The 54,354-nt window shown below is 67.0% G+C and carries 59 protein-coding genes (2 of these 59 only partly in view); 29 read left to right on the top strand and 30 right to left on the bottom strand.

The window, feature by feature from the left end; all coding sequences use genetic code 11:
* From AC1DS0_RS27905 to hslV, 12 genes are all read right to left on the bottom strand, one after another.
* Positions 1–99 carry the 5' end (the start) of a lysophospholipid acyltransferase family protein gene (locus tag AC1DS0_RS27905; protein WP_476817469.1) on the bottom strand. Its footprint begins 699 nt before the window's first position, so only the first 99 of its 798 coding nucleotides appear in the window; it begins with the start codon at positions 97–99; its stop codon lies off the left edge, out of view.
* Between the two features lie 94 nt (positions 100–193).
* The gene (locus AC1DS0_RS27900; RefSeq protein ID WP_476817468.1) at positions 194–691 is read right to left on the bottom strand and encodes a GNAT family N-acetyltransferase; all 498 of its coding nucleotides are present in this window, start codon (positions 689–691) and stop codon (positions 194–196) included.
* A gap of 6 nt (positions 692–697) precedes the next feature.
* Entirely contained in the window at positions 698–1,381 is a 684-nt protein-coding gene (gene tsaB, locus AC1DS0_RS27895) for a tRNA (adenosine(37)-N6)-threonylcarbamoyltransferase complex dimerization subunit type 1 TsaB (protein ID WP_476817467.1), read from the bottom strand.
* A gap of 89 nt (positions 1,382–1,470) precedes the next feature.
* Positions 1,471–2,037, bottom strand: a complete 567-nt coding sequence (locus tag AC1DS0_RS27890; RefSeq protein WP_346358203.1) for a NifU family protein — start codon at positions 2,035–2,037, stop codon at positions 1,471–1,473.
* 93 nt (positions 2,038–2,130) lie between these two features.
* Positions 2,131–2,625: a universal stress protein gene (locus AC1DS0_RS27885; protein WP_476817466.1), complete on the bottom strand. Its 495-nt coding sequence runs from the start codon at positions 2,623–2,625 to the stop codon at positions 2,131–2,133.
* A gap of 252 nt (positions 2,626–2,877) precedes the next feature.
* Positions 2,878–3,939 carry a tryptophan--tRNA ligase gene (gene trpS / locus AC1DS0_RS27880; RefSeq protein WP_476817465.1) on the bottom strand — a complete coding sequence of 354 codons (1,062 nt, stop codon included), beginning with the start codon at positions 3,937–3,939 and terminating at the stop codon, positions 2,878–2,880.
* Positions 3,940–4,104: 165 nt separating this feature from the next.
* Complete coding sequence (gene murJ, locus AC1DS0_RS27875; RefSeq protein ID WP_476817464.1) at positions 4,105–5,703, bottom strand: murein biosynthesis integral membrane protein MurJ; 1,599 nt, start codon at positions 5,701–5,703, stop codon at positions 4,105–4,107.
* 16 nt (positions 5,704–5,719) lie between these two features.
* Positions 5,720–6,034: a type II toxin-antitoxin system RelE/ParE family toxin gene (locus tag AC1DS0_RS27870; RefSeq protein ID WP_476817463.1), complete on the bottom strand. Its 315-nt coding sequence runs from the start codon at positions 6,032–6,034 to the stop codon at positions 5,720–5,722.
* A 6-nt stretch (positions 6,035–6,040) separates the two neighbouring features.
* Positions 6,041–6,295, bottom strand: a complete 255-nt coding sequence (locus AC1DS0_RS27865) for a ribbon-helix-helix domain-containing protein (RefSeq protein WP_476817462.1) — start codon at positions 6,293–6,295, stop codon at positions 6,041–6,043.
* A gap of 66 nt (positions 6,296–6,361) precedes the next feature.
* Entirely contained in the window at positions 6,362–7,669 is a 1,308-nt protein-coding gene (gene hslU, locus AC1DS0_RS27860) for an ATP-dependent protease ATPase subunit HslU (RefSeq protein ID WP_476817461.1), read from the bottom strand.
* The gene (locus AC1DS0_RS27855) at positions 7,669–8,169 is read right to left on the bottom strand and encodes a GNAT family N-acetyltransferase (RefSeq protein WP_476817460.1); all 501 of its coding nucleotides are present in this window, start codon (positions 8,167–8,169) and stop codon (positions 7,669–7,671) included. Before AC1DS0_RS27855 ends, hslU begins: the two co-directional genes overlap by 1 nt.
* Positions 8,166–8,735 (bottom strand): ATP-dependent protease subunit HslV, encoded by a 570-nt coding sequence (gene hslV / locus AC1DS0_RS27850; protein ID WP_476817459.1) that lies wholly within the window; start codon positions 8,733–8,735, stop codon positions 8,166–8,168. Before hslV ends, AC1DS0_RS27855 begins: the two co-directional genes overlap by 4 nt.
* A gap of 42 nt (positions 8,736–8,777) precedes the next feature.
* Between hslV and AC1DS0_RS27845 the strand changes: the two genes are divergently transcribed.
* Positions 8,778–9,305: a hypothetical protein gene (locus tag AC1DS0_RS27845; RefSeq protein ID WP_476817458.1), complete on the top strand. Its 528-nt coding sequence runs from the start codon at positions 8,778–8,780 to the stop codon at positions 9,303–9,305.
* On the opposite strand, the gene AC1DS0_RS27840 is transcribed toward AC1DS0_RS27845, so the two are convergent.
* Positions 9,219–9,989, bottom strand: a complete 771-nt coding sequence (locus AC1DS0_RS27840; RefSeq protein WP_476817457.1) for an isocitrate lyase/PEP mutase family protein — start codon at positions 9,987–9,989, stop codon at positions 9,219–9,221. The genes AC1DS0_RS27845 and AC1DS0_RS27840 overlap by 87 nt on opposite strands.
* Before the next feature lie 183 nt (positions 9,990–10,172).
* Between AC1DS0_RS27840 and hisB the strand changes: the two genes are divergently transcribed.
* The 4 genes from hisB to hisA are packed head-to-tail and all read left to right on the top strand — an operon-like array spanning position 10,173 to position 12,636.
* The gene (gene hisB / locus AC1DS0_RS27835; protein ID WP_476817456.1) at positions 10,173–10,760 is read left to right on the top strand and encodes an imidazoleglycerol-phosphate dehydratase HisB; all 588 of its coding nucleotides are present in this window, start codon (positions 10,173–10,175) and stop codon (positions 10,758–10,760) included.
* A 12-nt stretch (positions 10,761–10,772) separates the two neighbouring features.
* A complete protein-coding gene (locus AC1DS0_RS27830; protein WP_476817455.1) occupies positions 10,773–11,258 on the top strand; it encodes a DUF2628 domain-containing protein in 486 nt (161 codons plus the stop codon).
* Positions 11,255–11,911, top strand: coding sequence for an imidazole glycerol phosphate synthase subunit HisH (gene hisH / locus AC1DS0_RS27825; protein ID WP_476817454.1), 657 nt, complete (start codon positions 11,255–11,257; stop codon positions 11,909–11,911). The genes AC1DS0_RS27830 and hisH overlap by 4 nt, the downstream gene beginning before the upstream one ends.
* The gene (gene hisA / locus AC1DS0_RS27820) at positions 11,899–12,636 is read left to right on the top strand and encodes a 1-(5-phosphoribosyl)-5-[(5-phosphoribosylamino)methylideneamino]imidazole-4-carboxamide isomerase (protein ID WP_476817453.1); all 738 of its coding nucleotides are present in this window, start codon (positions 11,899–11,901) and stop codon (positions 12,634–12,636) included. Before hisH ends, hisA begins: the two co-directional genes overlap by 13 nt.
* 31 nt (positions 12,637–12,667) lie before the next feature.
* On the opposite strand, the gene AC1DS0_RS27815 is transcribed toward hisA, so the two are convergent.
* From AC1DS0_RS27815 to AC1DS0_RS27805, 3 genes are all read right to left on the bottom strand, one after another.
* The gene (locus AC1DS0_RS27815; RefSeq protein ID WP_476817452.1) at positions 12,668–13,378 is read right to left on the bottom strand and encodes a carbonic anhydrase; all 711 of its coding nucleotides are present in this window, start codon (positions 13,376–13,378) and stop codon (positions 12,668–12,670) included.
* A gap of 223 nt (positions 13,379–13,601) precedes the next feature.
* A complete protein-coding gene (locus tag AC1DS0_RS27810; protein WP_476817451.1) occupies positions 13,602–14,387 on the bottom strand; it encodes a transporter substrate-binding domain-containing protein in 786 nt (261 codons plus the stop codon).
* Positions 14,388–14,590: 203 nt separating this feature from the next.
* Positions 14,591–15,388, bottom strand: coding sequence for a transporter substrate-binding domain-containing protein (locus AC1DS0_RS27805; protein ID WP_476817450.1), 798 nt, complete (start codon positions 15,386–15,388; stop codon positions 14,591–14,593).
* A 152-nt stretch (positions 15,389–15,540) separates the two neighbouring features.
* Between AC1DS0_RS27805 and hisF the strand changes: the two genes are divergently transcribed.
* From hisF to AC1DS0_RS27765, 8 genes are all read left to right on the top strand, one after another.
* Positions 15,541–16,305, top strand: a complete 765-nt coding sequence (gene hisF / locus AC1DS0_RS27800) for an imidazole glycerol phosphate synthase subunit HisF (RefSeq protein WP_476817449.1) — start codon at positions 15,541–15,543, stop codon at positions 16,303–16,305.
* 3 nt (positions 16,306–16,308) lie between these two features.
* Positions 16,309–16,833, top strand: coding sequence for a hypothetical protein (locus AC1DS0_RS27795; protein ID WP_476817448.1), 525 nt, complete (start codon positions 16,309–16,311; stop codon positions 16,831–16,833).
* A complete protein-coding gene (locus AC1DS0_RS27790; protein ID WP_476817447.1) occupies positions 16,830–17,147 on the top strand; it encodes a phosphoribosyl-ATP diphosphatase in 318 nt (105 codons plus the stop codon). Before AC1DS0_RS27795 ends, AC1DS0_RS27790 begins: the two co-directional genes overlap by 4 nt.
* A 74-nt stretch (positions 17,148–17,221) precedes the next feature.
* Entirely contained in the window at positions 17,222–18,196 is a 975-nt protein-coding gene (gene coaA, locus AC1DS0_RS27785) for a type I pantothenate kinase (RefSeq protein WP_152013181.1), read from the top strand.
* 32 nt (positions 18,197–18,228) lie between these two features.
* Positions 18,229–18,756: a DUF1697 domain-containing protein gene (locus tag AC1DS0_RS27780; protein WP_476817446.1), complete on the top strand. Its 528-nt coding sequence runs from the start codon at positions 18,229–18,231 to the stop codon at positions 18,754–18,756.
* Positions 18,756–19,205 carry a YqaA family protein gene (locus tag AC1DS0_RS27775; RefSeq protein ID WP_152013179.1) on the top strand — a complete coding sequence of 150 codons (450 nt, stop codon included), beginning with the start codon at positions 18,756–18,758 and terminating at the stop codon, positions 19,203–19,205. Before AC1DS0_RS27780 ends, AC1DS0_RS27775 begins: the two co-directional genes overlap by 1 nt.
* Positions 19,206–19,266: 61 nt before the next feature.
* The gene (locus AC1DS0_RS27770) at positions 19,267–19,617 is read left to right on the top strand and encodes a RidA family protein (protein WP_092159827.1); all 351 of its coding nucleotides are present in this window, start codon (positions 19,267–19,269) and stop codon (positions 19,615–19,617) included.
* Positions 19,618–19,717: 100 nt separating this feature from the next.
* On the top strand, positions 19,718–21,106 hold the full coding sequence (locus tag AC1DS0_RS27765) for a hypothetical protein (RefSeq protein WP_476817445.1): 1,389 nt from the start codon (positions 19,718–19,720) through the stop codon (positions 21,104–21,106).
* Here AC1DS0_RS27765 and AC1DS0_RS27760 read toward each other — a convergent pair whose 3' ends face one another.
* The gene (locus AC1DS0_RS27760) at positions 21,107–22,258 is read right to left on the bottom strand and encodes an aminotransferase (RefSeq protein ID WP_476817444.1); all 1,152 of its coding nucleotides are present in this window, start codon (positions 22,256–22,258) and stop codon (positions 21,107–21,109) included. It abuts the gene before it with no gap.
* A gap of 260 nt (positions 22,259–22,518) precedes the next feature.
* On the opposite strand from AC1DS0_RS27760, the gene AC1DS0_RS27755 reads away from it, so the two are divergent.
* The 3 genes from AC1DS0_RS27755 to AC1DS0_RS27745 all read left to right on the top strand — a co-directional run bounded on the left by AC1DS0_RS27755 (position 22,519) and on the right by AC1DS0_RS27745 (position 26,773).
* A complete protein-coding gene (locus AC1DS0_RS27755; RefSeq protein ID WP_476817443.1) occupies positions 22,519–23,997 on the top strand; it encodes a cobyric acid synthase in 1,479 nt (492 codons plus the stop codon).
* Between the two features lie 154 nt (positions 23,998–24,151).
* Positions 24,152–24,748 carry a TetR/AcrR family transcriptional regulator gene (locus tag AC1DS0_RS27750; RefSeq protein ID WP_152013174.1) on the top strand — a complete coding sequence of 199 codons (597 nt, stop codon included), beginning with the start codon at positions 24,152–24,154 and terminating at the stop codon, positions 24,746–24,748.
* A gap of 57 nt (positions 24,749–24,805) precedes the next feature.
* Positions 24,806–26,773, top strand: a complete 1,968-nt coding sequence (locus AC1DS0_RS27745; protein WP_476817442.1) for an SDR family NAD(P)-dependent oxidoreductase — start codon at positions 24,806–24,808, stop codon at positions 26,771–26,773.
* Here AC1DS0_RS27745 and AC1DS0_RS27740 read toward each other — a convergent pair.
* Positions 26,694–27,623, bottom strand: a complete 930-nt coding sequence (locus AC1DS0_RS27740; protein ID WP_476817441.1) for an NAD-dependent epimerase/dehydratase family protein — start codon at positions 27,621–27,623, stop codon at positions 26,694–26,696. The genes AC1DS0_RS27745 and AC1DS0_RS27740 overlap by 80 nt on opposite strands.
* Positions 27,620–28,639, bottom strand: a complete 1,020-nt coding sequence (locus AC1DS0_RS27735; RefSeq protein WP_476817440.1) for an MraY family glycosyltransferase — start codon at positions 28,637–28,639, stop codon at positions 27,620–27,622. The genes AC1DS0_RS27740 and AC1DS0_RS27735 overlap by 4 nt, the downstream gene beginning before the upstream one ends.
* An 80-nt stretch (positions 28,640–28,719) precedes the next feature.
* On the opposite strand from AC1DS0_RS27735, the gene mmcB reads away from it, so the two are divergent.
* On the top strand, positions 28,720–29,181 hold the full coding sequence (mmcB, locus tag AC1DS0_RS27730; RefSeq protein ID WP_476817439.1) for a DNA repair putative endonuclease MmcB: 462 nt from the start codon (positions 28,720–28,722) through the stop codon (positions 29,179–29,181).
* Here mmcB and AC1DS0_RS27725 read toward each other — a convergent pair.
* From AC1DS0_RS27725 to AC1DS0_RS27715, 3 genes are all read right to left on the bottom strand, one after another.
* Complete coding sequence (locus AC1DS0_RS27725) at positions 29,178–29,588, bottom strand: group III truncated hemoglobin (RefSeq protein WP_476817438.1); 411 nt, start codon at positions 29,586–29,588, stop codon at positions 29,178–29,180. The two genes, mmcB and AC1DS0_RS27725, sit on opposite strands and share 4 nt — an antisense overlap.
* A complete protein-coding gene (locus tag AC1DS0_RS27720; protein ID WP_476817437.1) occupies positions 29,585–30,154 on the bottom strand; it encodes an ActR/PrrA/RegA family redox response regulator transcription factor in 570 nt (189 codons plus the stop codon). The genes AC1DS0_RS27725 and AC1DS0_RS27720 overlap by 4 nt, the downstream gene beginning before the upstream one ends.
* An 85-nt stretch (positions 30,155–30,239) precedes the next feature.
* The gene (locus tag AC1DS0_RS27715) at positions 30,240–31,589 is read right to left on the bottom strand and encodes an ActS/PrrB/RegB family redox-sensitive histidine kinase (protein WP_476817491.1); all 1,350 of its coding nucleotides are present in this window, start codon (positions 31,587–31,589) and stop codon (positions 30,240–30,242) included.
* A 184-nt stretch (positions 31,590–31,773) separates the two neighbouring features.
* Here AC1DS0_RS27715 and AC1DS0_RS27710 point away from each other — a divergent pair, with 184 nt between their 5' ends.
* Positions 31,774–33,075, top strand: a complete 1,302-nt coding sequence (locus AC1DS0_RS27710; protein WP_476817436.1) for a polyhydroxyalkanoate depolymerase — start codon at positions 31,774–31,776, stop codon at positions 33,073–33,075.
* 6 nt (positions 33,076–33,081) lie between these two features.
* Here AC1DS0_RS27710 and rhuM read toward each other — a convergent pair whose 3' ends face one another.
* Entirely contained in the window at positions 33,082–34,197 is a 1,116-nt protein-coding gene (gene rhuM, locus AC1DS0_RS27705) for a RhuM family protein (protein WP_476817435.1), read from the bottom strand.
* Between the two features lie 92 nt (positions 34,198–34,289).
* Here rhuM and AC1DS0_RS27700 point away from each other — a divergent pair, with 92 nt between their 5' ends.
* Positions 34,290–35,030, top strand: coding sequence for a M48 family metallopeptidase (locus AC1DS0_RS27700; protein WP_476817434.1), 741 nt, complete (start codon positions 34,290–34,292; stop codon positions 35,028–35,030).
* Between the two features lie 55 nt (positions 35,031–35,085).
* Here AC1DS0_RS27700 and AC1DS0_RS27695 read toward each other — a convergent pair whose 3' ends face one another.
* The 3 genes from AC1DS0_RS27695 to AC1DS0_RS27685 all read right to left on the bottom strand — a co-directional run bounded on the left by AC1DS0_RS27695 (position 35,086) and on the right by AC1DS0_RS27685 (position 38,701).
* Positions 35,086–36,096 (bottom strand): Lnb N-terminal periplasmic domain-containing protein, encoded by a 1,011-nt coding sequence (locus AC1DS0_RS27695; protein ID WP_476817433.1) that lies wholly within the window; start codon positions 36,094–36,096, stop codon positions 35,086–35,088.
* A gap of 35 nt (positions 36,097–36,131) precedes the next feature.
* Positions 36,132–37,742 carry a phosphoenolpyruvate carboxykinase gene (locus tag AC1DS0_RS27690; RefSeq protein ID WP_476817432.1) on the bottom strand — a complete coding sequence of 537 codons (1,611 nt, stop codon included), beginning with the start codon at positions 37,740–37,742 and terminating at the stop codon, positions 36,132–36,134.
* Positions 37,743–37,951: 209 nt separating this feature from the next.
* Positions 37,952–38,701, bottom strand: coding sequence for a HugZ family pyridoxamine 5'-phosphate oxidase (locus AC1DS0_RS27685; RefSeq protein ID WP_476817431.1), 750 nt, complete (start codon positions 38,699–38,701; stop codon positions 37,952–37,954).
* A gap of 147 nt (positions 38,702–38,848) precedes the next feature.
* On the opposite strand from AC1DS0_RS27685, the gene AC1DS0_RS27680 reads away from it, so the two are divergent.
* The 8 genes from AC1DS0_RS27680 to tsaE all read left to right on the top strand — a co-directional run bounded on the left by AC1DS0_RS27680 (position 38,849) and on the right by tsaE (position 48,927).
* Positions 38,849–39,550, top strand: coding sequence for a response regulator transcription factor (locus AC1DS0_RS27680; protein WP_326876683.1), 702 nt, complete (start codon positions 38,849–38,851; stop codon positions 39,548–39,550).
* A 64-nt stretch (positions 39,551–39,614) separates the two neighbouring features.
* Entirely contained in the window at positions 39,615–41,408 is a 1,794-nt protein-coding gene (locus AC1DS0_RS27675; RefSeq protein ID WP_476817430.1) for a stimulus-sensing domain-containing protein, read from the top strand.
* Complete coding sequence (locus tag AC1DS0_RS27670; RefSeq protein WP_476817429.1) at positions 41,405–41,857, top strand: HPr kinase/phosphorylase; 453 nt, start codon at positions 41,405–41,407, stop codon at positions 41,855–41,857. The genes AC1DS0_RS27675 and AC1DS0_RS27670 overlap by 4 nt, the downstream gene beginning before the upstream one ends.
* Positions 41,858–41,962: 105 nt before the next feature.
* Positions 41,963–42,364 (top strand): PTS sugar transporter subunit IIA, encoded by a 402-nt coding sequence (locus AC1DS0_RS27665; protein WP_057189350.1) that lies wholly within the window; start codon positions 41,963–41,965, stop codon positions 42,362–42,364.
* A 31-nt stretch (positions 42,365–42,395) separates the two neighbouring features.
* Positions 42,396–42,728 carry an HPr family phosphocarrier protein gene (locus AC1DS0_RS27660; RefSeq protein WP_476817428.1) on the top strand — a complete coding sequence of 111 codons (333 nt, stop codon included), beginning with the start codon at positions 42,396–42,398 and terminating at the stop codon, positions 42,726–42,728.
* 265 nt (positions 42,729–42,993) lie between these two features.
* The gene (ahcY, locus tag AC1DS0_RS27655; RefSeq protein WP_476817427.1) at positions 42,994–44,394 is read left to right on the top strand and encodes an adenosylhomocysteinase; all 1,401 of its coding nucleotides are present in this window, start codon (positions 42,994–42,996) and stop codon (positions 44,392–44,394) included.
* 475 nt (positions 44,395–44,869) lie between these two features.
* Positions 44,870–47,314: a sensor histidine kinase gene (locus AC1DS0_RS27650; protein ID WP_476817490.1), complete on the top strand. Its 2,445-nt coding sequence runs from the start codon at positions 44,870–44,872 to the stop codon at positions 47,312–47,314.
* Positions 47,311–48,927 (top strand): tRNA (adenosine(37)-N6)-threonylcarbamoyltransferase complex ATPase subunit type 1 TsaE, encoded by a 1,617-nt coding sequence (gene tsaE / locus AC1DS0_RS27645; protein WP_476817426.1) that lies wholly within the window; start codon positions 47,311–47,313, stop codon positions 48,925–48,927. The genes AC1DS0_RS27650 and tsaE overlap by 4 nt, the downstream gene beginning before the upstream one ends.
* A 9-nt stretch (positions 48,928–48,936) precedes the next feature.
* On the opposite strand, the gene AC1DS0_RS27640 is transcribed toward tsaE, so the two are convergent.
* From AC1DS0_RS27640 to rph, 4 genes are all read right to left on the bottom strand, one after another.
* Positions 48,937–50,160, bottom strand: a complete 1,224-nt coding sequence (locus AC1DS0_RS27640) for an SMP-30/gluconolactonase/LRE family protein (protein WP_476817425.1) — start codon at positions 50,158–50,160, stop codon at positions 48,937–48,939.
* Between the two features lie 181 nt (positions 50,161–50,341).
* Positions 50,342–51,544, bottom strand: a complete 1,203-nt coding sequence (gene hemW / locus AC1DS0_RS27635; protein ID WP_476817424.1) for a radical SAM family heme chaperone HemW — start codon at positions 51,542–51,544, stop codon at positions 50,342–50,344.
* Positions 51,541–52,188 carry an RdgB/HAM1 family non-canonical purine NTP pyrophosphatase gene (gene rdgB / locus AC1DS0_RS27630; protein ID WP_476817423.1) on the bottom strand — a complete coding sequence of 216 codons (648 nt, stop codon included), beginning with the start codon at positions 52,186–52,188 and terminating at the stop codon, positions 51,541–51,543. The genes hemW and rdgB overlap by 4 nt, the downstream gene beginning before the upstream one ends.
* A 4-nt stretch (positions 52,189–52,192) precedes the next feature.
* Entirely contained in the window at positions 52,193–52,909 is a 717-nt protein-coding gene (gene rph / locus AC1DS0_RS27625) for a ribonuclease PH (RefSeq protein ID WP_152013153.1), read from the bottom strand.
* 137 nt (positions 52,910–53,046) lie between these two features.
* On the opposite strand from rph, the gene hrcA reads away from it, so the two are divergent.
* Together hrcA and AC1DS0_RS27615 are read left to right on the top strand one after the other, a co-directional pair.
* The gene (gene hrcA, locus AC1DS0_RS27620) at positions 53,047–54,129 is read left to right on the top strand and encodes a heat-inducible transcriptional repressor HrcA (protein WP_476817422.1); all 1,083 of its coding nucleotides are present in this window, start codon (positions 53,047–53,049) and stop codon (positions 54,127–54,129) included.
* Positions 54,126–54,354, top strand: partial view of an ankyrin repeat domain-containing protein gene (locus tag AC1DS0_RS27615; protein ID WP_476817421.1) — the start only. The gene runs 428 nt beyond the window's last position; the window shows 229 of its 657 coding nt (coding positions 1–229); its start codon is at positions 54,126–54,128; the stop codon falls past the right edge of the window. Before hrcA ends, AC1DS0_RS27615 begins: the two co-directional genes overlap by 4 nt.

The raw sequence follows: 54,354 nt of genomic DNA, 5'->3' as shown, positions 1-54,354 counted from the left end.
CCCGAGGCGCATCGCGACGAGCTGCGGCGGAATCAGGACGAGCGTGCCGAAGACGAGCAGCGCGAGCCGCACCATGGCGCCGGGACGGATGCCTTTCATGCTGAGCCGTTCATTCTCTGCGTTGGCGCCCCGCTTCTGCGAGCCCGGCTATAATCGGCCCTCCTACGGCCGTCTATGCCAGCCGAAGCAGAGCTCAGGCGAGATCGCGCCGCATCACCAGCGCGGCGGCGCGGCTGCCGTCCGGCTTCGGGTAGTATCCCTCGCGCCGCCCGACGGCCTCGAATCCGAGTCGCCGGTAAAGCCCGATTGCCGGCGCGTTGCCCTCCTCGACCTCGAGGAAGAGCCGTGCCGTGCCGCGCGCCGCCAATTGCGCGAGATGAGCTGACAGCAGCGTCTGCCCGAGGCCGGACCGGCGCTTCCCGCCGGCGACGACGATGCTGAGGATCTCCGCCTCGTCGGCGGCCAGCCGCGACATCACGAAACCGCAGGGCTCGCTGGCGCTGCCGATGAACACGCCCTCGGCCACGACCGCCCGGTCGGCGAGCAAGGCTGCGCATTCGCCGGGCTCCCACAGTCGCGCAAAGCCGCCCTGATGATGCAGGGCCGCGACCTGGCGGGCATGGCGGACGTCGAGCGGGCCGGTGCGGCCTGCCCTCGGCCGCTGCCTGAACAGGGTTCGGAACCAGTCCACTGCCAACTAGCGCCGCGGCAGCCGGGCGCGATCCTGCGGTGTCGTTTCCGGCGCCTTGAGGTAGAGCGGTCGCGGCGGGGCACTCTCGGGGTCGGCGATCATGCCGAGGCGCGCCACCCAGGTCACGTCCGGCGCCTTGGCGTCGTCGACGACGAGCGCGTCGAGGCCGATCGCCCAGGCCTCGTTGGCGACGGCGAGCGCGGCCGAACCGACCAGCGAGACCGGGCCGGCGCCGATGGCGCGGGCAGCGTCGCGATGGTTGACCTGGCGGACCGAGACCAGCTGCTTGCCCTGCGCATTCATCGCCTGGAACCAGACCTGGCCGTGCTTGGCGTCGACCGCGGCAGCGACGACGCGCCCGCCCTCGCGGCCGATGAAAGGTGCGGCGCTGGCGGCCAGCGTCGAGATCCCGATGGCCGGAATGCCGGCGGCAAACGCGATCGCCCGGGCCGCGCTGATGCCGACGCGCAGGCCGGTATAGCTGCCGGGGCCGATGGTGACGGCGACGCGGTCGAGTGAGGGGAAGCCGCCCTCGACCTTGGCCATCACGCGCTCGATCATAGGCATCAGCGCCTCGGCATGGCCGCGCTCCATCGCGGTCTGTTCGATCGCGAGCGGGGCGGGGTCGCCGCCGTCGAGCACGCAGGCCGAGCAGGCGCCGAGCGCGGTATCTATCGCGAGGATGCGCACGAGCTGTTTCCCGGCCTTCGGAACACTTTGATCATTTCCCCGACCGAGGCGACCGGGGAATGAGACCAATCAAACATTAGCGATCGGGGTCAAACCGCCTCGACCTCGCGCACCTGCGGCAGGAAATGCCGCAGCAGGTTCTGGATGCCGTGCTTCAGCGTCGCCGTCGAGGACGGGCAGCCCGAGCAGGAGCCCTTCATCACGAGGTAGACGGTACCGTCCTTGTAGCCGCGGAAGGTGATGTCGCCGCCGTCGCCGGCGACGGCCGGGCGGATGCGGGTCTCCAGCAGCTCCTTGATCGTGTCGACGGTCGCGGCGTCTTCCTCGGCGAAGAACTCGTCCTCGCTTTCGGCGAGTTCATCGACCGGGGCGCTGTCGCTCATCAGCGGCGCGCCCGACATGTAATGTTCCATGATCGCGCCGAGGATGGCGGGCTTGAGATGCGGCCACTCGCCCTCGGCCTTGGTCACGGTGATGAAGTCCGAGCCGAAGAACACGGCTGAGACGCCCTTGACGCCGAACAGGCGTGTCGCGAGCGGCGAGCGCTCGGCCAAGGCGGGGTCACGCAATTCGATCGGCCCCTGCGGCGAGACGCTGCGGCCGGGCAGGAACTTCAGGGTGGCGGGGTTGGGCGTGGCTTCGGTCTGGATGAACATGGCTTTGTCTCCGGCGCCGGCGGGTCAAGGCCGCCGTTCCTGGTCCCGATATAGGCCGGACGCTGGAATCATTCCAGCAGCAGCGAGCGCTGATCAGGCCAGCGCGTCGATTTCCTCGTCGGCGAGGTGTCCGGGCACGATCGCGACCGGGATCGGGAAGCTGCCGGCGCCCTTGCCGGCGAGCGCGGCGACCAATGGACCCGGCCCATCCCGACCAGTGCCCGCAGCGAGCACCAGCAGCGAGATGTCCTCGTCGGCATCGATCAGCTTGACCATCTCGTCGGCCTTGACGCCGGTGCGCACGACCTTCTCCGGCTCGAGTCCGGCCAGCGAGCGCACGGCCGCGGCGGCTGCGTCGATAAGCTCCTGCGCCTCGGCCTCGGCATCGGCCTGGACCATGTCGCCGACGCCGAGCCAGGTCTCGTCCGGCGGCGGGGTGACCACGCCGAGCAATACGATCGATGCGCCCAGGCGCGCGCAGCGCCGCGCCGCAAAGCGCACCGCCTTCGAACATTCCGGGCTGTCGTCGACGACAGCGAGGAATTTCGGGCGATGGCCCGTCTCATAGGACCGCCGTCTCTTGACCATTGCTATCGCCTGCCGCCGATTTCAGGACATGTCATGGTGACAGGCGTCGCAAGGTCAGCGCAAGCCTGTCTAGTGTCCCGATTCTGAAATTCGCCACCACCCGACATCAAGTGCGGAGCGAATTTCAGAATCATCAGGGACACTAGCAACTCTTTGATTTCTAGTGTCGTTCTTCGATTTCGAAGTTCGCTCCGCACCTGATATCGACCGAGAGCGAACTTCGAAATCACGACACTAGCGAAGCCCGCCGGATCAGCGCCGGCGCACGAAGCCGGTGATGTCCTTGACGTCGAGCATGATCGGCGCGGCGATCGCGGCGGCGCGGTCGGCGCCGTCGCTCAGGATGGCGTCGATATGGCCGGGATCGGCCAGGAGGCGCCGCATTTCGCCGGCGATCGGCGCGAGCTTGCCGACCGCGAGCTCGACCAGTGCCGCCTTGAAGCCGGAGAACTGGCTGCCGCCGAACTGCCCGAGCACCTGCGCCCTGGTCTCACCGGAGAGACCGGCATAGATCCCGACCAGGTTCTCGGCCTCCGGCCGGCCTTCCAGCCCCTTCTCCTCGGAAGGCAGCGCCTCCGGATCGGTCTTCGCCTTGCGGATCTTCTGCGCGATCATGTCGGCATCGTCGGTCAGGTTGATGCGCGAATAATCCGACGGGTCCGACTTCGACATCTTCTTGGTGCCGTCGCGCAGACTCATCACCCGCGGCGCCGGGCCCTGAATCATCGGCTCGGGCTGCGGGAAATAGCCGAGCTCGCCGGTGCCGAGGCCGAGCTCGGCGATGCGCCCGGCGAAGTCGTTGTTGAACTTCTGGGCGATGTCGCGGGTCAGCTCGAGATGCTGCTTCTGGTCCTCGCCGACCGGGACATGCGTCGCCTTGTAGAGCAGGATGTCGGCCGCCATCAGCACGGGATAGTCGTAGAGCCCGACCGAGGCGTTCTCGCGATCCTTGCCGGCCTTCTCCTTGAACTGCGTCATGCGGTTGAGCCAGCCGAGGCGCGCGATCGTATTGAACACCCAGGCGAGTTCGGCATGGCCGGAGACCTGGCTCTGGTTGAAGATGATGCTCTGCTTGGGGTCGACGCCGGCGGCGATATAGGCGGCCGCGACCTCGCGCGTGGCGCGGGTCAGCTCGGTCGGTCCTCCCCAGACGTCGAGCCCTTGCGTGATCGCGTGCATGTCGACGACGCAATAGATGCAGTCATGCGTCTTCTGCATCGCGACCCAGTTCACCAGCGCGCCGAGATAATTGCCGAGATGGAGCGTCGAAGTCGGCTGCATGCCGGAGAAGACGCGGGGAGAGAAAGCGGCCATGGGGCGCTCCGTCGTCAGGGCGAAGAAATCTTAGAGCCGGATCCGATCAGGTTGGAACAACCTGATCGGTGAATCCGTCTCTCACTTCTGGGAAGAGACCGCTTTACCGATCAGCTTGCGGCTGCAAGCCGATCGGAACGGGCTCTTGAGTCGGGGTCGATCCGCTCAGGAACGCGGCGTTCTGACGGATGCGCCGCGAAGGCGCAAGAGCCGCGGTGGCACGACAGCGTCGAAGGCGCCGAGCAGGAAGCCGGCAACGGCGTAGACCGCAGCACCCGTGCAGCACAGCACTGCCAGCGCGCCGGCGCGCCACAGCGCCGGCTGGCCCGGGCTCAGCGCGGAGAGGAGCGGCCTGAGCATGGCCTCGAGTGCAGCCATCATCAGCAGGGCGGCTATGACGATGGCGAGGATCGTCCTGGCATCGGCCCAGCGCGGCCGCCACAGCCTGTTCCGCAGCAGATCGATGCCGAGCAGCCCCGCCTGGACGATGAAGGCGAGGCTCGCCGCCAGCGCCCCGATCATCGCCGCATCACGCCAGCCGAGCAGGGCGTAGCCTGCGATCGCGGCCACGGCGACAGCGGCAAAGCCGGCGATCAGCGGCAGGCATGGCTGCCGGCGCACGAAATAGACCTGTCCGAACACCTTGGCGGCGAGCGCGAAGGGCAGGCCGCAGGCGAAGGCTGCGAGCGCGGCGGCGGTGCGCTCGCGGTCGGCGGCGTTGAACTGTCCGTTCTCGAACAGCACCGAGACGATCGGCTCGGCCAGGACGAACAGGGCCGTCGCGGCCGGAATCGCCAGCGCCAGGCCGAGCGCCAGCGCGCGGCCGAGCAGGGCGTCGTGATCCGCCTGCGAGCGTTCGCCGGCCATGGCCGAGAGCACGACCGTCCCCATCGCGACGCCGAAGAAGGAGAGCGGCAGCTGAAAGACGCGGTCGGCATAATACAGTGCCGAGACCGAGCCGGGTGCGGTCGAGGCGATCTGGGTCGAAATCAGCAGCACGAGCTGTGCTGCCGAGGCGGCGAGCAAGGTCGCCCCGCCTGTCCTGACCAGCCGTATCATGTCCGGCGACCAACGCAGGCTGAGTCGTGGCCGGCCGATGCCGTGCAGCCGCCACAGAATCATCAGGAGATGGGCAAGGCCCGTCAGGCTGAGGCAGGCGGCGAGCAGCGTCGCGCTGGCATGGCTGTCGCCGCCACGGAACAGCGCGAACAGCAGAGCGCAGAGCAGGATCGCGTTCATCAGGGACGGCGCCAGCGCCGCCACGGTGAAGCGACCCTCGGCATTGAGGAGTGCCGCGAGCAATGCGGCGAGCGTGGTCAGCAGCACGAAGGGCAGCATCAGCCGCGTGTAGTAGGCGGCGAGCGCCAGCGTCTGCGGTTCATCGGCGAAGCCGCCGGCCAGTCCGAGCACGACCCAGGGCGCGAACAGCTCAGCCAGGACGACGAAGCCGAGCAGCAGCAGGCCGAGCTGACTCGCAGCCGCGCCGGCAAAGCGCTTGGCGTCGTCCTCGCCGCGCTCGGCCTTGATCGCGAGATAGAGCGGCACGAAGGGGGCATTCAGCCCCCCTTCGCCGAGCACCCGCCGGACCAGGTTAGGTAGCCTCAGCGCCGCCAGGAAGGCATCCGCCACGGGACCGGCGCCGAGCAGGCGCGCGATCAGAACGTCACGGGCAAAGCCGAGCAGGCGCGACAGGATCGTCGCGGCGCCGACGACGAGGGAATCGCGGGCGAGGCGGGAGGTTCGCTGTGGCGATGTATCACTCACGATCGCCTTTCCCCGGTCACAGCCCGAGGTCCTCACGAAGGCGGTCGATCTGGTGCATGCGCTGATGCAGGATCGTAACGATACCGATGTCGCCATTCGCCAGCCGGCGCCAATAGATGACATGGCGCTCATGGCGCACCATGAAGCCGTCGACGCCGAACTCAGCCGGAACCGGACGCGACATCACCGCATGCGTCTCGATGCGGCCGAAAGTCTCGAACAGTCCCTCGATATAACGCTGTGCTTGGTCCTGGCCCCAGCGCTCGCGCGTGTAGCGATAGATCTCGTCGAGGCGGTGCGAGGCCGCTTCCTGAATGCGGATCGCGGCCATGGGCCGTCAGGCTTCGTTGCGCGCGATCACTTCGGCCGCAGTGAGCGGCCGATAGGCGGAATCAGGGGCAGCGAAGGCGCGTTGCAACTCAGCCTTCAGCCGATCGAAGGCTACGCGCTCCGCCTGTTCCTTGTCGCGGCGGATCAGGTCGCGGACATATTCGCTGACATTCTCATAGTCGCCGTCAGGCCCGACGTTCTCGGCGACGAAGTCGCTCAAGGGACCGCTGAGCCGGACAGTCATGGTGGTGGTGCGCGGCATTGGCTCGCTCCTTGTCTTCAATATGAACAAGGATGAAGACAAAAGCCATCCGCGCCGCTTTGTGTCTTACAAGATGAACCGGCTCAGATCGGCGTTCCGCGCGAGGTCGCCGATGCGCGCTTCGACATAGGCGGCATCGATGGTGATGCTCTCCCCGCCGCGATCTGTCGCGGTGAACGAGATCTCGTCGAGAATGCGCTCGATCACGGTCTGCAGCCGGCGCGCGCCGATGTTCTCGACCGTCGAATTGACCTCGACCGCGATGCGGGCGATCGCCGCGACCGCGTCCGGCGTGAAGTCGATCGTCACCTGTTCGGTCGCCAGCATCGCCACTGACTGTTTGATCAGGCTGGCCTCGGTCTCGGTCAGGATGCGCTTGAAGTCCTCGACGTCGAGCGATGAGAGCTCGACCCGGATCGGCAGGCGGCCCTGCAGCTCCGGCAGGAGGTCTGATGGCTTCGAGACGTGGAAGGCACCCGACGCGATGAACAGGATGTGGTCGCTCTTCACCGGCCCGTGCTTGGTCGCGACCGTGGTGCCCTCGATCAGCGGCAGCAGGTCGCGCTGCACGCCTTCGCGCGAGACATCGGCGCCGCCGCGGCCTTCGCGGGCGCAGATCTTGTCGATCTCGTCGAGGAAAACGATGCCGTTGTTCTCGACCTCGCGGATCGCCGCCTGGACGATCGCGTCCTGATCGATCAGCTTGTCGCTCTCCTCGGCGAGCAGCGGCGCGTAGGCCTCCTTGACCAGCACGCGCTTGGGCTTGCCGCGCTGCCCGAAGGCCTTGCCGAGCATGTCGGAGAGGTTGATCGCGCCGATCGAGGCGCCGGGCATGCCGGGCACCTCGAACATCGGCGCGCCGGAGCCGGCCGAGGCGATTTCGACCTCGATCTCCTTGTCGTCGAGCTCGTTGTTGCGCAGCTTGCGGCGGAAGCTGTCGCGCGTCGTCGCGCTCGCCGTCGGTCCGACGAGGGCATCGAGCACGCGCTCTTCGGCCGCGACATGCGCCTTGGCTTCGACATCCTTGCGCCGGCTCTCGCGGACCAGCCCGATCGCGACCTCGACCAGGTCGCGCACGATCGATTCGACGTCGCGGCCGACATAGCCGACCTCGGTGAACTTGGTCGCCTCGACCTTGAGGAAAGGCGCATTCGCCAGCTTGGCGAGGCGGCGGGCGATCTCGGTCTTGCCGCAGCCGGTCGGCCCGATCATCAGGATGTTCTTGGGCGCGACCTCCTCGCGCAGCGGCCCTTCCAGCTGCTGCCGGCGCCAGCGATTGCGCAGGGCGATCGCGACGGCGCGCTTGGCGTCCTTCTGGCCGACGATGAAGCGGTCGAGCTCGGAGACGATCTCGCGGGGGGAAAACGACGTCATCAAACAGGTTCCTGGATCATGATCAGCGCGGGACCCTCGCCGGTCTCGCGGATGTCTAGGGCCGTGAAGCCGGCCTTCTCATAGGCGCGGATCGCGGCGAGATTCTCCGGGTCGGGGTCGATCACCACCCGCGGCGCGCCTTGCGCCAGCAGATGCCGGGTGAAGGCGCCGATGAAGCGGGTGCCATGGCCCTGGCCGAGCATATCGGCCTCGCCGATGAACTGGTCGATCCCAAGCGTGCCGGCTGGCTGATCCTGCAGCGGATAGTCGGGCCAGAGCGCGGGATCCCAGCTCTGCTGATGGGCGAAAGGCCGCCCGTCATGGCTGACGATCAGCGCCTCCATGCTGGGATCGCCGAAGATGCGCGCGATCTCGGCGAGCTCTTCGTCAGGATCACCCCACCAGCGCCGGACATGGTCCTGTTCGAGCCAGCGCGCCAGCATCGGGAAATCATCTGTTGTCGCGGGGGCGAAGGCGTAGCCGTCGGCGACGAAATTCATGGGGTCTCCAGGCTCTCGATGACGAGGCTGTGATTGGTGTAGACGCAGATGTCGCCCGCGATCTTCATCGCCTTGCGCACGATCGTCTCGGCATCGGCCTCGCCATCGACCAGGGCTCTGGCCGCAGCGAGCGCATAATTGCCGCCCGACCCGATCGCCATCACCGAGCCATGCTCGGAAGCTTCCGGCTCGAGCACGTCGCCGGTGCCGGAGATCAGCAGCGAGACCTCCTTGTCCGCGACGAGCAGCATCGCTTCGAGCCGGCGCAGATAGCGGTCGGTGCGCCAGTCCTTGGCGAGCTCGACGCAGGCGCGCAGCAATTGCGTCGGGAACTGCTCCAGCTTGGCTTCGAGACGCTCGAACAGGGTGAAGGCGTCGGCGGTCGCGCCGGCAAAACCGGCGATCACCGCGCCCTTGGCGAGGCGGCGCACCTTCTTGGCATTGCCCTTCATGATCGTCGGGCCGAGCGAGACCTGGCCGTCGCCGCCGATCACGACACGGCCGCCCTTGCGCACCATCAGGATGGTGGTCGCGTGCATGACGGGGGCATTGCTAGTCTCTGACATTGCGATTCGGTCTCGGGCAAACGGTCAACAGGAACCGCCAACATGTTCAGGCTGAAGCCCGGTATCAAGAGCGACCCGGTCAAACGCTGGAATCTGTCCGAGCGGATCTTCTTCGCCTGCGGTGCCTGCCACATCCTCGCCTACGCCTTCCTGGAAGCCTATCCGGAGCACGGTTTCCACGCCGTCTGGATCAGGCCGGCCGAGGGCTTTACCGGCAACCACGTCTTCGTCACCAATGGTGAGACCGCCTTCGATTTTCACGGCTATCGCTGCGAAGAGGCCCTGGTTGCGCATCACTGGGCCAAGGGCCGGCTCTGGTGGCCGGGCTGGGACGGGACGCTCGTGCCCCTACCGCAGGACGTGCTGATCAGCGAAGCGAAATCGAAGACCTATGACGGCCTCTGGCTGCGCGAGCCCGGCCAGTTCCTGCAGGATGCCCTGCCGCGGGCGCGGACGTTCCTGGCGCGCTTTGGGCCGCCGCAGTCAGGCGCCAGCCAGACTGGCGGCACATTGCTCGACGAAACGGGCCTGAGCCGCCAGATAGGGGCCGGGGCCGTAGCTGATCCGTGACACGCCGAGCCGGATCAGGGTCTCGCGATCGGGCGCGCCACCCATCACCATCACGTTCACCGGAAGCGTCAACGCATCGCAGATCGCCGCGATGCCGCCCTCGTCGAGCAGTCCGGGAATGAAGAAGCCGCTGCAGCCGGCCTGCTGATAGGCCTGCGCTCGCTCGATCGCCGCATCGACGAGGCCGGGGTGCTGCGTCTTGTCGGCTTCCAGCAGGAAAAGATCCGTCCTGGCGTTGATGAACACGGGGATGCCGAGATTGTCGGCCGCGCTTCGGATCGCCTTGATCCGCTGCACCTGGTCGGCGATGGCGTAGAGCGCACCAGTCCCGACGATCTGGTCCTCGAAGTTCAGGCCGACCGCGCCGGCAGCAATGATGCGTGCGGCATTTTTCGCAACGCCGTCCGGGTCTTTCGCGTAGCCACCTTCGAAATCGACGGTCAGCGGCAGCGCGACGGCGGAGGCGATGCGGCCGACGATCGTCTCGATGAAGTCGAGCGGGATTGCCTCGCCGTCGTCGAAGCCATGGGTCGCAGCCATAGACCAGCTCCCGGTGGCGATCGCCTTGCTGCCGGCCTTGGCGGCCGAGCGGGCGCTGCCGGCGTCCCAGATATTGTAAAGGACGAGCGGTCGGCCTTTGACATGAAGTGCGGCGAGTTGGCCTGCTTTGTCAGCCTGTGTCATCGAACCTCTCCTTGCCTTGGCGCGCCGCTCGTAGCGGACCCGGCGGTCGCCTTCTGTCAGCAGATGCGCCCAGCGCTGCGGCGACGCGGCAGGCAGTCGAACCCAGTCTCCGCTCGACGCCATGGCCTTCCGGCCGGTCGCCTGCTAAAGCGGGCACGGTTTTGCGAGGGCACAGAGGTCAGCATGCGTTCGGGCGAAGTGAAGCGCCGCACCAACGAGACCGACATCGCGGTCAAGCTCGTGCTCGACGGCACGGGCAAGGCAGAGATTTCGACTGGCGTCGGCTTTTTCGACCATATGCTCGATCTCTTCGCCCGCCATTCGCTGATCGACACCACGGTCAAGGTGAAGGGCGACACCCATATCGACGACCACCACTCGGTCGAGGATGCCGGCATCGCGCTCGGCGAGGCCCTGAAACAGGCGCTCGGCGACAAGAAGGGCATCCGCCGCTATGCCGATGTCCACCTGCCGATGGACGAGACGCTGACCCGCGTCGCGGTCGACGTCTCCGGCCGGCCTTTCCTGGTCTTCCGAACGGAGTTCAGGGCGCAAAAGATCGGCAGCTTCGACACTGAGCTGGTGCGCGAGTTCTTCCAGGCCTTCGCCATCAATGCCGGGCTGACCCTGCATGTCGAGACGCTCTATGGCGACAATGCCCACCATATCGCCGAGAGCTGCTTCAAGGGGCTGGCGCGGGCGCTGCGCCAGGCGCTCGAAGTCGATCCGCGCGAGGGCGGCCGCGTGCCCTCGACCAAGGGCGCTTTGTAAGGGATCGCTGCCATGGCGTTCTATCAGGCTCTGATCCCGCCGCCGGGCGCTGGCGGGCTGCGCGAAGAGGTCGAGCAGGCTCGACTCCTGCCCGAAAGCTTCACCTTTTCGGCGCTGGTCTTCGGCGGTCTCTGGCTACTGTTCAAACGGCTCTGGCTCGCCTTCATCCTCTATGCGCTGGTCTGGGGCGGGCTGGTCTACCTGCAGCGCCAGATCGGCTTCTCCTTTCTCGCGGTGATGCTGTCGCACACCGCGCTTGCGGTCTTCCTCGGCTTCGAGGGGCAGAACCTGATCGCGCGCAAGCTGCTGCGGAAAGGCTGGCGGCTCGTCGACGTAGTCGAGGCGCCCGACCTCTCCAGCGCCGAGCGCCGCTTCTTCGAGCGGGCCCTGCCGGCTGGCTCGTCGCCTCGCATTGTCGAAACGGCGCCGGCTCCCGTGCGTTTCGCGCCGAGTTCCGCGCCGGTGATCGGTCTCTTCCCCGAGGCGAACGGACGATGAGCCAGACCGTCACCATCGTCGATTACGGCTCGGGCAATCTGCATTCGGCCGCCAAGGCCTTCGAGCGCGCCGCCAATGAGGCCGGCATTGCCGCGACTATCCGCGTCACCAGCGATCCCGCCGAGGTCCGCGCTGCCGACCGCATCGTGCTCCCCGGCGTCGGTGCCTTCGCCGACTGCCGGCGCGGGCTCGACGCCGTCTCCGGCATGGTCGAGGCGCTGGAAGAGACCGTCCGTGGCAAAGGCCGGCCCTTCCTCGGCATCTGCGTCGGCATGCAATTGATGGCGAGCCGTGGTCTCGAATACGTCACCACCGAGGGTCTTAACTGGATCGCCGGCGACGTCGCGCTGATCCGCCCGAGCGACGATGCCCTGAAGATCCCGCATATGGGCTGGAACACGCTGCACCCGCAGGACGAGCACCCGCTCCTCGCCGGAATCGAGACCGGCCCCTCCGGCTGGCACGCCTATTTCGTCCACTCCTATGCGCTGACGGCCGCAAAGCCGCAGGAGGTGCTGGCGCTGACCGATTATGGCGGCCCGGTCACCGCGATCGTGGCGAGGGACAACATCGCCGGCACGCAGTTCCACCCCGAGAAGAGCCAGAAGCTCGGCCTCAAGCTGATCGGCAATTTCCTGAGGTGGACGCCGTGATCCTTTTCCCCGCCATCGATCTCAAGGAAGGCCGCTGCGTCCGCCTGAAGCAGGGCGACATGGACCAGGCGACGATCTTCAACGACGATCCCGCCGCCCAGGCCGCGACCTTCGAGGGGCAGGGCTTCCAGTGGCTGCATGTCGTCGATCTCGACGGCGCCTTTGCCGGCAAGCCGATGAACGCGGCCGCGGTCGAGGCGATCCTGCAGCGTGTCCGCTTTCCCGTGCAGCTCGGCGGCGGCATCCGCGACATGAAGACGGTCGAAGGCTGGCTCGGTAAAGGCATCGCCCGCGTCATCATCGGCACGGCGGCGGTGCGCGATCCCGGCTTCGTCCGTGAAGCGGCCAGGGCTTTTCCGGGCAAGGTCGCGGTCGGTATCGACGCGCGTGACGGCTTCGTCGCGGTGGAAGGTTGGGCCGAGACCTCGGCTTTGGCCGCCGACGATCTCGGGCGCCGCTTCGAGGATGCCGGCGTCGCCGCGATCGTTTACACCGACATCGCTCGCGACGGCATGCTGCAGGGCATCAACTGGGACGGCACGATCGCGCTCGCCCATGCGCTGACGATTCCGGTGATCGCCTCCGGCGGGCTTGCCTCCATGGCCGATATCGAACGCCTCTGCGCGCCCGATGCCGCGATCCTCGAGGGCGCGATCACCGGCCGCGCCCTCTATGACGGCCGCATTGACCCGGCCGCGGCGCTGGCGCGGCTCGCGGTGGCCTGAGAAGGCCGTCTGCCAGCGCGGCTCGGAGCTGCTAGACGAGTTCGACCTTGCCGGTCGCCAGATCGTAGATGCCGCCGACCACGGTGAGCTGCTTCTGCGCGAGGCGCTCCGACAGGATTGGCGCGGCCTTCTTCAGCTTGGCGACGTTGAGCCTGACATTGGCGATGGTCGCTGACTTCAGCAGGTCGGCGGCGCCCTCCTTCTGCGCCGCGAGCACGGCCGGCCTGATCGCGTTGATCAGCGAGGGCAGCTGCCCCGGCAGCCGGGTTTTGTTCTTGACGACGTCGATGGTCGCCGAGATCGCGCCGCAACTCGTATGGCCGAGCACGAGGATGAGTTGCGAGCCCAGCACCTGCGCGCCGTATTCGAGACTCGCCAGCACGTCGGCGTTGACGAAATTGCCAGCGACACGGGTGACGAAGAGTTCGCCCGGTCCACGATCGAAAGCGAGCTCAGGTGCGACGCGCGAATCGGCGCAGCTCAGGATCGAGGCGAAGGGTGCCTGTGAGGCGGCTCGCGCTGCCCGCCCGACCGAGAAATCACGCTCGTTCAGATTGCCCGCGACATAGCGGGCATTGCCCTCCACCAGCCGCTTGAGCGCCTCATCGCCGCTGACCGCGGCCGATTGCGCCCGCAAGGGCGTTGAAAGGACGCCGGCCAGCGCGAGGCCAGCGCCGGCGGCAAACAACCCACGGCGCGAAAACCCGGTTTTGCCCGCGGCCGAGACACAATGATCGCACATCGTCGCAATCCTCACATGAGCAAGATGCGCCCCGGCGCAGCTGGAATCAGCGCGCGGTGCATGCTTTGTCAGCGCTGCCGATGCTAGGCTTCCCAAACGTCAGCGGACAGTACAAATCCTGTAGCGATCCATCCGGCTGCGATGAACGTAAACGATGAGTGAACGCCGCGATTCGCAGCCTTTCGCTGCTGGGAAAGATGGTTCTACCCGCGCTCACCGGCCCTCAGCGCAGATACTGCTCGTAATAGCGCTGGTACTCGCCGGTCGCCTTGGCGATGTGCAGCCACTGGTCGACGAAGGCCTTGAAGATCACGTCGCCGCGCGGCAGCAGATAGCCGATCTCGATGAAGGTCAGCGGCTTGTCGGGATTGATGGCGCAGAGGCCGGGCTTCAGCTTCTGCTGTACGGTCGCCTCGATCGCCTCGGTGACGAACACGTCGGCACGCCCCGCGAGGATCTCGTCGAAGATGCCGACATTGTCCTGGTGCAGCGTCACCTTGGCCTGCTTGAAATTGGCCTTGGCGAAGCGCTCATTGGTGCCGCCGGGGTTGGCGATCGCGGTCACGCCCGGCTTGTCGATATCGGCGACGGTTCGGAACTTCTCCTTGTCGGCGCAGCGCGCCAGCGGGATCTTGCCGGTCCGCAGTGCGGGATCCGAATAGAAGACGCGCTTCTGCCGCTCCAGCGTCACGCCGATGCCGCCCATGGCGATATCGCATTTGCCGCCGGTGAAATCGGCCATCAGCTCGGCCCATTTCGTCCGCACGAATTTCGGCTCGACGCCGATCGCCTTGGCGAGCGACTTCGCCATCTCGATATCGATGCCCTCGAAGCTGTCGCCGGTGGCATTGGTGAACGGCTTGTAGTCGCCGGTGGTGCAGATGCGGAGCGCGCCGGCGCTCTGGATCGCATCGAGCGCGCTGGCCGGTGCCTGCGCCTGAACGGCGCCGATCGAGATGAAGCCTGCGCATGCAGCGGCAAGCGCCCCGCGGATGATCGTCGACAGCATGAAAAAGCCCCCGTCCCCTCTCTTGTCGTTGCCGCAAGGAGAGCAGCGTGCGGGAGCAGCTTCAACTGCCATGCAGGCGAGGGCGCCCGTGCCTGCCACGCATCGCTTGCCTAGCAGGCGTTGCATTCCACCGTGCTGGACCATGCTTCAGGTTGCGCCGCGCCGCTATCTGTCAGCGGAGCGGCGCAGCCAGGCTTTAAAGATCAGCGCACGAACTGATTATAGATCGTGCCGAACTCGCCGGTCGCCTTGGCAAGATGCAGCCACTGGTCGACGAAGGCCTTGAAGACGATGTCGCCGCGCGGCAGCAGGTAGCCCATCTCGCCATATTGCAAGGGAGAGTCGGGGTTGATGGCGCACAGGCCCGGCCGGATCTTCTCCTGGACCTTGGTCTCGATCGACTCGGCCACCATGATGTCGGCCTTGCCGGCGAGGATCTGGTCCCAGATCGTGACATTGTCCGGGAAGATCTCGATCTTGGCCTGCTTGAAATTGGCGCGCACGAAGCGCTCGTTGGTGCCGCCCGGATTGACGATGACGCGCGTCTCCGGCTTGTCGATATCGGCGACGGTCTGGAACTTCGAGACATCGGCGCAGCGCGCGATCGGCGCCTTGCCGTTGATCAGATAGGGCGCGGAGAAGAAGGCGCGCTTCTGCCGGTCGAGCGTCACCGAAATGCCGCCCATGGCGATGTCGCATTTGCCGCCGGTGAAGTCGTTCATCAGCTCGGCCCATTTCGTCTGCACGAACTTGGCCTCGACGCCGATGGCCTTCGCCAGCGATTTCGCGAGCTCGATGTCGATGCCCTCATAGCTGCCGTCCTTGGCCAGCGTGAACGGCTTGTAGTCGCCGGTGGTGCAGACCTGCAGGGCGCCGCGGCTCTGGATCGTCTCGAGCTGGCTGGCCGGAGCCTGCGCCAGCGCGGCGGTGGTGAGGCTGAAGCCAGCCGCGGCGCTCAGCACAGCCAGTTTCAGGCCCTTGAAGGGCGATGTGATCGTCATGGAAATCCCCTCGTCTTGGTTATGGCGCGCAAGAGAGCAGGGATCGTGGCGGCGATCAATCCGGCCGGTGTGCGCTGCGTTTGCGTGCAGTGCAGCGGCGGCGCTATATGCGCCGACCCGTTTTTGTCGCTCCCGCTCGGGCAGGCCCGCCGATGACCTTGAAGACCCGCATCATCCCTTGCCTCGACGTCAAGGACGGCCGTGTCGTCAAGGGCGTGAAATTCGTCGATCTCGTCGATGCCGGCGATCCCGTCGAGGCCGCCAAGGCTTATGATGCTGCCGGGGCCGACGAGCTCTGCTTCCTCGACATCACCGCGAGCCATGAGGCGCGCGGCACCTTGCTCGACGTCGTCACCCGCACGGCCGAGGCCTGCTTCATGCCGCTGACGGTCGGCGGCGGCGTGCGCAAGGTCGAGGACATCCGCGCCTTGCTGCTGGCCGGCGCCGACAAGGTCGCGATCAACACCGCTGCGGTGACCAACCGCCCCTTCGTCAAGGAGGCCGCGGAAAAGTTCGGCGACCAATGCATCGTCGTCGCCATCGACGCCAAGCAGGTCACGCCGGGCCACTGGGAGATCTTCACCCATGGCGGCCGCAACGCCACCGGCATCGACGCCATCGGCTTTGCCCGCGAGGTTGTCTCGCTCGGCGCCGGCGAATTGCTGGTGACCTCGATGGATCGCGACGGCACCAAGTCGGGCTACGATATCGGGCTAACCCAGCGCATTGCGGACGCGGTCTCAGTACCGGTGATTGCCTCGGGCGGCGTCGGCGATCTCGACGATCTCGTCGCCGGCGTGCGCGACGGGCACGCTTCGGCCGTGCTCGCCGCCTCGATCTTCCATTTCGGCACCTACAGCATCCCGCAGGCCAAGGCGCACATGGCCGCCGCCGGGCTGGCGATGCGGCTGGATTGAGCAGTGAACTTCGAAGACCGCGTGAAGGCGAATGAGGCTGCGCGATCCTGCGCGGACGCCTTTATCGCATTGCGCCCCGACTGGGCTGCTCATGTGTGTGTCGAAAAAATCGATGGGCTAGACTGGATCGATCTGTCCTTCCCAAATGAGGAGGCGGTCGGTCCACTGACGGTCGAGTTCGACAGCGACGAAATCAGCATCTTCATCTCGCGCTATCACCGCCACCTGTATTTTGGCAGTGAGAACGGTCCGGAGGTCCGCACCGAAGCAAGCAGGATCATTGAGGACCTTCTTGCTGACAGGCTTTTGGTCGCGATCATGGCTAACGGCGAAGAATGGCTCGGCAGCGGCCTCATTGAGAAGCATGCCGCCGATCAGCTGAGACCCGTCGAGAGTGCCGACTGCGAACTGACGATCCAGTCATGGTCTGGGCGCCATGATCGAAAAATCCCAGCTAGTCGGAAGAATTGTAAGCCGCTGTTTGATCTTGGGCTGGTAGACATGCTCGACCTCGGAGCTGCTGAATGACCTTCACCCTCGCCGATCTCGAACGCATCGTCGCCGAGCGCGCGAGCGCCGCGCCAGAGGAATCCTGGACGGCCAAGCTCCTCGCCGCGGGTCCCGAGCGGGCCGCCAAGAAATTCGGCGAGGAGGCGGTCGAGGCCGTCATCGCGGCCGTGAAAGGTGATCGCGACGAACTGATCGCCGAGAGCGCCGATGTGCTTTATCATCTTTTGGTCGTGCTGAAGTCGCGCGATGTTGCATTGCGGGACGTCTTGAGCCAGCTTGAGGCCCGTACCGCGCGCTCCGGCCTGGCCGAGAAGGCGGCGCGGCCCCGTTAGGGCCTGGTCGTGCCCAAGGTTTGAAAGTCGAGGCGGTCGCGTTGAACCTCGAAGCTTGGAATACGGGGGGTATCATGGACCAGCGTCCGCTCGCGGCGCCATCCGCCCCCGATCTGGTCTCGCCCTATCGCAGCTTCTCGCGCGACGAGTGGGCGCATTTGCGAGCCGATGCACCGCTGACGCTCTCGGTCGACGATCTCACCAAATTGCAATCGATCAACGACCCGATCTCGCTCGACGAGATCGTCGCGATCTACCTGCCGCTCTCGCGCCTGCTCTCGCTCTACGTCGCGGCGACGCAAGGGCTGTTCAAGGCGACCCAGCGCTTCCTGATGGCCGAGGCCGAGGTCAAGGTCCCCTATGTCATCGGCGTTGCCGGCTCGGTCGCGGTCGGCAAGTCGACCACGGCCCGCGTGCTGAAGGCGCTGCTCTCGCGCTGGCCGAACACGCCCAAGGTCGAGCTCGTCACCACCGACGGCTTCCTTCTGCCCAATGCCGAGCTCGAGCGCCGCGGCCTGATGCAGCGCAAGGGTTTTCCGGAAAGCTATGACAGCGCCGCGATCCTGCGTTTCCTCTCCGATGTGAAGGCCGGCAAGCGCGCCGTCAGCGCCCCCGTCTATTCGCACCTGGTCTACGACGTCGTGCCGGGCGAGCAGGTCACGGTCGAGCGGCCGGACATCCTGATCCTCGAAGGGCTGAACGTACTGCAGGCGAGCCGCCTGCCGAAGGACGGCACGGTCACCCCGATCGTCTCCGATTTCTTCGACTTCTCGGTCTATCTCGACGCTGACGAGAACGACCTGCACCGCTGGTACGTCAACCGCTTCATGACGCTGCGCCAGACCGCCTTCCGCGATCCGCGCTCCTTCTTCCGCAAATACGCTGAGATCGGCGAGGAGGAGGCGCTCTCCATCGCCGAAAAGCTCTGGACCGGCATCAACCTGCCCAATCTGCGCGAGAACATCGTGCCGACCCGCCAGCGCGCCAGCCTGATCCTGACCAAGGGGGCGAGCCACCGCATCCAGCAGGTCGCGCTGCGGCGGCTGTAGGGCGGGCATTACACCGCCGGGTCTGAACCACGATGACGACCTATGTCGCCCTGCTGCATTCGATCGTGCTCGGCCCCGGCAGGCGCGTCGTGATGGCCGATCTGAAGGCGATGGCGGCGGAGGCGGGATTTGGCGACGTGCGCAGCTGGGTCGCCACCGGCAATCTGATCTTCGAGGGCGATGATGCGCCGCTTGCGATGATCGAAAGCCGGCTGGAGGCGAGCTTCCGCGCCCGCTTCGGCAAGCATGTCGACATCATCGCGCGCACGGCTCAGGCTTGGAAGCGGCTCGCCGCTCAAAACCCGTTCCCGAATGGGAACGGCCCGGATGTCGGTATCCGTGTCATGCGAAAGCCGCTCGGCCCTGACGCCTTGTCCACGCTCCGAGGGCTCGCAGCGCCCGGCATTGCGCTTGCCCTCTCCGACGGCGATCTCTGGATCGATTTCGATGGCAAGCCGAGCGAGACGAGGCTGCTCTCGCATCTGACGACGAAGAAGCTCGGCATCGGCATGCTGCGCAACGCCAATACCGTCAAGGCGCTGGCCGCGATGCTGGACTGATGCCGCTCGATTTCGCGTCCCTCGGCCTGATGGCCGGCGCTGCCTTCGTCGCTGCGACGCTGCTGCCGGCGCAGTCGGAGGCTGTCTTCATCGGGCTCTTGGCAGCGAAATCCGTCGATCCGACGCTGCTCTTCATCGTCGCCTCGGTCGCCAACACGGCCGGCTCGGTCGTCAACTGGTGGCTCGGCCGGCTGATCGCGACGGGCGGCGTCGAGCGGCTTCCAGCGCGCTTGCGGCCCGATCCCGTGCGTTTCGCCAAGGCGCAGGGCTGGTTCGCCCGCTTCGGCTGGCCGTCGCTGCTCTTCTCCTGGCTGCCGATTGGCGGCGATCCGCTGACCTTCGTCGCCGGTTCGCTCAACTATCCGCTGCTGCGCTTCATCCTGCTGGTGTTCATCGGCAAGTCGGCGCGCTATGCCTTGCTCTGGGCGGGCTGGGCCGCTGCTGCATAAGCATTTGCGCGGATTCCGGTCTCGGGCTACCAGCGAGGCCCCTTCTGATGGAGACCAGATCATGAGCATCAAGCGCATCGCCCCCGGCCCGCGCATGTCGAAGGCCGTCGTGCATGGCAACACGGTCTATCTTGCCGGTCAGGTCGCCGACAAGGCGGCCGGCAAGAGCGTCGGCGAGCAGACCAAGGACATCCTCTCGATCATCGACGGCCTCCTGGCTGAGGCCGGCACCGACAAGTCGAAGCTGCTGATGGTCAACATCTGGCTCTCCGACATGTCGACCTTCGCCGAGATGAACGCGGTCTGGGACGGCTGGGTCTCGGCTGGCAACACGCCGGGCCGCGCCACCGTCGAGGCCAAGCTCGCCGGCCCGCAATACACCGTCGAGATCGCGGTCATCGCCGCGATCTGATCGCTGTCGCACTAGAGCAGGATGCGAAAAAGCGGGAGCCGGTTTTTCGCTGGAATCCTGCTTTAAATTCATCGTGATCTAGGGTGGCGGGCTTACAAACGTGAATCCGGAACTCGCCACTATCCTGGCCCGTGTCTCGCAGCGCGAGGGGGTTCCCCCGGCGCTGCTGCTTGGCGTGCTCGCCTCGATGGGAGACGCCTCCGGCAAGCCCGATTTCAGCCGGATCGAGAACAACCTGGCGCGCCGCGCCGGCGATTTCCGCGGCCTCCGGGCCCGGCTCGCCAAGCCGTCCGGGAACGATCCCGAGCGCGACCGCCTGCAAGGGCAGGCCATTCAGGCGCTGGCCGACGGCCGGCTCGCCGAAGCCGACCGCCTGCTCGCTTTGGCCGAGCAACGCAATCTCGGCGGCGTGGGCACAGCCGATGCGCTCTCCCGGGGTCGCCTGCTCGCCGCCGCCGCCGGCCGCGCTGATCGCGGCGCGGTGGCGATGCTGCATCTCAATCCGAAAGCCTATGGTGAAGCCGCCGAGCGCTATGCCGAGGCGGCGCTGATTGCCGATTCCGCTGAAGCTGGCAGCGGGCTCACCTATGCCTGGATGCAAGCCGATGCGCTGGCGCGGCGCGGCGCCGACTTTTCCGATAAGGCCGCCTTCGTCGCTTCGATCGGCCAGCTGCGCGGCATGCTCGCCAAGCTCGACAATTTCGACCAGACCGTGCTCTGGGCCGAAACCCAGCTCAGGCTGGCGCGCTCGCTTACCGGCCTGTCACATCATGAGGGCGGCGGTTCTCTGCTTCGGCAGGTGGTCGAGATCTACCGCACAACCCTGGAGGACCTGACCCGCGCCAAGGCGCCGCGCCTCTGGACCGCGCTTCAGACCAGGCTCGGCGAGGCGCTGGCCCGGCTCGGCGAGATCGAGGACGATGCCGGCCTGCTCGACGATGGAGTCGCTGCCTTCCGCGCCGGGCTGTCAGGGATGACGCGCGCCGACATGCCGCGTGAATGGGGCCGGCTGCAATGGGAGCTCGGCAAGGCCCATGTCGCGCTCGGCCTGCGTGCCAGCGGCGTCTCGGCCTTCGAAGCGGCGGTGAACTGCTTCAAGCTGGTGCTCGACGACCGGCCGCGGGAGAGCGTCCCGCTCGACTGGGCCGAGGCGCAGGACCGGATCGGCGCTGCACTCGTCGGCCTCGCCGGCTATTACAGCGAGCCGGTCGTGCTGGAGGAGGCGATCGCTGCCTTCGACGCGGCGCTGGAGGTCAGGCGCCGCGAGATCGTGCCCTCGCTCTGGGCCGAGAGCGCCGCGAACCGGGCCGAGGCGCGGCTGGAGCTGGCCGAGCGCATCCGCGACCGCGCCGAGGCTGAAAAGGCGACCACCGAGCTCGTCATGGCGATCGAGACTCTCCGCGGCCTTGGCCTCGCGGTCGAGGCCAAGCGCCGCGAGCCGAAGCTGCGGCGGGCCGCAGTTCTGGTCGAGGCTCTTCGGAAGGCCTGATCAGCCCTTCACGCGCAGGGCCGCGAGCCGCTCCAGCGCCTTGTCCAGCGTCGCGTCGTGCTTGGCGAAGCAGAAGCGCACGACATTGCGCACCGCCCCTTCCGCGTAGAAGGCGCTGACCGGGATCGCGGCGACGCCGTGCTCGGCGACCAGTCGCTGGCAAAAGGCGACGTCGTCGCTCTCGCCGAGCGGGCCGATGTCGACATTGAGGAAATAGGTGCCGGCGCTCGGCAGCACGCTGAAGCCGAGATCGCTGAGGCCGCCGGCGAAACGGTCGCGCGAGCGCTGGAAATCGGCGCGCATCCCCTCGAAATAGGCGTCGTCCTTGCCGAGGCCATAGGCGACCGCCGCCTGCAGGTTCGGCGGCGTGGTGAAGGTAATGTACTGGTGCGCCTTGGCGAGCACGCGCATCAGCTCGGGCGCCGCCATCACCATCCCGACCTTCCAGCCGGTCAGCGAGAAGATCTTGCCGGCCGAGGAGATCTTGACCGTGCGCTCGCGCATGCCGGGCCGGCTCATCAACGGCTGATGGCGGTGGCCATCGAAGACGACGTGTTCCCAGACGTCGTCGCAGATCGCGACCGCATCGTGCCGGACGCAGAACGAGGCCAGGAGGTCGAGATCGGCCTCGCTGAAATTGGTCGCGGTCGGGTTGAGCGGGTTGTTGAACAGCACCACCTTGGTCTTCGGCGAGAAAGCCTTCGCCAGCGCCTCCTCGCTGAGCCCGAAATGCGGCGGCGTCAGCGTCACGAATTTGGGAATGCCGCCGGCACGCCGCACGAGCGGCAGGTAGGCGTCGTACATCGGCTCGAACAGCACGACCTCGTCGCCGGGCGAGATGAGTGCCATCAGCGCGCCGGCGATCGCCTCGGTCGCGCCGGAGGTGATCATCACCTCGGCCTCCGGATCGAGCTCCAAATCCTGCCAATGCCGGAAATGCGTCGCCGTCGCCTGGCGCAGTTCAGGCAGGCCCATCATCGGCGGGTATTGATTCCAGCCTTCGATCACGGCCTGCGCCGCCTTGCGGCGGACATCCTCGGGGCCGGGATCGTCGGGGAAGCCCTGGCCGAGATTGACGGCCTGGTGCTCGCGCGCGAGCCGCGACATGGTTTCGAAGATCGTCGTCGGAAGGGCGGAGAAGATTGGGTTCATCGCGGCTGGCTTCACTCGGGAAGGCGGGCGGAAAGGCTCGGATGCCGCCATAGCACGCGCAACGCCGGTGTGCATCGCCCCGAAAAAGCGGCAGATTATGCGGAGTGATGAATATTGACATTCGTCAGTAGTCAGTGTTTTCTACCCCTCAGCCGGTTCACGCCAGCACTTCTGCGGTTTCTTCGCCCCTTTGGAGCCGTGGGACGCTGACGTGGATCGGTGAGCTTTTTCTGGGGCAGGAAGCGGGCTAGGCAGGCTCCATGCATCCCTCCCACCGAACCCCTGCCCTGATGTTGCTCGGCACCGGCTCCAATGTCGGCAAGTCGCTGCTCGTCGCCGGCCTCTGCCGCCTCTTCGCCGATCGCGGGCTCAAGGTTCGCCCGTTCAAGCCGCAGAACATGTCGAACAATGCCGCTGCGACCGCACGGGGCGAGATCGGCCGGGCCCAGGCACTGCAGGCGCGCGCCGCCCGGATCGCGCCTGATGTCGACATGAACCCGGTGCTGCTCAAGCCGGAGAGCGACCGCGGCAGTCAGATCATCCTGCAGGGCCGTGTCGCCGGCCATCTCTCCTCCGGGGATTTCAGCCGCCGCGGCGATTTCCTGCCGAAGGTGCTGGAGAGCTTCGAGCGATTGAGCGACGGCGCCGACCTGATCCTGGTCGAGGGCGCGGGATCGCCGGCCGAGACCAATCTGCGCGCCCGCGACATCGCCAATCTCGGCTTTGCACGTGCTGCCGGCGTTCCGGCGATCCTCGTCGGCGATATCGACCGCGGCGGGGTCATCGCCAGTCTCGTCGGCAGCCATGCCGTGCTCGATGCCGAGGACCGGGCGATGATCCGCGGCTTCGCCATCAACCGCTTCCGCGGCGATGTCGGCCTGTTCACGCCGGCGCTCGACACGATCACTCGGGCGACGGGCTGGCCGAGCCTCGGCGTCGTGCCCTGGTTCGCCGATGCCGCACGTCTGCCGGCCGAGGACGGGCTCGACCTGATCCGGGGCGCCCCAGCTCGCGACGGCGCGCTGAAGATCGCCGTGCCGGTCCTGCCCGGCATCGCCAATTTCGACGATCTCGATCCGCTCAAGCTCGAGCCCGGCGTCGAGCTTGTCTTCATTGGCCCGGGCACGCCATTGCCGGGCGACGCCGCCCTGGTGATCCTGCCGGGCTCGAAGACGACGCTGCGCGATCTCGCCAGGCTGCGGGAGGAAGGCTGGGACATCGACATCCTCGCCCACCGCCGCCGCGGCGGCCATGTCCTCGGTCTCTGCGGCGGGTACCAGATGCTCGGCAAGACCGTGCGCGACCCGCTCGGGCTCGAAGGGCCGGCCGGCGCCGCCCCCGGGCTTGGCCTGCTCGATATCGAGACCGAGCTCACGCCGGACAAGACGGTGCGTGAGGTCGCGGTCGCCCATCCGGAGAGCGGCACGGCGGGCCGCGCCTACGAGATCCATCTCGGCGTCAGTGACGGCCCGGACCGCACGCGGGCACCGTTCCGCGTCGACGGCCGGTCGGAAGGGGCCCGCAGCGCCGACGGAAGGGTGGTCGGGACCTATCTCCATGGCGTCCTGACCTCTGACCCGCTGCGCCGCGCCTGGCTCGAAAACCTGGCGGGAAAGCCGCTGGCGGAGGGAGAAGCCTATGAACCAGCCGTGGAGGCGGCGCTCGACCGCCTGGCCGGACATCTGGAGCGTCATCTCGACATCGACGCCATCCTCGCATTGGCGCGATCGCGCTCCTGACATCGAACGGGTGTTCCGCGAAAAACTGTCAGGAGGACACAAATAAAGCTTTGCCGTTCAATTTGTTGACGACTGACGAAATTCGTCATAGGCAACGATGGCGTCCGCAGACGGCCTATGGGAACAAGTCATCAGACCGGGAAGTTGCTGTGGCATGAGCACAGTAGAGCGCGATACGAGGCACGACATCATCGATGTCGCCGAGCGGTTCTTCCGCCAGATCGGCTATCAGAAGACCACTGTCGCCGATATCGCCAAGTCGCTGCGCATGAGCCCGGCGAATGTCTATCGTTTCTTCGACTCCAAGAAAGCGATCAACGAGGCCGTCGCCGAGCGCTCGATGAGCGAGCTCGAGGCGACCGTCGCCGCGATCGCCGCCGAGAAGCGCCCCGCAAGCGAGCGCCTGCGCGACATCCTCGCCGCGACCTGCCGCATCAATGCGGCGCGCTATCTCGACAACCACCGCCTGCATGAAATGGTCGCCTGCGCCATGGAGGAGAGCTGGGACGTCATCCGCGGCCATATCGAGCGCTATGACGCGATCCTGCGCTCCGTCGTCGCCGACGGCATCGCCAGGGGCGAGTTCACCGCCCGCGATCCGGTCACCGCGACCCATTGCGTACGCATGGCGATGCTGCGCTTCTGTCATCCGCTCCTGCTCGGCCAATGTGCCGAGCTTCCCGGCCCGACCGTCGAGGAGATGATCGATTTCATCCTCGCCGGGCTGGGCGCCGTCCGCTCCGCTGCCTGATCGGCAGCTCCGACCTGCGTTGACAAGGCGCTGGCGGAGCGGGATACCCCGCCGCGCATGCTGAATCTCAACAAACAGAGCGCCAAGAAGCTCGCCGTGGTCGCCCATGACCTGGCGATGACGGCGCTCGCGATCGTCTTCGTCTTCGCCGTGCGCTTCGATGGCTGGCTGTTCGAGGAGCGGATGCGGCAATTGCCGAAGATCCTGCCCTTCTTCGTCGCCTATGCCGGGGCAGTGTACTGGTTCTTCCAGCTCTATCGCTCGAAATGGCGTTTCGCCTCGCTGCCGGATCTCTCGAACATCGTCCGGGCGGTGACGGTCCTGACCCTGACCTTGCTTGTCGTCGACTACGTGCTCGTCGCGCCGAATCTCTACGGCTATTATTTTTTCGGCAAGATCACCATCGTCCTCTATTGGCTGGTGCAGGTTGCGCTCCTCGGGGGCCCGCGCCTGGCCTATCGCTACTTCAAATATTCCCGCTCCAAGCACCAGGCCGCGCGCGGGGCCAGCCTGCCGGCCCTGCTGCTCGGCCGCGCCGTCGACATCGAAATCGTGATCCGGGCGATGGAATCGGGCGCGATGGGTAAGATGCGGCCGGCCGGCGTCCTCTCGCCGAGGCCCGATGATCTCGGGCAGTCCATCCGTGGCGTGCCGGTGCTCGGCCTGCTCTCGCAGATCGAGACGATCGCGACCGACGCCAGCGAGCGCGGCGAGCCGTTCCGCCGCATCGTCGCGACGCCGAGCGCGCTCGCGCCCGAAGCCGAGCCGGACAAATGGCTCGCCCACACCCGCAAGCTCGCCATCCCGATCTCGCGGCTCGATACGCTCGGCGAGGGCATGCGCGGCAATGAGCTGGCTCCCCTGGAGATCGAGGATCTCCTGGTGCGCCCCTCCGTCAAGATCGATCGGGCGCGGCTCGAAGGCTTTCTCAAGGGCAAGCGCGTCATCGTCACCGGCGGCGGCGGCTCGATCGGCTCGGAGATCTGCCTGCGCTGCGCTGCCTTCGGCGCGGTGGAACTGCTCGTCGTCGAGAATTCCGAGCCGGCGCTGTTCCACGTCACCGAGGCGCTGGCCGCCCAGGATCTCCCGATGCGGGTCACCGGTGCGCTCGCCGATGTCCGCGACGAGGCCCGTCTCGGCCCGTTGTTCAAGGCCTTCGCGCCCGACATCGTCATCCATGCCGCCGCGCTGAAGCATGTGCCCTATCTCGAGGCCGACTGGGGCGAGGGCATCAAGACCAACATCTTCGGCTCGGTCGTCGCGATCGAGGCGGCGATCGCCGCCGGCGCCGGCATCTTCGTGATGATCTCGACCGACAAGGCGATCGAGCCGGTCTCGATGCTGGGCGCGACCAAGCGCTTCGCCGAGATGTACGCCCAGACACGCGATGCCGAGTTCGCCAATGGCAATCGCGGCACGCGCCTCGTCGCGGTCCGCTTCGGCAACGTGCTCGGCTCGGTCGGCTCGGTGGTGCCGAAGTTCAAGGCGCAGATCGAGCGCGGCGGGCCGGTCACCGTGACCAGCCCGGAGATGATCCGCTACTTCATGACGATCCGCGAGGCCTGCGACCTCGTGCTGACCTCAGCCTCTCATGCGCCCGAGCACGAGGCGCAGGAGGATCGCGCCGCCGTCTATGTGCTGAAGATGGGCCAGCCGCTCAAGATAATGGATCTTGCCGAGCGGATGATCCGCCTCGCCGGCTATGAGCCGGGCGTCGACATCGAGATCGCTGTGACCGGCGTTCGGCCGGGCGAGCGCCTGAACGAGATCCTCTTCGCCAAGGACGAGCCGATGGCCGAGACCGGGCTCGACGGCGTCATGGCGGCCAAGCCGATCTTCGCCGGCCGCGAACGCATGCAGGGCTGGCTCGACGAGCTCGAGCGGGCGCTGGCAGCGCAGGACAGGCTCGGCGCCGAGGCGGTGCTCGAAGCGGCGATCCCCGATTTCAGCCGGCGCCGGCCCGGCTTGCCGCCAGTTGCGCCAGCGCAGCCTTCGTCTCCGCAGGCGGCCGCCAGCCAGCCCTGATCAGTGCAGTCGGAGAGGCGACGAGCCCGTTCGCCAATCGCTCATAGGCATCCGCGCGTCCGGTGAGCCGCGCCGCCAGCGCCAGCAGCGTCGACGGGACCGGGATCAGCCCGGATCCGCGGCCGAGGCCGGTGCGCATCGCGGCGAGCATCTGCGCGACCGAGAGAGGTTCCGGATCGGCGACGATGTAGCTGCGCCTGGCCGGGCAGGCCTCCGTCAGCGCGAAGGCAACTGCATCAGTGAGGTTCTCGATCGCCAGCAGCGAGCGCTTCGCTGAGAGCGCACCAAGCGGCAGCGGCACGGGCAGCTTCGCCAGCTTGAGGAGCGCCGCCATGTTGGCCTTCACCCCTGGCCCGTAGACAAGCACCGGCCGCAGCGCGACCCAGTCGAGATCGAGCCCGGCGAGCCCCTGTTCTGCTGCCAGCTTGGAGCGACCATAGGCATCGGTCGGCGCAGGCGTATCGGCCTCGGTCAGTGGCTGCTCGCTGATCGGTCCGCTCTGCGCCCGGATCGAGGACAGGAAGACGAAGCGCCGCACGCCTGCCGCCTGCGCTGCCCGCGCCAGTGCCAGCGTCGCCTGCGTGTTGACCTGTTGGTAGCGCTCTTCCGGGATGTCGCCGTCGGCATGGGCCAATCCGGCGCTGTGGACGACGTGATCGACGCCGTCGAGTAGCGGCTGCCAGTCGATCGGCGCACCGAGATCGCCAATCGCGACATGCTCGACATCGGGGCTGGCAGGCTTTGCGGTCCGCCCCCCCGTCCGCACGCGATAGCCGCGCGCCGCGAGGTCGCGCAGCAGATGCCGGCCGACGAAGCCGCTCGCGCCGGTGAGCAGGATGCGCTCGCTCATGGCCGCGCCCGCTTGCGCGAGAAGCGGCGCAGCAGGCCGATCGTCAGCGCCAGCGCGATCGACAGGCAGCCGAGTTGTGCCCAGAGTGCGGGCACGGCGATGCTGAGCGCCGCGAGCGCGATCAGGCCAAGATTGAGCAGGCCGATCTGCGCGACGATCTCGATGACCTTGAAGCCGTTATCGGTCGCCTGCTGGTAGAAATGCGAACGGTGCGCCTGCCAGACCTTTTCACCGCGCGCCAAGCGGCGCAGCAGCGTGATCGTCGAATCCATCACGTGATAAAGCGGCAGGATCAGCGCTGCGGTCAGCGCGCCGGTGCCGGCGAGGCGGTAGAGCAGATAGGCTCCGAGCAGGCCAAGCGGCAAAGCCCCGACATCGCCGAGGAAGATACGCGCCACCGGCTTGTTGAGCGGAGAAAAGCCGAGGAGGCCGCCGAGCAGCGCCGCGGCAAGCAGCCCGGTGGCGGGGTCGACGAGGCCGTAGCCGCCGGCGAGCGCGATCGCAGCGGTGAGCGGCACCAGCCCCGCGAGGGTGATCCAGTCGATCCCATCCATGAAATTGACGAGGTTGACGAACCAGGCACCCGCAATCAGGGCAAGGCCGCGCTCGGCCCAGAGCGGCAATGTCTCCGGCAGCAGCCGCACATCAGGCGCGGCGTAGAAGACGACGATGCCGACGCAGAGGAATTGCAGCGGCAGGCGCAGCGCCGGCGAGAGTGGCCTGATGTCGTCCCAGGCGCCGACCACGGCCAGCAGGGCGGAGGCGACCATGACCAGGACGAGGCCCTGCCGGGCGCCCGCATCCATCGGAATGAAGGCAAGCGCGAGTCCCAGCGCCAGGAAGGCACCGGCGAGCACGGCGATGCCGCCGCCCTGTGGTGTCGGCGTCCGGTGGCTGGAACGGGCATTCGGCCGCGCCAGCGCATAGCGCATCATCAAGGGCCGCAGGGCCAGGCACAGCGCGAAGGCGAGGCCGGCGGCGAGGGCTATCAGCAGGAGGGGCGCGAAACGTTCCAAGGCGGGCGGACCATAGCCATGCCGGCGGTCATCGCAAGCAGCTCTTGCATCGGCGAGCACAAAAGAAGAACATAACTGATATGGCCATCGCCGATTCCGCCCTCAATCCGCCGCCGGCGCGGCCGGAGATCACCCGTGCCGTCTGCCGCGGCGCCTCGCGCCATTTGCGCGAGCGCGGCTATGCCATCGTCAAGGAGATGACCTTCGCCAATGGCCGGCGCGGCGACATCGTCGCGCTCTCGCCATCCGGCGAATTGCTGGTGGTCGAGGTCAAGTCGGGCATCGAGGATTACCGCGTCGACGGCAAATGGCCAGATTACCGCGATTATTGCGACGGCTTCCTCTTCGCGGTCGCCCCGGAATTTCCGCTGGAGATCCTGCCCGAGGATGTCGGCCTGATCGTCGCCGATGCCTTCGGCGGCGAACTGCTGCGCGAGCCGCCGCGCCATCAGCTGGCACCGGCGCGCCGGAAAATGCTGACCATCGCCTTCGCCAGGTTGGCGGCCGGACGCCTGGCGCTGCTGGAGGATCCGGGAACCTAGCTCGCAGCCCGCTGCGGCAGGACGAGCGCCTTCGGGCCGATGTTCAGGCTGATCTGCAGGCTGTCGGCGATGCGATGGGCCCGGTCGATGAACAGGAACCTGGCCGGGCCGGTGCAGAGCTCGGTGACCGTCGATTCGAACAGCGCGAGCCAGCGCTCGAAATGCTGCATCTCGAGCGGAAGCGGCATGTGGACCTGCTGTGGCTTGCCGCGATAGCGCCCGCTCATCAGCGTCACCGACGACCAGAAATCACGCAGCTTGGCGAGATGGGCGTCCCAATCGTCGCCGAGCTTTTCGAGAAAGATCGGGCCGATCAGCGGGTCCAGCCGCACCCGGTTGTAGAAGGTGTCGACCAGCTCGGCGATCAGCTCTTCGCTGATGCGCTCCGGCAGCGCCGTCCCGCTCATCGCGGGGCGCGCTTGGCGAGGATGCGCTGCAAGGTGCGCCGGTGCATGCCGAGCCGGCGCGCCGTCTCCGAGACATTGCGGCTGCACAGTTCATAGACGCGCTGGATGTGCTCCCACCGCACGCGGTCGGCCGACATCGGGTTTTCCGGCGGCACCGGACGCGCATTGGGGCCCGCGGCCAGCGCCGAATGGATCTCGTCGGCATCGGCGGGCTTGGCCAGGAAGTCGTAGGCGCCGAGCTTCACCGCGCTGACTGCGGTCGCGATATTACCGTAGCCGGTCAGGACGACGCCGCGTGCATCCGGGCGCTTCTCCTTGAGACGGGCGATCACGTCGAGCCCGTTGCCGTCGCCGAGGCGCAGGTCGATCACCGCATAGGCCGGCGCCGCCTCCTCGACCGCGGCGAGTCCGGCCTGGACGGACTCTGCGATCCTCACCGAATAGCCGCGGCCTTCCATGGCGCGGGCGAGGCGGTTCAGGAACGGCTTGTCGTCGTCGACGAGTAGAAGAGACATGTCCCTGCCGGTCGTGTCGGTGAGCTCGCCTGTCATCGGCGCCGTGTCCATCGCCATCATCTCCTGCCGGGCGGGTAACTGTCCGGCTTAGTATCCATTCTACCGATTGCGCGACGCGCTGAAACGCCGCAACGCCTCATTCTGTCGCATATGGGGCCAAAAGCTCCGGGTTTGAAGGTCCGGTGGGTCGATCGTCGCGTTCGAACACGGCCCGCAACCAGGTGATCCGGATGCTGGCGCCGGTCGCCGGCAATGGCAAATTGGAGAATTCCAGCGTCGCGCCGCTGCGTTCCAGCAGCGTCTTGGCGATGAACAGGCCGAGGCCGAGGCCGCCACCGGCGCGCGATTCCTTGTCATGCGAGCGCGAAAGATAGGGATCGCCCGCCCGCAGCAGCACTTCCGGCGTGAAGCCCGGCCCGTCATCGGCGATGGTCAGGATGACGGCTACGTCGGTCCACTGCGCCGTGATCGTCACCTTGGAGCGGGCGAAGTCGACGGCGTTGTCGACGATGTTGCCGAGCCCGTAGTTCATGCCGGGATTGCGCCGGCAGACCGGCTCTGGTTTGTCGCCGATCAGCGCGATCTCGAACGGCACGCCGAAGGGCCGCTGCGGCCCGGCGGCTTCCTCGATCAGGAGGCTGAGCGAAAGCTGGTCGAGCGGGCCGGCATCGTCGTCCTGCAGCGAGGCGAGTTTACCGAGGATGCCGCGGCAGCGCTCGACCTGCTCGCGCAGCAGGGTGATGTCTTCCGCCATCTCGCCTTCGGCCGGGGCGAGCCGGGAGAGCTCGCGGGCGACCAGCGCGATCGTGGCGAGCGGCGTGCCGAGCTCATGCGCGGCGGCGGCGGCGAGGCCGTCGAGCTGCGAGAGATGCTGCTCGCGCGCCAGCACGAGCTCGGTCGCGGCCAGCGCTTCCGACAGATCGCGTGCTTCCTTGGCGACGCGCCAGGCATAGATGCCGGTGAAGCCGAGCCCGAGCAAAAGCGCGATCCAGTTGCCGAGCTGGTATTGCGGCGGCAGCACCGGGCGCTCGCTCCCGGCCCAGGGCAGCGGCCAGTGCAGGATGGTGAGCAGTGTCGCGAGCCCCGCGGCGAGCAGTCCGAGCGCCAGCGTGTGTCGCGGCGGCAGCGCCGTCGCCGAGATCATCACCGGCGCCAGGAACAGGATCGCGAACGGGTTCTGCAGGCCGCCAGTGAGATAGAGCAGGGCCGCGAGCTGGAGGATGTCGAAGCCGAGCAGCGCCGTCGCCGCGCCCTCCCGCAGCCGGTGGCTGAGCGGGAAGCGGATGCGCAGGGCGATGTTGAGCCAGGCCGAGACGGCGATGGCGAGGAAGCACCAGCCGAAGGGCAGCGAGAAGCCGAGCCCGAAATGCACGCCGGCGACGGCGACGCTCTGGCCGGCGATCGCCAGCCAGCGCAGGCGCACCAGCGTGTCGAGCCGCAAATGGCGCGGTGTGCCGCCAGGGGCGGATGGAACGAGGTCGGCGATCGTCACGGCGCGCAATTTTCGCAATGCCGCAAGCGGCCAGGAAGGAGGAAGCTGTGGCTAATCGGCATCACAAGGAAATCTTAGCCCTTTGGACGATTGAATCAGAATAAATTCTACTTAGGCTGCATTCCCTTGCTGCACTGCATCGTGGGATGCGGCGCTGCGAAAGAGCGAAAGGGCCGCCATGTCGTTCGCCTACCACGCCTATGAGGCGGTTCATATGATGGTCAGCCCGGCGCGGGCCATGTCCGACGCCATGCAGCTCGCCTTCAAGAACCCGGCGAACCCGCTGACCTATACCCCGTTCGGCCGCACGATCGCCGCCTCCTGCGAATTGTTCGAGCGCACCACGCGCCGCTACGGCAAGCCGGCCTTCGGGCTCGACACCACCACGATGGGCGGCGTCAAGGTCGAGGTCGAGGAGCGCGTCGTCTGGCAGCGTCCCTTCTGCAACCTGATCTATTTCGATCGCAAGATCGAAGGTCGCCGCAAGCCGCAGCCCAAGGTGCTGCTGGTCGCCCCGATGTCGGGCCACTACGCCACGCTGCTGCGCGGCACCGTCGAGGCCTTCCTGCCCGATCACGAGGTCTACATCACCGACTGGGTCGATGCCCGCCTGGTACCGCTCTCGGCCGGCCGCTTCGATCTCGACGACTATGTCGATTACGTCATCGCCATGCTGCACAAGCTCGGCCCCGACACCCATGTCATGGCCGTCTGCCAGCCTTCCGTGCCGGTGCTCGCCGCGATCGCCCGCATGGAGGCCGAGGGCGATCCCTCGTCGCCGCGCTCGATGACGCTGATGGGCGGGCCGATCGACACGCGCTGCTCGCCGACCGCGGTCAACCAGCTCGCCATGGAGCGCGGCACCGACTGGTTCCGTCGCAACTGCATTACCCGCGTGCCGTTCCCGCATCTCGGCGCTTTCCGCGAGGTCTATCCCGGCTTCATGCAGCTCTCCGGTTTCATGGCGATGAATTTCGACCGCCATCTCACCGCGCATTACGACATGTACAAGCATCTCATCGCCGGTGACGGCGATTCGGCCGAGAAGCATCGCGACTTCTACGACGAGTACATGGCGGTGATGGACCTGACCGCCGAGTTCTACCTGCAGACCGTCGACACCGTCTTCGTCAAGCACGCTCTGCCCAAGGGCGAGATGATGCATCGCGGCAAGCCGGTCGACCTCAAGGCGATCCGCAGCGTTGCGCTGATGACGGTCGAAGGCGAGAACGACGACATCTCCGGCGTCGGCCAGACCAGGGCGACGCATGATCTGTGCGTCAACATCCCCGACGACATGCGGGTCGAGTACCTGCAGAAGGGCGTCGGCCATTACGGCGTCTTCAACGGCTCGCGCTTCCGCTCCGAGATCGCGCCGCGCATTGCCGACTTCATGCTGACCCTCGACATGAAGGCGGCCAAGGAGCGCCGCAACGAGACCGCGGAGACGGCGCGCAAGGCGCTGAAGGTCGCGGGCTGAAGGCAGCTAGCGCCGGGGCCGCTTCGGCAGCGCCTTCGCCTCGGCGGCGAGCTCGGCGATCTGTGCGTCGGCCTCGTGCCGGCGCCCCAGCTTCCTGTGGCGGTCGAATGCGAGGTACTGGGCCTCGGCGTGCGCTTTTGCCTGGTCTGCGCTGACAGAGCCGCCATTGCGGAGCACGGTGCGTCCGAGCTGCTGCAATTGCCGGTCGAGCAGATGTCGCGCGTCCCCCATCATCACAAGGCGCCCGAGCTCGAGTTGGTCCTCGAAGATGTCGAGCAGGATTGAGGTCAGCCGATTGAGTTCCTTGATCTCGGCATCGGCGAGATAGTTTTTCGAGGTCGCGACATCCACCTTGCGGATATTGTCCGCCGGCCATGTCTGCAGGCCCATGTTCGGCGCTTCGCTATCGGCACGGTCCACCACGATCTCGGCTGGCGTGTGCGAGGTCACGGCATAGACCAGCTTGGCCTGGATGCGCTGGTAGAAGGTCCGGGCAGCCTCGTTCGATCCATCATAGTCCTGGCAGAGCGAACAGATCCGGCGCAGCTCGGCATAGAGGTTCGCTTCCTCGGAGCGCAGGTCGCGGATGATCTCGCGCAGTTCCGCGATGCGGTCGAAGCTGCCGGGCTCCTTCAGCCGCCACGTGTCGACGACGAAGCCCTTCTTGGCGAACTGGACGAGAATTCCTGTTGCCCAGCGGCGAAACAGGGTCGCTTGCGCCGAAGAAACCCGGTAGCCGACCGAGATTACCATATCGAGGCTGTAGACGGTCACAGGGCGGTCGGACCGAGCAATATGCACTTTCTGCATATTGCTTTCCTCAACCAGCTCGCCCTCGGTCAGGATGTTGCCGATATGGCGCGAGATGACCGATTGATCGCGGCCAAAAAGCTGCCCGATCTGCGCCTGCGTCATCCAGAGGGTTTCGCCCTCATAGCGGATATCGATCCGCAGGCCCTTTTCCGTTCCGTAGACGAGGAACAGGTCGCCGGTTTCGGCGTCCTCTTCCAGGCGAACCGGCTCGGTCTGGTCCTCGGCCATGTGTGTCTCTGATTCCGAATGGGAACAAACAGAATACATACTGCCCGGAATAGGCAAGTGGATCCTGGCAGAGCGGCGCAAGCGGGAGTGTCGTACTCATCGGTGACGCCCCGGCTGTCCACGGCTTCCATCGCCTCTTCCGCTCCCGCTGCGAATCCCGCACAATCGCCGGGATGCGGTTCTCCCTGTTCAGGCGCCAGCCCGATCCCGACCGGATCGAGGTCGCCCATGCCGGCACGCTCTACCCGGTCAGCGTCAAGCGGCGCGCGACGGCGCGCCGCTTGACGCTGCGCGTCTCGCAGGCGACGGGCGAGATCACCCTGACCCTGCCTGAGCGCGTCGACTTCGCGACTGGCCGCGTCTTCGCCGAGAAGCATGGCGGCTGGATCGCGGCGCGCATGGCCAAGCGCCCGCAGGGCGTCGTCTTCGAGCCCGGTGCCGTCCTACCGCTGCGCGGCGTCCCGCACCGCATCGTGCACTGGACCAGGATACGCGGCGTGACCCGTGCCACGCTCTCGGCCGAGGGCGAGCCGATCATCGCGGTCTGCGGCGAGGCGTCCCATGTCGCGCGCCGGGTCACGGATTTCCTGCGCCGCGAGGCGCTGGCCGATCTCGAGAAGGCGGTGCGCACGCATACCGCCGTGCTCGGCATCCCCGCGCGCAAGATCACGCTGCGCGACACCACCAGCCGCTGGGGCTCATGCTCCTCGAAGGGGCATCTCAGCTTCTCCTGGCGCCTGATCCTCGCCCCGGCGCTGGTGCTCGACTATCTCGCTGCCCACGAGGTCGCGCATCTCAAGGAGATGAACCATTCGCATCGCTTCTGGGCGCTGACGCACAAGCTCTGCCCGCGCACCGAGGAAGCGGAGGCCTGGCTCAAGCGCCATGGCGCCAGCCTGCACGGTTATGGCTGAGACCTGAGCATTTTCAAGCGAAGTGGGTACCGGTTCGCGTGAAGAAAATGCGATTTCAGAAGTTGCCGGCTGGCACGCCCTCGCGGATGACACGCGAGAATTCCGGGCTGTCGGGCTTGAGGCTGCGCGCCCGCTCGCCGATATGGCTCAGCTTGACGAGCTCGCCGAGCGGCATGTCCTGGCGCACCGCGCCGATGTCGCGGAGATAGCCGGGCAGGTAGCCCGAGAGCAGGACGCGTGGGTCGAAGGGCAGCGAGAATTTCCAGCCGGGCGCGACCTGGCCGACGAGATGATAGACCACGGTGGTGCAATTGGTCGTCAGCGTGTTGTACCAGCGCGGCTCCTGCGCCAGGCGGTTGATGTCGACGGCATAGGCGAGGAGTAGGTCGCGCGCCTGCTGCGGCGTGGCGCTCAGCCGGAACAGGCGGGTGTCCTCGCCGCGTGCCTGGGTCCTGAGGCCGATCAGGTCGCGCTCGTCGGCGGCGACATAGGCCATCTCGTAATTGCGGAAGAAGCCGGCCAGCGCCGACCATTCCTCGCCCTTCTCGCGCCGGATCTCGATCGAGATCGTCAGCGGCTGGCTGTCTTCGAAGGTGAAGCTGATCAGCAGATGCGCGATCGCCTCGCCCGACCAGTAGGACAGGAAGAGATCGGTGCCCTGGATGCGCGAGAGGTCGTAGCTGCGGGTTTCCCAGCGCTGGTCGTAGTCGCTCTCGGTACGCCAGGTGAAATGGCGCAGATTGGTCACGGTCAGGCTGTTGCCGGCGACGTTCATCTCAGGCAGATGCGCCAGCTCGGGAATCCAGTCCCGCTCATGCGAGGGCTTGAGGCTGCTCCACCAGCCGAGGAGGCCGATGAACAGCACAGCGAAGGCGAGCGGCAGGCGCGGCGCGCCGGACCAGATCCCGAAGGCGCCGGCAAACGCGGCGAGGCCAAAGCCGACCGCGGCGGCGATGCCGGTCGCGCCAGGCAGGCGGAAAACCAGGAGCCCGACGCTCCAGGCGGCAGCGCCGAGGAGTACGAGCGTCAGCAGAAGCTGCAGGAGAACGAAAAAGAGGCGGCTCATCGCCGCCTCTCATAGCATGCAGAGCTGCTTGTCGCTCAAGCGGCGAGGGAGCTCGTCGGCGCGGCGGCCTTCACGGCGTCGTCGACATGGGCCTCGAACTTCTCGAAATTCTTGGCGAACATGCCGACCAGCTTCTTGGCCGTCTCGGCGAAGGCGGCTTTGTCCTGCCAGGTTTTGACGGGATAGAGGATGTGCGGCTCGACGCCGGGCACCGAAGTGGGAACGGCGAAACCGAAATAAGGATCCCGGCGGAAGTCGGCACGGTTGAGCGAGCCGTCGAGCGCCGCCGTCAGCAGGCGACGCGTCACGCGGATCGGCATGCGCCGGCCGGTGCCGTAGCCGCCGCCGGTCCAGCCGGTGTTCACCAGCCAGCAGTCGACATGGTGCTTGGCGATGAAGTCGCGCAGCAGATTGGCGTATTCCGACGGGTGGCGCGGCAGGAAGGGCGAGCCGAAGCAGGTCGAGAACTCCGGCTGCACGCCGACCAGCCCGCGCTCGGTGCCGGCGACCTTGGCGGTGTAGCCGGAGAGGAAGTGGTACATCGCCTCGGCCGGGGTCAGCTTGGCGATCGGCGGCATCACGCCGAAGGCGTCGGCGGTCAGCATCACGATGTTCTTCGGCGTGCCGGCCCGGCCGGTGCGCGAGGCATTCGGGATGGCATCGAGCGGATAGGCCGAACGGGTGTTCTCGGTCTTGGTCTCGTCGTCGAAATCGACCTCGCGCGAGATCGGATCCATCACGATGTTCTCGAGCACCGTGCCGAAGCGCTGCGAGGCCGCGAAGATCTGCGGCTCGGCCTCAGCCGAGAGACGGATGGTCTTGGCGTAGCAGCCGCCCTCGAAATTGAAGATGCCGTCCTTCGACCAGCCATGCTCGTCATCGCCGATCAGGGTGCGGTCGGGGTCGGCCGAGAGGGTGGTCTTGCCGGTGCCGGAGAGGCCGAAGAAGATCGCCGGATCGTCCTTGGAGCCGACATTGGCCGAGCAGTGCATGGGAACCACGCCCTTCGCGGGCAGGGTGTAGTTCAGATAGGTGAAGACCGATTTCTTCATCTCGCCGGCATAGGCGGTGCCGCCGATCAGCACGATCTTGCGGGAGAAGTCGATGGCGATGACGGTTTCGCTGCGGCAGCCATGGCGGGCCGGATCGGCCTTGAAGCTCGGCAGGTCGACGATCGTCAACTCAGGCACGTAACCCGCAATCTCGCCGGCCTCGGGCCGGATCAGCAGGTTGCGGATGAACAGCGAGTGCCAGGCCATCTCGGTGAAGACCCGCGCCTTGACGCGGTGGGCCGGATCGGCACCGCCATAGAGGTCCTGCGCGAACAGCTCCTTGCCTTCGGCGTGCTTGATGAAGTCGCCGAGCAGGGTCTCGAACTGTTCCGAGGAGATCGCGCCGTTGTTCTCCCACCACACCGTCTTTTCGGTCAGTGCGTCCTTGACGACGAACTTGTCCTTGGGCGAGCGGCCGGTGTGGCTGCCGGTGTCGGCGCAGAGCGCGCCGCCGCGGGCGAGCTGGGATTCGCCGCGGGCGAGGGAGTGCTCATAGAGCGGCGCCGCCGCGAGATTCCAGTAGACCGCCTTGAGCCCGCGGAAGCCGAATGAGTCGGCGCCGCTGTTCGGGTTGACGTGACCGATGGTCTCCACTGGCAATTCCTCCTGCCGAGAAGCCGCCGCCTGGCGAAGCCGGCGTCGTGATTGAGAGCGGGGCAGACCCCACGATGGGCCCGATGGACCGGTGACGTGGAGGGCTCTTTAGGCGGATGACGACGCCGGCTCAAGTCACGAGGCCGGCTCGCGGATGACCTTGGCGAATTTAAATCGTTTGAAAAATCAGCTGTGGTGAATCGCCGCGCTCAGGCCGCCTCGCGGGCCTTGCCGGCGAGGGCTACCAGGGTTTTGCGCAGCGCGTCGGGCGTGATCACCGGCTCGTCGAAGGGCAGGCGTAGCGCCTTGTCGCCGAGCATCAGGTCGGCTCCGTCGGGATCGACGCCGGAGAGGCGCCAGGCGCCCTCCTCGCCGCCGAGCAGCCTCGTGGCGTAGAGCCCGATCGCCTCGGCATGGTCCTCGTTCATATGGTCGACCGCACCTTCCTCGGCCTCGATCAGCGCCCCGGCCTGCGAGCAATCGCTGAGCACGTCGCCGGCCTCGAGTTCGTAGGCGCGGCCGAAGCCGCCATTGAGGCTGGCACGTTGGAGCCTGAGCGCGAAGAACGAGAAATCGGGAAAATCGACGTAAAGTGAGGCCTTTGGCTGGCGTGCCAGGAAACGACGGCGCACGCGCCGGCCGAATTCCGAGTCGCGCTCGACCTTTTCCGCCGTGGCCAGCAGCGTGATCCTGGCATGGGCGAGCGGATCTCCCTTGCCGCCCGGCGCGATCAGCAGCGAGCAGCGCGGGTCGGCGACGAGGTTGCCGGTATGGCCGGAGAGCGAGGACACCAGGATCAGCGGTGTGCCGTCGACCTCGGTGGCGAGGCTGGTCAGGCTGGCGAAAGGGTGGCCTTCCGGCGTCAGCGTCGCAAGGGACGCCGAGCGCGCACTGCGCAAGAGGCCGCGCGCCAATCCGCGTGCGCTGGCATCTGTCGGCCTGATCGGATCGGTCGCCATGGCACTTTTCGCCGTCTTAAAGGTTTTCGTGGGCAGACGTAGCGAAACCGCCTTGGCTTGGCTAGATTGCAGCCATGCTTTGGCCGTTCTCGCGCGAGAGTGGACCCTTTGATTGTAACGCCAGCACACAAAGAGCCGGAAAAGCTTATGCCAACCATTGCGCTGGTCGATGACGACCGCAACATCCTGACCTCGGTTTCGATCGCATTGGAAGCCGAGGGCTATCGCATCCAGACCTATACGGATGGCGCCTCGGCCCTGGACGGTCTGAAGCAGAATCCGCCCGACCTCGCCATCTTCGACATCAAGATGCCGCGCATGGACGGGATGGAGCTGCTGCGCCGTCTGCGTCAGAAGTCCGACCTGCCGGTGATCTTCCTGACCTCGAAGGACGAAGAGATCGACGAGCTCTTCGGCCTGAAGATGGGCGCCGACGACTTCATCCGCAAACCCTTCTCGCAGCGCCTCCTGGTCGAGCGCGTCAAGGCGATCCTGCGCCGGGCCGGCGCCAAGGATGCGAGCGCGGTCGTCCGTACCGAGGACGCCAAGGCGCTGGAGCGTGGCCTGCTGCGGATGGATCCGGAGCGCCACACCTGCACCTGGAAGGGCGAGCCGGTGACGCTGACCGTCACCGAGTTCCTGATCCTGCAGTCGCTGGCGCAGCGTCCGGGCGTGGTCAAGAGCCGCAACGCCCTGATGGACGCGGCCTATGACGACGAGGTCTATGTCGACGACCGCACCATCGACAGCCACATCAAGCGCTTGCGCAAGAAGTTCAACCAGGTCGATGTCGATTTCGACATGATCGAGACGCTTTACGGCGTCGGCTACCGCTTCAAGGAGTCCTGAGAAGCACCCCGGCGCACGCCGCGATGACGTTTGCGCGGGCGCCGGGACAGGGTATGAGCCGCTCATGGCGACCATCGAACAGGAAGGGGTCCGCACCGGCGGGCCGCGGCCGGGGCTGACGCTGCGCCGTCGTGCCGCGCTGTTCGGCCGCCGCATGCTGCGCGCCATCTCCGGGCGCGCGGCCTCCAGCCTGACCCGGCGCATCGTCGTCCTCAATCTCGCCGGCCTCGTCGCGCTGCTCGTCGGCTTCCTCTACCTCAACCAGTTCCGCGAGGGCTTGATCGAGGCGCGCGTGCAGAGCCTTCTGACCCAGGGCGAGATCATCGCCGGCGCCATCGCCGCCTCCGCCACGGTCGAGACCGACACGATCGCGATCGATCCCGACAAGCTCCTGCAGATGCAGGCCGGCGAGAGCGGCGCCATCGCCGAGGACCCACTCGATTTCTCGATCAATCCGGAAAAGGTCGCTCCGCTGCTGCGCCGGCTGGTGACGCCGACCAAGACGCGCGCCCGCATCTACGACAAGGACGGGATGCTGACGCTGGATTCGCGCAATCTCTATTCGCGCGGCGACATCCTGCGGCTCGACCTGCCGCGCATCGGCGAGAGCGACGAGCCGCCCTTGCTCGAACGGACCTGGAACCTGCTGCGCAACCGGCTCGGCCGCGCCGACGTGCCGGCCTATGACGATTTCGCCAATGCCAATGGCAGGTCCTACACCGAGGTCGCCCGGGCGCTGGCCGGCTCGCCGGCGAGCGTGGTGCGCGTCAACACCCGCGGCGAGACCATCGTCTCTGTGGCGGTGCCGGTGCAGCGCTTCCGGGCCGTGCGCGGCGCGCTGCTGCTCTCGACCCAAGGCGGCGACATCGACGCCGTCATCGCCTCCGAGCGCTACGCCATCTTCCAGGTCTTCGCGGTCGCGGCCGGCGTGATGATCATCCTCTCGGTGCTGCTCGCCGGCACCATCGCCGAGCCGATCCGCAAGCTCGCCGACGCCGCTCAGCGCGTCCGCCGCGGCGTCAAGTCGCGCGAGGAGATCCCGGATTTCTCCAGCCGCCATGACGAGATCGGCCATCTCTCCGGCTCGTTCCGCGAGATGACCCAGGCGCTCTACAATCGCATGGAGGCGATCGAACGCTTCGCCGCCGACGTCGCCCATGAACTGAAGAACCCACTGACCTCGCTGCGCAGCGCCGTCGAGACCTTGCCGCTGGCGAAGAACGACGATTCCCGCAGCCGCCTGCTCGCGGTGATCCGCCATGACGTGAAGCGGCTTGATCGGCTGATCACCGACATCTCCGACGCTTCGCGTCTCGATGCCGAGCTCGCCCGCGACGATTCGGCTCCACTCGACGTCGCCCAATTGATCGAGGCGGTCGTCTCGGTCCAGAACCAGATTCGCCGCGACGGCCAGCCGGTCGTCGAGCTTGCGGTCGATCGGCGCGGCCAGCGCCCCGGTGCCGACCCCTTCCGCGTGCTCGGCCACGATTCCCGCCTCGGCCAGGTTTTCGTCAACCTGATCGAGAACGCCCGCTCCTTCTCGCCGGCCGACAAACCGGTCAGGGTCAAGCTCTCGCGCGTCGCTGGCGACGTGCTGATCACCATCGAGGATGACGGCCCCGGCATTCCGCCGCATGCGCTGGAGCGGATCTTCGAGCGCTTCTACACCGACCGGCCCGAAAGCGGCTTCGGCCAGAATTCCGGCCTCGGCCTCTCGATCTCGCGCCAGATCGTCGAAGCCCATCGCGGCACGGTCCGGGCCGAGAACCGCTACGCCTCCGAGCAGTCGGAAGGCGAGGACAAGCGGCTCGGCGCCCGTTTCATCGTGCGGCTGCCGGCAGCGGCGCAGCCGGCATGAGCGCTACGCCCCCGCTTCGCCTGCATGCCAGTGCCGTCGTCATCGGCGAGGCCGGCATCCTGATCCGCGGCCCCTCCGGTGCCGGCAAGTCCAACCTGGCGCTGGCGCTGATCGGGCTGGCGCAGTCGCAGGGCCGCTTCGCCAGGCTGATCGCCGACGATCGCACTGAAATTGCCGTCAAGGCCGGCCGCCTCCTCGCTGCGCCGGTGCCGCCGATCGAGGGGCTGGTCGAGCGCCGCGGCCTCGGCCTAACGCCGGAGCCCCATCTAGCCGTCGCGGTGCTCCGGCTGGTGATCGATTGCGGCACCGAACCCGAGCGTATGCCGGAACCGGAGGCGCTGGTCGAGACCATCGCCGGCATCACCTTGCCGCGGCTGTCCGTGCTGCCGAGGGCCGGCGACGAACGTCTGATCCTGACGGCGCTTGCGCTCTTCGCTGGCTCTGATTGAATTGTCTTGGACGAGTTCGAGACAAGCGCCTTGCCTATCTTTCGCACCTGCCGCATAAACCGCGACCTTGTCCGGGCGCCGATGGGCGCTCTTCGGTGGGACTGAATGATCGGACTCGTGCTTGTTACGCATGGGCACCTGGCGACGGAATTCCGCGCCGCGCTCGAACATGTCGTTGGCCCGCAAGCCAACCTGGCAACCATCGCCATCGCGCCCGATGACGATATGGAGGGCCGTCGGCGCGACATCATCGCGGCGGTGGAGCAGGTCGAGACCGGCAAGGGCGTCATCGTCCTCACCGACATGTTCGGCGGCACGCCCTCCAATCTCGCAATCTCCGTGATGGAGCCGGGTCGGATCGATGTCGTTGCCGGCATCAACCTGCCGATGCTGATCAAGCTCGCCAGCGTGCGCGAGGAGAAGACCCTCGACGAGGCCGTCAGCAGCGCGCAGGATGCGGGCCGGAAATACATTACGGTGGCCAGCCGCGTGCTCGCGGGCAAATGAGTTCGGGTAAGTGAGGTTCGGCGTGCAAGGCATGCGCGAAGACGAGATTCGCGACGAAGATTGCGATTGCACCGAGGTCGAGATTCCGGCCGGCGCCGTCTATGGCGAGTTCCAGATCGTCAACAAGAAGGGCCTGCACGCCCGCGCCACCGCGAAATTCGTGCAATGCGCCGGCCAGTTCGACGCCGACATCACCGTCTCCCGCTGCGGCGAGACGGTCGGCGCCACCTCGATCATGGGCATCCTGACCTTGGGCGCCGGCATCGGCTCGACCATCACCGTGGTCGCCAAGGGCGCCGACGCCAAGGACGCGCTCCAGGCGCTGGGGACCCTCGTCGCCGACAGGTTCGGCGAGGGCGAATAGGCGCCCTGCCATATGGGCGACGATCTCCGCGCTGTTCGCCTCCGTGGATCTCGTCGTGACGCTCGTAGGCCTGGTCGGCTTTGTCCTGATGTTTCTGACCGGCAGCCTCTCGATCCGCAGGGGTCGGGAGAAGGGCTGGTGGCCGTGGTGAAGGCTACCGTTCCGCGGTGGATATAAAGACATCTTTATATCTTTGATTGCGTTCTTGTGGGCGCCCTGCTAGAGAGCCGCCGTCATTCAAAGAACGATCGATTGGAGCCTCCCCGTGTCGAAGCAGGATTACGTCGTCAAGGACATCAGCCTCGCGGATTACGGCCGCAAGGAAATCAACATGGCCCAGGACGAGATGCCGGGCCTGATGGCGATCCGCGCCGAGCACAAGGGCAAGGCCCCGCTCAAGGGCGCCCGCATTGCCGGCTGCCTGCACATGACCATCCAGACCGCCGTGCTGATCGAGACCCTCAAGGATCTCGGCGCGGACGTGCGCTGGTCCTCCTGCAACATCTTCTCGACCCAGGATCACGCCGCGGCCGCGATCGCCGCCACCGGCACCCCGGTCTTCGCCATCAAGGGCGAGACGCTGGAGGAGTACTGGGAGTACGTGCTGCGCACCGCGACCTGGGGTGACGGCGGCACGCCGAACATGATCCTCGACGATGGCGGCGACCTGACCATGCTGATCATCCTCGGCGCCGAGGCCGAGGCCGGCAACGCCGCCTTCCTCGACAAGCCGGGCAATGAGGAAGAGACGATCTTCTTCGCGCTGATCAAGCGCGAGCTGAAGGCCAATCCGGGCTGGTTCACCAAGACCCGCGCCGCGATCAAGGGCGTCTCCGAGGAGACGACTACCGGCGTGCACCGCCTCTATGAGCTCGCCAAGGCGGGTCGCCTGCCGTTCCCGGCGATCAACGTCAACGATAGCGTCACCAAGTCGAAGTTCGACAACCTCTATGGCTGCCGCGAGTCGCTGGTCGACGCCATCCGCCGCGGCACCGACGTGATGATGTCGGGCAAGGTCGCGGTCGTCGCCGGCTATGGCGACGTCGGCAAGGGCTCGGCCGCCTCGCTGCGCCAGGCCGGCTGCCGCGTGCTCGTCACCGAGGTCGACCCGATCTGCGCCCTGCAGGCGGCGATGGAAGGCTATGAGGTCGTCACCATGGAAGACGCCGCGCCGCGCGCCGACATCTTCTGCACCGCGACCGGCAACCTCGACGTCATCACCGTCGACCACATGCGCGCGATGAAGCACCGCGCCATCGTCTGCAACATCGGCCACTTCGACTCGGAGATTCAGGTCGCCGGCCTGAAGAACTTCAAGTGGGACAACGTCAAGCCGCAGGTCGATGAGATCGAGTTCCCCGACGGCAAGCGCATCATCCTGCTCTCGGAAGGCCGCCTGGTGAACCTCGGCAACGCGACCGGCCACCCGTCCTTCGTGATGTCCTGCTCGTTCTCGAACCAGACGCTGGCCCAGATCGAGCTCTGGAACCACCACAGCAAGTACGAGAACAAGGTCTACACCCTGCCCAAGCACCTCGACGAGAAGGTCGCGGCGCTGCACCTCGCCAAGGTCGGCGCCAAGCTGACCAAGCTCAACGACGCCCAGGCGAAGTATATCGGCGTGTCGCAGGCCGGCCCGTTCAAGCCGGAGCTCTATCGCTACTGACACCTTCGCCCGGCCGCTGCCGGCCGGGCGAAGCGACATCGCGCCATCGGGAACCGGTTTCCCGGACCCAGCGCCATCTTTCAGAAGCCCGGCCTTGCGCCGGGCTTTTTCGCATTCAGGGCCAATCATCGCCTTTCATACTACTAATAGATGCGCGAGTGCGGCCCGTATCAACTTGTTGATGCCCTTCTGCCTGTCTTGAACCCGGCCGTCGCCATTTGGCCTTTACCGTCGATTAAGCACTTCCTGCCGGAGTCATGCGGTGATTACAGTGGCACTGATTCGGGCTGCCGGTAGGCTTCGCATGTGGCGCCCGGTTTCGTGCAGCGGTGGCTTTGCGGGTTGCGGGCGTGGATCCCTGAAGGGAGCCATGGCCGGTTGTCGCGTTGGCGGCGGCCCGCCGGCTACGGCCGGAAGATTGGCCTGGAACAGGACGGATGCGAGAATGAGACGGGCAAGGCAGGTCGGGCGGGAGATGAACGGAGTGGTCCGCCTCCTTCTGCCCGGGCTTGCCGGCGCAGCGCCGGTTCCGGCTCTCGCACAGGCCGAGGCGTTGCTGCCCCTGCGGGCGGACTGGCTGAGCACTGGCGGTCTGTCTCTGATTTTCGTCGGCCTCGTCGTCTTCGCCACCACCACCTCGATCCTCTATGTCCGCGAGCGCTCGCGCTGGACCCGCCGGGAAGGCGAGCTCGCCGCCGGGCTGGAAGCTGCCCGCGGCCATCAGGAACGGCTCAGTGCCCTGCTCGCGACAGACCGGCAGGTCGTGCTGAGCTGGGACGGGCCGAAAGCGAGCCCCATGGTCGAGGGCGATAGCGGCTTCCTTGGCATCGGCGGCCCCGCTCCGGCGCTGGCATACGGAACCTGGGCGCCGCCGGCGGAGGCCAAGCGCCTCGAGTTGGCGACCGAGGCCCTCAAGGAGCGCGGCGAGGCCTTCGCCTTCACCTTCAAGGCCAAGGCGGGGCGTTTCGTCGATGCGGAAGGGCGGCCCGTCGCCGGCCGCGCCGTGATCCGTCTGCGTGAGGTCGGCGGCGAACGGGCGCGGGCGCTGGCGCTGGAGAATGAGCTCGGCAAACTCGCCACCGACCATGCCGCGCTCACGACCTTGCTCGCCGGCGTGCCTCAGCCGGTCTGGATGCGCGCGACCGATGGCCACCTGAGCTGGGTCAACGCAGCCTATGCCCGCGCCGTCGAGGCCGCCGACAGCCAGCAGGCGGTCACGGCTGGGCTCGACCTGTTCGATCGCAGCGAGCGCGAGGCGGCGGCCAAGGCCCGCAAGGACGGGCGCATCTTCCAGCTGCGCGCGCCCGTCGTCATGGCCGGCCAGCGCCGCATCGTCGACGTCATGGAGACGCCGACGCCTTCCGGCTATGCCGGTATCGCCACCGATATGAGCGAGCTCGAGGCGGTTCGCGCCGATCTGCAGCGCCAGATGGACGCGCATGTGCGCACGCTCGACCGGCTGAAGACCGGCGTCGCCGTCTTCGACGCCTCGCAGCGCCTGGTCTATCGCAACAGCGGCTATGAGGCTCTCTGGTCGCTCGATCCGGGTTTCCTCGATTCAAGCCCAGGCGACGGCGAGATCCTCGACCGCCTGCGGACCGAGCGGCGCCTGCCCGAGCTCGGCGACTACCGCACCTGGAAGGCCCAGGTCCATGCCGCCTATACCGCGACGCGCGCCAGCGAGGATTGGTGGTATCTGCCCGACGGGCGGACCGTCCATGTCGTCGCCAGCCCGAACCCGCAGGGCGGCGTCACCTACCTCTTCGACGACGAGACCGAGCGCTTCACCCTGGAATCGCGCTTCAACGCGCTCTCGCGCACCCAGCGCGAGACGCTCGACTCGCTGCGCGAGGGCGTCGCCGTGTTCGGCTCGGACGGGCGTCTCAAGCTCTCCAATCCGGCCTTCGCCCAGCTCTGGAAGCTCACCTCGGAGCGCGCCGCCGCGGCGCCGCATATCGACGAGGTCGTGACCCTGAGCCGCCCGCTCTTCCCGGACGACGCGGTCTGGACCGAAATTCGCAGCGCGGTCGCCGGCGTGCGCGATGCGCGCGAGGATTATCGCTGCCATATGGAACGCCGCGATGGCACGGTGCTCGACTGCACGGCCACGCCGCTGCCCGATGGCGCGACGCTGATCACCTTCGCCGACGTCACCGCCGGCGTGAACGTCGAGCGGGCGCTGACCGAGCGCAACGACGCTCTGGAGCGCGCTTCGCGGCTGCGCGAGGAGTTCGTCCACCACGTCTCCTACGAATTGCGCTCGCCGCTGACCAACATCATCGGCTTCGCGCAATTGCTCGGCGAGGAGACGGTCGGCGCGCTCAACGACAAGCAGCGCGACTACACCGGTCACATCGTCCGCTCCTCCGGCGCGCTGCTCGCCATCATCAACGACATCCTCGACCTCGCCTCGATCGACAATGGCGCGCTCGCCCTCGATCTCGAGGAGGTCGACGTCGCCAAGAGCATCGCCCAGGCCGCGACCGGGCTGCAGGATCGCCTGGCCGATAGCAAGCTCAAGCTGCAGGTCGATATCGCTCCCCAGACCGGCCCCCTGCGCGCCGATCCCAAGCGCCTGCGCCAGATTCTGTTCAACCTGCTCTCCAATGCGATCGGCTTCTCGCAGCCCGGCCAGACCATTAGCGTCAGCGCAGGCCGCTTCGGCGGCGAGATCCGCATCACCGTCGCCGACGAGGGCCGCGGCATCCCGGACGAGGTCAAGGAAAAGGTGTTTGACCGCTTCGAGAGTCATTCGCTGGGATCACGCCATCGCGGCGTCGGGCTCGGCCTGTCGATGGTCCGCTCGATCGTCGAACTGCATGGCGGCCGCGTCGAGCTGGATTCCGCCCTGGGCAAGGGCACCCGCGTCACCGCCGTCTTCCCGCCTGAGGGCATGCGCATCTCGGACGCGGCCGAATGAGTGACGAGGCCGCGCGGGCTGGTACCCATGTCGTCATCCTGCCGAACGAGGCCGCAACGGCGCGGCTGGCCCAGGATATCGCCGACATCCTCAAGACCGGCGACATCGTCGCGCTCTCCGGTCATCTCGGTGCCGGCAAGTCGCTGCTGGCGCGAGCGATGCTGCGCCGCCTCGCCGGGGATCCGGCGCTGGAGGCGCCGAGCCCGACCTTCACGCTGGTGCAGAGCTATGACAGTCCGCGTGGGCTCCTGCTCCACGCCGATCTCTACCGCGTCCGCAGCCCCGACGAGCTCGACGATATCGGGCTGATCGAGGACCTCGACCTCGCTGTCACCATCGTCGAATGGCCGGACCGCGCCGGCACGCGCCTCCCGGCAGGCCGGCGGCTCGACATCGTGCTGGATGTCGACCCCGACAATCCCGAGCAGGGCCGGATCGCGACGCTCTCCGGCGGGGTGCTCTGGCGCCAGCGACTGGCGCTCGCGATCGGCGCCCGTCGCCTGATCGACGAGGCCGGCTGGAGCGAAGCGAAGCGCGAGTTCATGCTCGGCGATGCCTCCAGCCGTGCCTATGAGCGCCTGATCAGGCCCTCGGGCGAGACCGCGATCCTGATGATCTCGCCGCCGCGCCCGGATGGGCCGGCGATTCGCCAGGGCAAGCCCTACAGCGCCATCGCCCATCTCGCGGAGACCGTCGAAGCCTTCGTCGCCATGGACAAGGGGCTGCGCTCGCTCGGCCTCTCCGCGCCGGAGATCCTGGCGCAGGATCTCGTCACCGGCCTGCTGATCATCGAGGACCTTGGCAATGAGCCGGTGGTCGGCGCGGACGGGCCGATCCCCGAACGCTACGAGGCCGCGGCGCGCCTGCTCGCCGAGCTGCATCGGCACGCGCTCCCCACCATCTTGCCGGTGGCTGAAGGGCGCGATCACGTCATGCCCGACTATGACCGCGAGGCGCTCGCCATCGAGACAGAGCTGGTGCTCGACTGGTACGCCCCGCATATCGCCGGCGTCACCCTGCCGGCGGTGACACGGGCGGAGTTCAGCCGCATCTGGGAAAAGCTGTTCGACGAGCTCTTCGAGACGCCGGCGACCTGGACCTTGCGCGATTATCACTCGCCGAACCTGCTCTGGCTGGCCGATCGCGTCGGCCATGCAAGGCTCGGCCTGATCGATTTCCAGGATTCGGTGCTCGGCCACCCCGCCTACGACCTCGTCTCGCTCGGCCAGGATGCGCGCGTCGACGTGCCGGCGGCGCTGGAATTGCGCCTGCTCGCCGCTTATGCCGGGGCGCGGCGAGGCACCGATCCGGGCTTCGACGTCCCGGGTTTCGCCCGCGCCTACGCGATCCTCGGCGCCCAGCGCAACACCAAGATCGCCGGCATCTTCGCGAGGCTCGACCGGCGCGACGGCAAGCCCGGCTATCTCAAGCATCTGCCCCGGATCGAGGCTTACCTCCGCCGCAACCTCGAACAGCCGGCCTTGGCAGAGCTGAAGGCCTGGTACGAGACCTATCTGCCAAAGCTCTTTGCCGGGCAGGAGAAGCCGGAAGCGAAGGCCGAGGCCGACCCCGCTGAGCAGGACCGGCCCGAGCCCGAGCAGGACGGGGTCTGAGCCGGGCGCTTAGCCCGGCCCGGCGCCTTGCGTGCCCAGATAGACAGCATAGATCGACTGGCTCGCGGCCATGAACAGCCGGTTGCGCTTGGGCCCGCCGAAGCAGACATTGCCGCAGACCTCCGGCAGCCGGATGCGGCCGATCAGTTTGCCCTCCGGGTTGAAGCAGAGCACGCCGTTGTAGCCGACGGCGCGTCCGGCGTTGCTGGAGGCCCAGAGATTGCCCTGCACGTCGCAGCGCAAACCATCCGGCCCGCATTTCACCCCGTCGACCATGCAGTCCGAGAACAGCTTGCCGTTCGAGAGCTTGTTGTCGGCGCCGACATCGAAGACGTGGATGTCGCCCTTGCCGCCGGGGCCGGTGTCGCCCGGGCCCTTGCCGGTCGAGGCGATGTAGAGCTTCTTGTAGTCCGGCGAGAAGCAGAGCCCGTTCGGATCGGGCACCTGTTGCTCGGTGACGACGAGATCGACGCGGCCGCTCGGATCGATGCGATAGCAGTTCGTCGGCAATTCCCGCTTGTAGAAGCCGATCTCCGGCGGCTGGCCGAGCCGGGGATTGATCTTGCCGCTAGTGTTGCTTGGGCCCCCGGCCGCATCGGGCGCGCCCTCATAGAGCTGGCCGCCATAGGGCGGATCTGTGAACCAGTAGCTGCCATCGGGATGCTGGACGACGTCATTGGGCGAATTCAGCCGCTTGCCATCGAACTTGTCGGCGAGGATCGTCACCGATCCGTCGAGCTCATAACGGACGACGCGGCGGTTGAGATGTTCGCAGGAGAGCTGCCGCCCCTGGAAATCGAAGCTGTTGCCGTTGCTGTTGCCCGATGGCGTGCGGAAGACGCTGACGCGGCCGTCATCCTCGAGCCAGCGCATCTGCCGGTTGTTCGGGATGTCGCTCCAGACGAGATAGCGCCCCTGCGCGTTCCAGGCGGGGCCTTCCGCCCAGAGCGCGCCGGTCCACAGCCGCTGGATCGCGGCATTGGGCTGGGCCAGCCCTTCGAAGGCGGGATCGACGGCGAGGACGTCCGGATCCCAGAAATAGGTGGTCGGCGCGCCGCCGCGGCTGAAATCGCGCGGCGGCGTGGTGATCGTGCTCGGCGGCCCAGGTCGGGCGGCCGGGGTCTGCGCGAAGGCCGTATCGGCGGCTGCTACGAGTGCTCCTGCCCCCGCAACCTGCAACAGGCGGCGGCGTGACAATGCGGGGCGTGATTCATCGATTATGCGTGGCTGCATCGGTGACCTCCCTAGGTTGAACTTATGTCGTTCTTACCCGGCCATCGGGAGCGCCGATTGCGGCGGTGACGTGGCGGAAGGTGACCATGCGGTCATGACGAACCCTGCCTCAACAGGGCTTCTCATCGATCTAAATCGGTTTAATGATACCGAGTCCGGCGCCTGCCGCCGGGATCGGCACTTAGGCTGCGAGATCGGCGACGAGCGCGTCGAGCAGGAGTGCGCCTTCCGGTGTCGCGGCGAGACGGCCATTGGCCTTGCGGGCGAGGAAGCCCTCGGCGATCAGGCTGCCGATCCGGTTGCCGTTGAGCTTGCGGCCGGCGAGTCCCTCGAACACGTCGAGATCAATGCCTTCGACGAGCCGCAGGCCCATCAGCAGGTACTCGTCGCCCTGCGACTCGGCCGAGAGGCGCTCATTCTCGACGAGCGCGTCGCCGCCGGCCTCGATCCGCTCCAGCCAGGTTTCCGGGCGCTTCTCGGTCGATTGTGCGAAGCGCCCATCCGCTGTCACCAGCCGGCCATGAGCGCCCGGCCCGATGCCGGCATATTCGCCATAGTGCCAGTAAATCAGGTTGTGCCGGCATTCCGCGCCCGGCCGGGCATGGTTTGAGATCTCGTAGACCGGCAGGCCGTGCTTGGCCGTAATTTCCTGCGTCAGCTCGTAGAGCGCCGCCCCCGCATCGGGATCGGGAATGGCGAGCTTGCCGGCCTTGTAGAGCTGGTCGAAGGCGGTGCCAGGTTCGATGGTGAGCTGGTAGAGCGACAGGTGCTCGGCGGCATGGCTGATCGCGAGCTCGAGCTCGGCCTGCCACAGCGCCGGAGTCTGCAGTGGCGAGCGGGCATAGATCAGGTCGAAGGAATAGCGCTCGAAATAGCGCCGCGCGATCGCGACCGCATCGAGCGCCTCCTGCGCCGAATGCATCCGCCCGAGCGCCTTGAGATCGGTATCGTTCAGCGCCTGCACGCCGAGCGAGACGCGGTTGACGCCCGCCGCGCGGAAATCGCGGAAGCGCCCGGCCTCGACGCTGGTCGGGTTGGCTTCCAGCGAGATCTCGCAATTGGGATCGACGGCCCAGTGCTCGCCGATCGCATCGAGGATCGCGCCGACGGTCGCGCCCTCCATCAGCGAGGGTGTGCCGCCGCCGAAGAAGATCGAGGACACCGTGCGTCCGGGCGCGAGCTGCGCCCGCTGGGCGATCTCGCGGCGGAAGGCGGCGATGTAGCGGGCCTGATCCGGCGGCTGATGCCGTACATGAGAGTTGAAGTCGCAATAGGGGCATTTGGCCAGGCAGAACGGCCAATGCACATAGACGGCGAAGCCGGCATCCGCAGTCGGATGTTTCGGCACGCCGGGCCGCGCGGCAAGGGCGGCCGAAGGGCTCAACCGGGCGCCCTCAGGCAGGCGGCGGCGAGCACATGGAAGGCGCGGGCCCGGTGCGACAGGCCGGGCGAGCCGTCCTGCGGGATGCCGTGCTTCTCCTCTGCGCTCATCTCGCCGAAGGTCTTGGCATGGCCGGCCGGCTGGAAGATCGGGTCGTAGCCGAAGCCGGACAACCCACGCGGTGCATCGACGATCTCGCCGAAAACGCGGCCTTCGAACAGTTCCTGATGCCCGTCCGGCCAGGCGATCACCAGCGCCGAGACGAAATGCGCCTTGCGCTGCTCGGGCGTGGTCGCGCCGCGCTTGCCGAGTTCCATCTGCACCCTGGCCAGCGCGGGGGCGAAATCCTTGCCCGGCCCGGCCCAGTTGGCCGAGAACAGCCCGGGCGCGCCGTCGAGCGCGTCGATGCAGACACCGGAATCATCCGCCAGCGCCGGCAGGCCGGAGGCGTTTGCCGCCGCGACCGCCTTGATCGCAGCGTTCTCGGCGAACATGTGACCATCCTCCGCCGGCTCCGGCAGGCCAAGCTCGCCGGCCGAGACGAGCTCGACCCCATAGGGCGCCATCAGCTCGCGCATTTCGCGCAGCTTGCCTTGGTTGTGGGTCGCGATCACGACCTTGCCGGTGAGGAGGCGGTTGGTGGTCATGGCGTCAGGCCACCGCCGCCTTCTGCAGCGTGACCAGCTTGCCGATGCCGCCCTTGGCGAGCTTCAGCAGCGCCATCAGCTCGTCCTCGCTGAAGGGAGCGCCCTCGGCAGTGCCCTGCACCTCGACGAGGCCGCCCGCGCCGGTGATGACGAAATTGGCGTCGGTCTGCGCCCCGGAATCCTCGACATAATCGAGATCGATCACCGGGTTGCCGGCGACGATGCCGCAGGAGACGGCGGCGACATGATCCTTCAGCGGATTGGCGCCTTTCAGCATCCCGCGTCCTTCCATCCACTTCAGCGCATCGTGCAGCGCGACCCAGGCGCCGGTGATCGAGGCGGTGCGGGTGCCGCCATCGGCCTGCAGCACGTCGCAGTCGACGACGATCTGGCGCTCGCCGATCGCCGTCAGGTCGACCACGGCGCGCAAGCTGCGCCCGACCAGGCGCTGGATCTCCTGCGTCCGGCCCGAGGGCTTGCCCGAGGTGACCTCGCGGCGGGTGCGCTCATGGGTGGCGCGCGGCAGCATCGAATATTCGGCGGTGACCCAGCCCTTGCCGGTGCCGCGCAACCACGGCGGCCCCTTTTCCTCGACGGTGGCGGCGCAGAGCACCTTCGTCTCACCGAAGGTGACCATGCACGAGCCTTCCGCATAGCGCACCACGCCGCGTTCCAGCGTGACCTTCCGCATCTCGTCGGCTGCGCGCTTCGAGGGTCTCATCGTGTCTTCCTGTCTTTTGGAGTCGGCGGCTTGTAGGCGCTTAACCGGAGTGCGGCAAGGCGAACTGGCCATGGGGCTTGATCCGGTTGCCTGCGCCGGGGACAATGGGCCATGGAATTGAGGTTGTTCGCCAAGGTATGAGCGCCCATACGCGCCCTGAGACACCCGGCGGCCTGGTCGAGATCGACCAGCGCTCGCGCGAGATCTTTCGGCAGATCGTCGACGGTTACCTGACCACCGGCGAGCCGGTCGGCTCGCGCAACATCGCCCGCCTGCTGCCGATCGCGCTGTCGCCGGCGACGGTGCGCAACGTCATGACCGATCTGGAGATGGCGGGGCTGATCTACGCCCCCCACACCTCGGCCGGGCGCCTGCCGACCGAGCGCGGCCTGCGCTTCTTCGTCGACGGCATGATGGAGGTCGGCAACCTCACCTCGGACGAGCGCTCCCGCATCGAGGCGCAGATCAGGGCGGCCGCCAGCAACCGCTCGCTCGACCAGACGTTGACCGAGGCCTCGGCCTTGCTGTCGGGCCTGTCGCGCGGCGCCGGCGTCGTCGTCACCACCAAGGCCAATGCCCGCCTGCGCCATATCGAGTTCGTCCGGCTCGATGCCGGCCGCGCGCTCGCCGTGCTGGTCGCCGATGACGGCACGGTCGAGAACCGCATCCTGGCGTTGCCGGCGGGCCTGCCGGCTTCGGCGCTGGTCGAGGCCGGCAACTTCCTCAATGCCCGCATCGTCGGCAAAACGCTCGACGAGCTTCGCCGCGAGATCGCCGACAGCCGCATCCTGATGGAGCGCGAGCTCGACGAATTGACCGCCCGGCTGGTCGAGACGGGCATCGCCACGAGTTCCGGCCCCTCCAGCGACCGGCATCTCATCGTGCGCGGCCAGGCCAATCTGCTCGAGGATCTGAAGGCGCAGGAGGATCTGGAGCGCATCCGCCTGCTTTTCGCCGATCTGGAGACGCAGACCGAACTGATCGACTTGCTCTCGCGCGCTGAGGCCGGTGACGGCGTGCGCATCTTCATCGGCTCGGAGAACAACCTGTTCTCGATGTCGGGCTCCTCGATCATCGCCGCGCCCTTCCGCGATGGCGGCCAGCGCATCGTCGGCGTCGTCGGCATCATCGGCCCGACCCGGCTGAACTACGCCCGGATCGTGCCGATGGTCGATTACACCGCCAAGGTGGTCGGGCGCCTGCTCGACGGTGGCAGATGAGGCGGTGGCTGCGGGCCGGCGCGATCCTGGCGGGAGTGCTGCTGATGACCGGAGCGAGCGAAGCACAGACCGGCCTGCTCGAAGCGGCCGGCCGTGGCGATCTTGCCGCGGTGAACCGCCTGATCGCCGCCAAGGCAGATCTCGAACAGCGCGATGGCCAGCGTCAGACGCCGCTCCTGCTCGCCGTCGCCGGCAATCATGTTGCCGTCGCCAAGGCGCTGCTGG

The organism is Allobosea sp. P4_H5, assembly GCF_056400825.1.
The sequence above is the reverse complement of the archived record's forward strand: the minus strand, read 5'-3'. Positions and strand labels throughout refer to the sequence as shown.

Bases quoted from the DNA above. Each gene is read 5' to 3' on its own strand.
- AC1DS0_RS27760 (WP_476817444.1), bottom strand. From the start codon at position 22,258: ATGAACCCAATCTTCTCCGCCCTTCCGACGACGATCTTCGAAACCATG.
- AC1DS0_RS27770 (WP_092159827.1), top strand. From the start codon at position 19,267: ATGAGCATCAAGCGCATCGCCCCCGGCCCGCGCATGTCGAAGGCCGTC.
- AC1DS0_RS27660 (WP_476817428.1), top strand. From the start codon at position 42,396: ATGCGCGAAGACGAGATTCGCGACGAAGATTGCGATTGCACCGAGGTC.
- AC1DS0_RS27840 (WP_476817457.1), bottom strand. From the start codon at position 9,989: ATGACACAGGCTGACAAAGCAGGCCAACTCGCCGCACTTCATGTCAAA.
- tsaE (WP_476817426.1), top strand. From the start codon at position 47,311: ATGAGTGACGAGGCCGCGCGGGCTGGTACCCATGTCGTCATCCTGCCG.
- rph (WP_152013153.1), bottom strand. From the start codon at position 52,909: ATGAGACCCTCGAAGCGCGCAGCCGACGAGATGCGGAAGGTCACGCTG.
- AC1DS0_RS27865 (WP_476817462.1), bottom strand. From the start codon at position 6,295: ATGCCGCGCACCACCACCATGACTGTCCGGCTCAGCGGTCCCTTGAGC.
- AC1DS0_RS27685 (WP_476817431.1), bottom strand. From the start codon at position 38,701: ATGGCGACCGATCCGATCAGGCCGACAGATGCCAGCGCACGCGGATTG.
- AC1DS0_RS27745 (WP_476817442.1), top strand. From the start codon at position 24,806: ATGCTGAATCTCAACAAACAGAGCGCCAAGAAGCTCGCCGTGGTCGCC.
- AC1DS0_RS27855 (WP_476817460.1), bottom strand. From the start codon at position 8,169: ATGAATTTCGTCGCCGACGGCTACGCCTTCGCCCCCGCGACAACAGAT.
- mmcB (WP_476817439.1), top strand. From the start codon at position 28,720: ATGGCCATCGCCGATTCCGCCCTCAATCCGCCGCCGGCGCGGCCGGAG.
- AC1DS0_RS27750 (WP_152013174.1), top strand. From the start codon at position 24,152: ATGAGCACAGTAGAGCGCGATACGAGGCACGACATCATCGATGTCGCC.
- hisB (WP_476817456.1), top strand. From the start codon at position 10,173: ATGCGTTCGGGCGAAGTGAAGCGCCGCACCAACGAGACCGACATCGCG.
- coaA (WP_152013181.1), top strand. From the start codon at position 17,222: ATGGACCAGCGTCCGCTCGCGGCGCCATCCGCCCCCGATCTGGTCTCG.
- trpS (WP_476817465.1), bottom strand. From the start codon at position 3,939: ATGGCCGCTTTCTCTCCCCGCGTCTTCTCCGGCATGCAGCCGACTTCG.
- AC1DS0_RS27810 (WP_476817451.1), bottom strand. From the start codon at position 14,387: ATGCTGTCGACGATCATCCGCGGGGCGCTTGCCGCTGCATGCGCAGGC.
- hslU (WP_476817461.1), bottom strand. From the start codon at position 7,669: ATGACGTCGTTTTCCCCCCGCGAGATCGTCTCCGAGCTCGACCGCTTC.
- AC1DS0_RS27755 (WP_476817443.1), top strand. From the start codon at position 22,519: ATGCATCCCTCCCACCGAACCCCTGCCCTGATGTTGCTCGGCACCGGC.
- AC1DS0_RS27805 (WP_476817450.1), bottom strand. From the start codon at position 15,388: ATGACGATCACATCGCCCTTCAAGGGCCTGAAACTGGCTGTGCTGAGC.
- AC1DS0_RS27790 (WP_476817447.1), top strand. From the start codon at position 16,830: ATGACCTTCACCCTCGCCGATCTCGAACGCATCGTCGCCGAGCGCGCG.
- AC1DS0_RS27640 (WP_476817425.1), bottom strand. From the start codon at position 50,160: ATGCAGCCACGCATAATCGATGAATCACGCCCCGCATTGTCACGCCGC.
- AC1DS0_RS27740 (WP_476817441.1), bottom strand. From the start codon at position 27,623: ATGAGCGAGCGCATCCTGCTCACCGGCGCGAGCGGCTTCGTCGGCCGG.
- AC1DS0_RS27650 (WP_476817490.1), top strand. From the start codon at position 44,870: ATGAACGGAGTGGTCCGCCTCCTTCTGCCCGGGCTTGCCGGCGCAGCG.
- AC1DS0_RS27815 (WP_476817452.1), bottom strand. From the start codon at position 13,378: ATGTGCGATCATTGTGTCTCGGCCGCGGGCAAAACCGGGTTTTCGCGC.
- hrcA (WP_476817422.1), top strand. From the start codon at position 53,047: ATGAGCGCCCATACGCGCCCTGAGACACCCGGCGGCCTGGTCGAGATC.
- AC1DS0_RS27775 (WP_152013179.1), top strand. From the start codon at position 18,756: ATGCCGCTCGATTTCGCGTCCCTCGGCCTGATGGCCGGCGCTGCCTTC.
- AC1DS0_RS27695 (WP_476817433.1), bottom strand. From the start codon at position 36,096: ATGAGCCGCCTCTTTTTCGTTCTCCTGCAGCTTCTGCTGACGCTCGTA.
- AC1DS0_RS27885 (WP_476817466.1), bottom strand. From the start codon at position 2,625: ATGGTCAAGAGACGGCGGTCCTATGAGACGGGCCATCGCCCGAAATTC.
- AC1DS0_RS27845 (WP_476817458.1), top strand. From the start codon at position 8,778: ATGTTCAGGCTGAAGCCCGGTATCAAGAGCGACCCGGTCAAACGCTGG.
- hslV (WP_476817459.1), bottom strand. From the start codon at position 8,735: ATGTCAGAGACTAGCAATGCCCCCGTCATGCACGCGACCACCATCCTG.
- AC1DS0_RS27675 (WP_476817430.1), top strand. From the start codon at position 39,615: ATGGCGACCATCGAACAGGAAGGGGTCCGCACCGGCGGGCCGCGGCCG.
- AC1DS0_RS27780 (WP_476817446.1), top strand. From the start codon at position 18,229: ATGACGACCTATGTCGCCCTGCTGCATTCGATCGTGCTCGGCCCCGGC.
- AC1DS0_RS27870 (WP_476817463.1), bottom strand. From the start codon at position 6,034: ATGGCCGCGATCCGCATTCAGGAAGCGGCCTCGCACCGCCTCGACGAG.
- AC1DS0_RS27665 (WP_057189350.1), top strand. From the start codon at position 41,963: ATGATCGGACTCGTGCTTGTTACGCATGGGCACCTGGCGACGGAATTC.
- AC1DS0_RS27680 (WP_326876683.1), top strand. From the start codon at position 38,849: ATGCCAACCATTGCGCTGGTCGATGACGACCGCAACATCCTGACCTCG.
- AC1DS0_RS27725 (WP_476817438.1), bottom strand. From the start codon at position 29,588: ATGAGCGGGACGGCGCTGCCGGAGCGCATCAGCGAAGAGCTGATCGCC.
- AC1DS0_RS27830 (WP_476817455.1), top strand. From the start codon at position 10,773: ATGGCGTTCTATCAGGCTCTGATCCCGCCGCCGGGCGCTGGCGGGCTG.
- AC1DS0_RS27720 (WP_476817437.1), bottom strand. From the start codon at position 30,154: ATGGACACGGCGCCGATGACAGGCGAGCTCACCGACACGACCGGCAGG.
- AC1DS0_RS27710 (WP_476817436.1), top strand. From the start codon at position 31,774: ATGTCGTTCGCCTACCACGCCTATGAGGCGGTTCATATGATGGTCAGC.
- AC1DS0_RS27890 (WP_346358203.1), bottom strand. From the start codon at position 2,037: ATGTTCATCCAGACCGAAGCCACGCCCAACCCCGCCACCCTGAAGTTC.
- AC1DS0_RS27700 (WP_476817434.1), top strand. From the start codon at position 34,290: ATGCGGTTCTCCCTGTTCAGGCGCCAGCCCGATCCCGACCGGATCGAG.
- AC1DS0_RS27670 (WP_476817429.1), top strand. From the start codon at position 41,405: ATGAGCGCTACGCCCCCGCTTCGCCTGCATGCCAGTGCCGTCGTCATC.
- hisH (WP_476817454.1), top strand. From the start codon at position 11,255: ATGAGCCAGACCGTCACCATCGTCGATTACGGCTCGGGCAATCTGCAT.
- hisF (WP_476817449.1), top strand. From the start codon at position 15,541: ATGACCTTGAAGACCCGCATCATCCCTTGCCTCGACGTCAAGGACGGC.
- rdgB (WP_476817423.1), bottom strand. From the start codon at position 52,188: ATGACCACCAACCGCCTCCTCACCGGCAAGGTCGTGATCGCGACCCAC.